The sequence below is a fragment of the Marinifilum caeruleilacunae genome, assembly GCF_013141825.1.
Classification (GTDB): domain Bacteria; phylum Bacteroidota; class Bacteroidia; order Bacteroidales; family Marinifilaceae; genus Marinifilum; species Marinifilum caeruleilacunae.
The window spans coordinates 57,672-102,388 of record NZ_RZNH01000016.1 but is presented as its reverse complement, the minus strand read 5'-3'; the positions used below and the strand labels follow the sequence as shown (position 1 = coordinate 102,388).

The following is a 44,717-nucleotide window of genomic DNA, read 5'->3' as shown; positions in this document are numbered from 1 at the left end:
AATTCTCGTGCAACAGATAGGCAAGATCTTCCTTCGTTCTGTATTTTTAGAACTGCTTGTTCTCTATCCTCAATACTAAATTTGTTTCTCTTTTTTTTAGTCATAAAAACACCCCAAATGTTGTGTCCAACTTTTGGGGTGCAGTTCAGATTTCTAAGGCTTTTTTTGCTTATCTATTATTAAAATTTTTCATCGTATTTGGTCCAAAGTCCATCGCCAATTTCCCAGGCTTTATCTACAACTTCATTCCCTAGTTTTATACTTCTTTTGGTAAGAAATTCCTTGCGTTTTTTCTTACTCATTTTGCTCACTTTTTCGTCGATTAATAATTGTTCTTCGAAATATTGCTTTTGCAGTGGTACAAATACTTCGTCAACATCGTGTCGCATATCGCCCCAGCGCTGAGCCGTTAATGTTCCCAGGCGATTGAATGCCCACCAGGCCGAAGTACGAGTGTAGCCAGTTCTACGTGCTTTTACTTTATACGAATCAGCCAGGTCGGTTGTACCTGCATATACCGGAATATAAATAGATGTAGCTACATTATCCTGAGCTAACCAAACAATGCCTCCCACTTCATCAGGCAGCCAATCGCGACACTGAATAATGGTTGCATACATGGTATACCAACGGGCAATGGTTCTTTCTCCCAATTCGCCCCAACCACCGTTTACACGGAACAAGCGGTTCATATCATATGGCATAAACGGATTTGCAAAAGGGGACAATACTTCTTTTCCGTCCTTATCTGCTTGTTTGATATTTTTCACAAAGTTGTAAGGAGTTCCTTCGTAGTAATCCTTAAAGATTTCTACCAGTTTGTCCATGGTGATTTTTTCATCCGGTTCAACCGAAAAAGGATAATCTTTATCGTTCGCATCCAATTCTAATGAAGGAGCTGCCATTGAAAGAACTCTCCACTCTCTTCTTCTCGAAGCTAATGATAATCGACTTTTAGGTGCATAAGCATAATTCCATTTGAAAACTTCGCCTTCTGTCCACCAGCCATTTTCTTTTGCTACCGAATAAATGTTTTCCGAAGCCATAAAATGATCAGTATCTTCAAGATTGATTTCTTTAATGGTACTGGCGTTGGCATTAACCGAAATGTGATTGTCTGGAACACGCTGTGCCACCCAAACTGCACCTACTTTACCTTCACCCGGACCAACAACCTCAAAATGCCATACTTCCTTTTTATCAGCAATGGTAAGGCATTCTCCGTAATCTCTCCAACCGTATTTCATTAACAATTCATCGGCTAACTGAATGGCTTCCCTTGCAGTGGTGCATCTTTCAAGCATTAGCTGTTGCAAGCGCTGGCAGTCAATCAAACACTCTTTTGAGTACAATTCTTCACGACCACCAAAAGTCGATTCACCAATTGCCAATTGCTTTTCGTTGATACATGGGTATGCAGTATTTAAAAACTGGTAGGTCTCTTCAACCTGATCAATTTCACCAATTTTTTTATGCTGGTAAGTTGGCATAGCAAGGCTATCGTATGCCGACCTTTCGTATAATGCAAACTTGCTTCCCTTTTTGTATTTCTTGGCTGGAGTAACATCCATCCATGCTCGCGTTCTGTGACTATCATCGGTGTGCGATGTAATTACCGATCCATCGATAGTTGCTTTTTTACCTACTGTAATTGTGGTACAACCTTCTGGCACACCATTTTGCCAATCAGACTTGTCCTGGGCGTAAGTGCTGCCTATCATAAGGACAAATAGTCCTGACAATAGGCAATTCAATAATTTGTTCATGTTTTGGTATTGTGTTGATTAGTGATTCGCATTGATTACTGAACAAGGAAGATTCCCGTATCCTCGATGGTAATTAATTTTTGTTTGTACAGAAGTCCAATTGCTTTTTTGAAGTTCTTTTTACTCATTTTAAGGGTGTAGTAAATGTCCTCTGGCGTACTTTTATCATTTAAAGGCAGAAAGCCTTCCTCTTCTTTAAGCAGATCAAGAATTTGTTGTCCCGATTTTGGTACTTCCTTGGCATAACCCTGTTGTTGCAGGCTAACGTCAATTTTGCCATCGCGACGAACCTTTTTAATGTATGCCTTTCTTTTGTCTCCAATTTTTAGGTGGCCGAAAATTTCGTTTTTATACACCATACCCAATGCATCATCATGAATCAACACCTGGAAACCCAATTCACTTCTTTTACCAACTAAAATTTCAACTTCATCTCCTTCCTGGTAAGACACTTCATTCTCACGAAGTATTCTTTCAATTTTAGCAGTGGCTACAATTCTACCAGTTGCATTATCGAGGTATATATATACCAGGTAGGACAGATCCACCTGCATTTTATCTCTTTGCTCGCTAAATGGTACCAATAGGTCTTTGGCAAGTCCCCAATCTAAAAATGCACCAACATTGGTTACTGATTTTACCTTTAAAACGGCAAATTCTCCAACAGTTGCTTTGGGTTTAAGCGTTGTAGCAATAATTCTATCTTCCGAATCGCGGTAGATAAATACTTTAATGGTATCATCAATTTGAGTTTTCGGAGGAACATATTGATTCGGCAACAAGATTAAAGCTTCATCTTCACCTTCTAAAAACACTCCAAAGTCTACTATTTTAGCAACTTTTAATTCTGCATATTGTCCTATAATACTCACAAGCTATCTTTTAATCAGTTTTCATTTAAAACGAATCTGATGGTTTTTTCAATTTATGGCGTAAAAGTACGCAACTTTTTACGATTTCACTTCCAGATATTGGAAAAGGAAACTTTCTGTTCGATTGTGAGTGCAATCCTTTGCTTTCAATTGGCAGCCAAAACGAATATCAATGTAAATTGAATAAAGTGCATGTTGTAGAGCATGTTTTCTGTTCTGAATAAAAACAGGATGGGTGTTTTCTGCATGCTTATACTGTACAGTAAATAAAAATGGTTAAATAGAATGCTAATGTTCCATAACATGCCGAGCAGTGCAATTTTAAAGGGCTTTTCGAAAAGTGCAATGTCGAGATTGCAAATTTCGTTATCGATTGCGAAATCCAGATGATATTATTAAAGAAATAAATCAGCAATCAACATGAGTAAAAATACCCATAAAAACGGGTATTATACAACATGCTGCGGTTAATAGCGAAAAATTTCCTTATTAGATATTTGTTTTTATTTTTGATGCAAAGATCAACAAATCTTGGGTTTGTAGATCGAAAAAAAGGGACACTCTCTAGTAAATTGGATAGTAGGATTTAAAAAGTCAGGGTATGAAGAAAAGGAAATTATTAGTTAGAGATCTAACGTTAAGAGATGGCCAGCAATCTCTTTTTGCGACCAGAATGCCACAGGCAGAAATAGAAAAAGTTCTGCACTTGTATAAAAAGGCAAACTTTTATGCGATGGAAGTATGGGGTGGTGCTGTTCCTGATTCTGTAATGCGTTATTTAAACGAGGATCCATGGTACCGATTGGAGTCCATTAAAAAGGAGATTGGCAATGTTTCCAAACTTACGGCCTTATCTCGCGGACGAAATCTTTTCGGTTACAGTCCTTATCCCGAATCAGTAATCGAGAAATTTAATACACAAGCGGTAAAATCGGGCTTGGGCATTATGCGTATTTTCGATTGTTTGAATGATATAGAGAACATGAAGTCGACCATTAAGTATGTGAAAGCAGCTGGTGGTATGGCCGATTGCGCTGTTTGTTATACCGTAGATTCGAAATTTCCTGAAAAAGAAGAAGATCGTGAGCGACTAACGATTAAAAACCTTCCCGATCAGATTTTTGATGTGGATTACTTTGTAAATCTAGCCAAAAAATTAGAAACGCTTGGCGCTGATATGATTTCCCTAAAGGATATGGCAGGATTGGCTTCTCCTTCACGTGCTGGTTTGATCATCCGCCGTTTTAAAGAAGAGTTAAGTATTCCTGTTGATTTTCATTCGCATTCCACGCCAGGTTATGGTTTGGCATCGGCGCTCAGCGCCATTGTAAATGGGGTTGATATTATTGATACCAATATCATGAACTTCGCAGGTGGCTCTGCAGCTCCGGCTTACGAATTGATTTACCTGTTCTGCCAGAAAATGGGCATTGAACTGGATGGTGATGCGAAAACAGTAGTTGAAATTAATAAAATACTGAAAGAGATTCGTGCCAATGCTTTGGCTGAAGTAGACAGCTATAAGCAATTCCCAATTGAATTTGACATTACAAAAGACAAGCTACCAGCCAATATCGATAAACTGTTTGATGATGCAATTGAATATGCTAAGGCTGATCAGGAAGCAGAGCTTTTAAATGCTTGTCATGCAATTGAAAAATATTTTAATTTCCCGGCTCCTAACGAAATGGTTAAGAAGGCGGAAATTCCTGGTGGCATGTACACAAACATGCTAAACCAGTTGAAAGCTTTAGGTTTGGAAACCCTGCTTGAGAGAGTGTTAGAAGTGGTGCCAGTGGTTCGATTGGACGCTGGTTGTCCGCCATTGGTTACCCCTTCTTCACAAATTGTAGGTGTACAGGCCGTAAACTGTGTGATCGACGAGAACTCAGGTCGCCCGTTCTATACCAATGTATCCAACCAGTTTTTTAGCCTGGTAAAAGGAGAGTATGGAACAACTCCTATCGAAATTGCTCCCGAATTTCGTGAGAAAATAACGGGCAATGCAGAAAGACAAGATTATGATGTAAGCAATTATCAGGCACCAGAAAATCCGCAATTGCCTCAGTACGGCAATGTAAAATTGGCTGTCGACGATAAGGAGTACATGCTACTGGAGCTATTCCCGTTGGTGGCAAAAGGATATCTTGAAGGAAAGCGAAAAGCTGAATTCGAATCCAAAAGAGAAGAGAATCGTGGAAAAATTGCTGCCGAGAGAGCTGCAATTAAAAGAACAGGCAAACTAAAAATTCGTGACCTTACATTGCGCGATGGTCAGCAATCACTCTTTGCAACCCGTGTACCTCAGCACGAAATCGAAAAGGTTCTGCCTTTGTATAAAGATGCAAACTTTTATGCATTAGAAGTTTGGGGGGGTGCAATTCCCGATTCGGTAATGCGTTACTTGAACGAAGATCCATGGCATCGCTTAGAGTCCATTAAAGAGGTAATTGGCGATGTTTCACACCTAACCGCATTATCGCGAGGTAGAAACCTGTTTGGTTACTCTCCATATCCTGAATCGGTAATCGAAGGTTTCAATAAGAATGCTGTGAAATCGGGACTGGGAATCATGCGTATTTTCGATTGTTTGAACGATGTGAAGAACATGGAAACCACCATAAAGTATATGAAAGAAGCAGGAGGCATTGCCGACTGTGCAGTTTGTTATACGGTAGATCCAAAATTCACCAAAAAACAAAGATGGAAAGCACTTTTATCGGGTAAAAAATTGCCGAAGAAAATATTCGATGTAGATTATTTCGTAAATAAAGCAAAGCAAATGGAAGCGCTTGGCGCTGATATGATTACCGTGAAAGATATGGCTGGTTTAATTCCACCATCATTATCAGGTAAGATTGTAAAGCGTTTGAAGAAAGAAACCAATCTGCCAATCGATTTTCATACTCATTGTACGCCAGGTTATGGTTTGGGAGCTGTATTAATGGCGATCGTAAATGGTGTTGATGTGGTAGATACCTGTATGTTGAATTTTGCAGGTGGTCCGGCTGCACCTTCATTCGAATTGATACAGATTTTTGCAGATAAGTTAGGTTTAGATACCGGTGTGAATTTAGAATCGGTTGTTGCCATTAACAAAGAGCTGAAGGGAATTCGTGAGAGAATTGCTGAGTTCGATTCTTACAAAATGTTCCCACTTGAGTTTGATATTACTGCTGATTATCTTCCAAAAGAGATTGATGCCCTGTTCGATAAAGCCATTGAACTGGCAAAGGCCGATAAAGAAGAAGAGCTCCTGGCTACTTGCCATGCCATCGAGAAATTCTTCAACTTCCCGGCTGCAAACGAAGAGGTGAAGGCTGCCGAAATACCAGGTGGAATGTATACCAACATGTTGGCACAGCTAAAAGCTTTGGGACTAGAAGATCTTCTTCCAACAGTTTTGGAAAAAGTGCCTGAAGTACGAGTTGCTGCCGGTTGTCCTCCTTTGGTAACGCCATCATCACAAATTGTAGGTGTGCAGGCTGTAAACTACGTTTTAGATGTAAACAGCGGTAAGGCGCCATACACAAATGTGAACAACCAATTCTTTAATCTTGTGAAAGGAGAATATGGCGAAACTCCAATTGATATTGACCCAGATTTCCGTCATAAGATTTGTGGACAAAGTGAAGCCAGCGATTTTGATGTGAACAAATATCAATCGCCAGAAAATCCTGTTTTGCATGAGTTTGGAGGCATGAAACTAGCCGAGAACGAAAAAGAAATGCTTCTGCTTGAATTGTTTCCAAGCGTAGCAGGTCCTTTCCTTCGCAATAGAAAAGCTGATGCCTACTATGCTAAAGTAAATGCCGAAGAGACAGAAAAACAACGTATCATCGAAGAGAAAAAAGCTGCTTTTGCTGCCATTTCGGCCGAAGAAAAATATGAGATGCTTCTTCGCGGATTGTATAGCCTGGCTGGCGATTCTAAACAAGCTGCCGATGAAATTACGCAGCCAGAGGAGAAAGAATCAAAACTTGATATCAAAACCAAAGAAATGCTTACGGCACAAAAGCCTAAAAGCAGATTAGTAAGTTAAAGACTTCTCTATTATATTTTTAACACGCAAAACAAACGTGCTATTCCTGGTGGAGTAGCACGTTTTTTTTATTGTTCTGGAATACTTCATCGAACTGGATTTATTATTGTAGATTGATTAGAGAAAGGCCAAAAAGAATGTCACATATCTCATTTTTAAATTCGCTAGATGAGGAAATTAATACTCCTTAAGATTTTTTAAGTTTTTTTTAGGTCATTTCATCAAAGTATTGGTCTGAGGGTAAAACATATATGCTATTTAAACCGTATTTAAATAGACAGCAACTCTTATTTATTCAGCTTTAAACCAAATACCATGATATACAAAAAGATGAAATGTATTATTGGTAGGTGTTATTTGATACTTGCCATACTGGTTGGCACAACTTTAATTGTAAGTGCTCAGGATCAATTTATTCAAGATTCTCTCCCAAAAGATGAATTAAGTTCTGCCGATAAAGTAGAGCCGCAAGAACAGGATAAAACGTACCAAAATGGAATCCCCATTGGGCTGTTTGCCTACAATAAATGGGTAGATTTAAACGAAAATGAAATTGTAGAACGAAACGAGTTTTTTGGCCTTGGAAAAAGCTCCTACTCAAAAGGAGAATCCATAAGCGCCTCACTTAACGACCCTGCCATTAAAGAGGGAACAAATCTTAAACTTAGAATTTGGGATACCAGCGGGAATTTGATTCGAACCGTACGAAAAAATTATACCTCGAAACCGTTGTTTACCTACTCCAATTTCGATGCTTTTCTGCCAGTAGGAGAGTACATTATGACCGTTAATCCTGCCGAATCTGGGAAAACCTATCAAATCAGTTTCCTGATAAAGGAGCCCAACGGAAATGCTTTTGCTAAAATTAGAAAGAAACTCCTGCCCGAAAGTTTTCATCTTTTTAAAGAGTGGATTGATGAAGATGGAGACATGAGATTGGATAGTGCCGAAGTAATTGGACTCGATGAAAGGCAATTTGAACTTGGCAAGGTAGATTTTGAAGTAGGTTTAAATCTTCCGATGAACGATAATATGGTGGTATACCAGGTTTGGAATTCGACCTATGATATGATTGCCATGAACATTTCAAAAATGGACAGTTTGCAACACTATACCATGAAGGAAGATACTGTGAATGTAGGAAACCAGTTTTTGCGAGTATTGAAAAAAGTACCCGAAGGAGAATATATGATTACTGCCTCGATGGGCGTGAAAAATCCGATACAATACCGACTGCTGGTACAAATTGGAGATTCCATTGCCAATATCGTGAAAACAGATGATGTTGTTGCAGCAGAAACGACAGAAGAGAGTCCTGAACTGGAAGAAGTAACAGAGGAGATTCCTGAAGCTCCACAAATGGCAATGAATGTAAAAGAGAATGTAGAAAATCTGGCTCCTGAATTTTCTAAAGGACAGGAAGGCTTCTTTTTCTTCACTGGCTTTATCGATTTAAATGAAAACAATAAGCAGGAGCGGGAAGAGTTTATGGGAGCCGATCAGGAATACTACTACTCAGAATCGGAGAATGTTTTTGTGCAATTTCATTTAAAGCAGTTTATGAATAGCGAATTAAATCTGAAAATATTCGATAGCAAGGAACAATTGGTAAGAGAGCAGATGGGATATTACGGAGAATCACCATTTGTGTTTAAAGTATCGATGCCCGACGAACCACTGGTTCCCGGCGATTATAAACTAATTATGCAGCCAGGTGATTCTGAAATAAAATACCGGTTGGAACTTACAGTGAAATAATAAGCTGAGTTCGATTAAAACTATCCATCACAGAAAGCCAGATTTATTCGGGATTTACTTCGAAAATCTGAGAATATTTCTACGCAAAACCAGTTCAAACTGTGCTGATATTTTTAATCGAACTCAGGTTAATAAAAAACTCCCGTTTACATCGAAATGTTTACGGGAGTTTTACTGATCTATAAACTATAAAGAAAACTTATTTTACTGCTTTATGATTTTTCTGGTCAATTTCGAACGATCTTCCATTTCAAAAACCATTAAATAGGTACCGCTTGCTAAATTGCCTAGATTGATTTCTTCCGACGAATTAGGTGCAGCAATACTTCTTACAAGCATTCCGTTAGCTGTGTAAATATGAACATTGCTTACCTGGTTCATATTCGCAAGGTGAAGAATATCTTTCACCGGATTAGGATAAAGTTTTAGCTCTTTTGCCAATACATCATCAATTCCAGTTGAGTATGCAATTTCATCGGTATATGCACTATAAACCGTATTACCAGTTAATAATTCGCCAGTTTGTGCCACCGGAGTCACCGAAAAGCGTACAAAGTTTGCCCTGTCGGCTCTTGCAAGTGTGTAAGTTAAATCTGTAGCACCGCTAATGGCCACTTCATTGGTTCCATTTGCATCTTCGGCTCTGTACCACTGGTAGGTCGATGTGCCTTCCAAATCGTTATTTACATCAGAATAAGTATAGCTTGCCGTTAACACTTCATCTTCTCTGAATGTTCCGCTAATGCTTACATTAGATGCCAATGGAGCAGAAGCAACATCAGGAGTTGTTAATTGCTTTGTAGTGTAAATATGATATTCTCCAGGAGCCAATGTAATTTTTGCATTTACATCGCTTACGCTGATTTCCTGACCACTAAAATAATCGTACCAACTTCCTGTCTGACTGAAGTTTGGATCGATTTCCCCTTCTTCAACATCGAAGTTTCCAATTACGCGAACATCCATATCGCTATGGTTAATTTCGATGCGTTTTAGGAAGCTACCCGTATTCAAAACAAAATCATTCGATTCAAATGCAACTTCGTTTATCTTGATATCGATAAGAGAAGAAAACACATCATATAATCTTTTTCTGTTGGTGTTGTCGTAGTAATCCCAACGAATTGGTTTTCTACCTACACGACCATTTTCATCAATAGAGAAATCGTAACCCAGTTCTCCAAACTGCCAAATCATTTTCGGACCAGGAATGGTGAAAAAGAAAGCTGCGGCAGCTTCTACTCTTGCCAATGCGGTATTCAGTTCAGTTACATTGTAATCGCCTGCAGAGTTACCAAAATTCAGGTTGCGGTACATCATTCTCTCTTCGTCATGACTTTCCATATAACTTACCAACTTGGGGCCATCCCATGTTCTGTTTTTCCACGATACGCTATTTAAGCTCGACGAGTAACCCATAGATGCTTCGCTGTAATCGTGGTTGGCATTGCCCCATAACATGATTCCGTGAGCAGCCAGTTCTTTTTCTTCCGAATTCTCTGATAAGTGCTCAAATATCACCACTGCATCCGATTTAACGGCCCAAATTTCATCAGCCATTCTCTTCAATAATCTAATTCTATCGGCATCGTAATCGCTTCCCCATACGTCCGATCCACTATTTGGATGTGATTTGTTCGAGAAACCTTTGGTAAAATCAAAACGGAAACCATCAATGTGGTATTCGTTCATCCAGTATGCATTGATACGATCTACCAACTTTTGCGTTGCAGCACTTTCGTGATTAATGTCGTATCCCCAGTGAGCATCAGTGTTTTGGAAGTTATGCTCCTGGTTGTACCATGGATTATCAGCAGTAGGACGCGAGCCATCGAAATACATTCTTAAAAATGGCGATTGTCCGTAGGTATGGTTCAATACCATATCCATGAAAACTGCAATTCCACGATTATGACACTCGTTAATAAAGTTTTTATAGTCGTTTTTTGTTCCGTAAGCCTTATCAGGAGCAAAGTAGAAAGATGGGTTATATCCCCATGAATCGTTGCCCTCAAACTCGTTAAATGGCATTAGTTCAATTACATTTACACCTAAAGATTGTAGGTAATCCAATGTATCGGTAACGGTTTTAATGTCGCCAGATGCCACAAAATCTCTCACATGAAGTTCGTAAATCACAAGATCTTCTTCGGCTGGCATGCTAAATTGTGAGTCGGTCCAGTTAAAGGCAGTTTGTCCGGTCTGAAGAACACTTGCAATTTCACTTGTTTTATCCGAAGGATAAGGAATTAAGTTCGGGTAGGTAGTATCTGAAATATACTGATCGTTCCAAGGATCCAATAATTTGTCGGCATATGGATCAGCAATTTTCACATTACCGTCGATAAGATACTGGAAAACATACTCTTGTCCTGCAGTAAGGTTGTCGATGGTAATCCAAAAATAATCTTCATCTTTTTTCAGCTGATAGTTATTGTTGATTTCCCAATTTGTAAAATCACCAATCACGAATGCAAAGTCCTTATTAGGTGCATACATTGCCAAAGTTACAGTATTGTCATCGATATAGTTGATCCCTTCGATAATGCCTGCTGGCATATCTTCAATTACCACATCTTCACGTACGTAAAAATTGATGGTTTTTCGTACTTCCTCTGAACCCGAAACAGCTACAGCTTCTAACTTGTGAGTTCCCGCAACATTGCTTTGTACGGTGGTATTAATTTCTTGTTCGGTAGTGGTTGTTTCAACCAGTACATCATCAAGGTAAAGGCTTAAGCTTTCGCTGATATTTGACTTAATTTCAACCTGTAGTACTTCATTTTTGGCGATCATTTCATTATCCGAAGGAGCATCGAATGTTACCACCAAGCCTTCATCGTAAACATCAACAAGAATGTCATCGGTTTGCTGGCTTCCGTCTGCCGAGCGAAATACAAAGGCCATTTGTCTAACAACCTCATTGCCTGGAACGGAATAAAAATCAGTAATATTAGGAGTAATAACCAAAGTGTAGGTACCATCGTTGTTGTTGGTTAACTGAGGTTGTGCCGTGTTATCTCCCCACGAGCCAATAACATGTTGCCATTCTGTATTCCCTTCAATCAGTACACCTGTATGAGCGTAAAGATCTCCCGAGAATGTTCCTAACCTGGATTCCTGTGATGAATCAAATGTAATTGTGATTTCAGAATTAACATTTGGGAATTCAGGATTGGTTGTAATTTGAGCTTGTACTATTGTTGGCAGCAATAGCAAAACAAAAAGGATATATGTGTAAATTTTCTTCATAGTAAATGCGATCTAATCCTTTGTAATTTGATGTTATTAGGTAAAAAAAGAGCATGCCGAAGCATGCTCTTTTATTTGTAAGCTATTTTAGTTCTTTGTAAGCGTGTATCTGTATACAGGACCATTAAGATCTAAAGTAATGGTGTAGTTACCATCCGATGGAACATCGATGTTTTCTCCACCTGCTACAAGCGTACCGTTTCTGTCGGTATCACCGTAGTTAATTGCCCAATCGTCGTTCGCACGGAACTTAATCTGACGGTTACCTTCACCATCAGCAGCAATGTCTAATGTTACTGTTAGAACCTGATTTGCTGGATCCCAGGTCATATCGGTATCAGAATCCCAACCTGTAGGAGTTCCACTACCAATTACACCGAAATTCGCTGCAGTTACTGTGTATGTTAAATTAGGAACATCTACATCAAGTTTGTACATACCTGGATCAGCAACAACAATATTCGCTGCATTGTCTGATTCCAAAGTACCATCAGCACCATCATCACCATAAGCGAAATCCCAGTTTGGTTCAGTTGTAAACTTAAACTCAGAGTTTGCGTTGGTTAGATAAATGAAACCTTCGTAAACATCATTACTCTTAATTGAGTGAATCTCAGGAGCAGTGTCTGGAGACCAGTCGCCAGCACTGTATCCACTAGCTGCCTGGTAATTTCCAGGAACGTATAAGCTTGGATAAACAATTACAACCTCGTAAGGCGTTACTGTGAAAGCAATTGTTTCTGATACAACCTGATCAACCAAATCAGAAATGCTAGCAACAACTCTCATTTCCATGCTGGCAGGAGCACCGTAAGGAACACCAAAGGCCAACAATTTTTGGTTCATATCACCATTTGTAAGGCTAAATGTTAATTCATTAGTAGATCCAATAGTTAATGCATCAGCAAAACCGTTACCAGCATTATCAATTTGAACCGCGTAAGAGGTTGCTGCCTGGAAACCAAAATCGGCAGCACTCCATGTGAATGTTTCAAAAACCTCAGCGGCATTCGCTTCAGTAAGAACATATGATGCACCGGATGCAGGAGCTGAAATCGTAGGAGTGCTAGTTACCTCCACAACCGGATCAAAATCTTCATCGCTACAAGAGTTCAGGATAAACATCCCGAAAACTGCAATTAATAGAAAACTTATTTTTTTCATTTTAGATTGATTTAAAGTTAATGACTAGTAACCCTGATTTTGTTGAAGGTTTGGATTCGCTGCCAAATCATCAGCTGGAATTGGGAATAGGTTGAACTTGCTGTCAACAGCAATACCTTCCGCAACGCCACCTTTCCAAGGCCATACGTATGTTCCATCACTAAACTGTCCGAATCTTACAAGGTCGGTTCTTCTTGAACACTCCCAGTAGAATTCTCTTGCTCTTTCGTCAAGAATGAAATCTAAAGTAAGTTCTCCTTGAGAAATGTGACCTGCAGGATCCTGGTAAGCTCTTTCTCTAACGTTATTTACGTATTCAAGCGCTTTTGTACTTGTACCGTTTCCACCACGTAATACAGCTTCAGCATACATTAGGTATGAATCTGCCAAACGGAACATTGGGAAATCAGTATCAGGATAGTCAAGACTTTGTCCTGGGTTACCATTCTGATCGATATTCTTGAATTTAGTGATTGCATAACCTTCGGTAAATTCACCTACGTTAGCAATTTCAAGAGTCTGACCATCGGTATAGAACATGCTTCTTCTGTCATATGGTTGTCTTTCTGCAGAGAAAGTATAGTCACCAGCACCTAATTTCATGGTAATTAAGTAAGCACCACCAACAGTAATTGCGATGTTGTCACCACCTTCTTCAAGAATGCCGTCGCCATTGCTATCACCGTAGTTAAGAGCCCAATCGTCGTTCGCACGGAATTTGATTTCACCAGGAACAAGGTCAACAACCAATGTCCAGCTTTCAGTAGCAGGGTCAAATGTCATATCAGTGTCATTATCCCATGCACCAGGAGTTGCACTACCAATTAGTCCCCAATCGGTTCTTTGGATTGTGTATGTTAGGTCATTTAAATTTGCATTGATTTTGTAATAACCTGCTGTTCCAGCAACGATATTAGAACCACCTGCATCTAAAGTACCATCAGCACCATCATCACCATAGTTCACATCCCAGCTTGGAGTTTCGTTAATTTTAAACTCATTGTTGTCGTCAGCAAACCAAAGGTAACCTTCGTAGTTTCCATCGTCGTTAACCGATGCAAGAACTGTAGTGTCGATAGATGGATCCCATCCCTGGTGTGCTCCAGGAACATAAACAACAGGATACGAACCATTCACAGCTGCTTTAGTACCTAATGTAGTCGACTTTAAAGTTTCGATATCGATAAATTTGTCAACCAAAGCACTTGTGGTTCTTAAACCAGCCCAACCACCAGAAATACCGTAGTCGGTTGGAGTCATGCTACCACCAGTTGCAGCGTGAATAATAAATGAAGTACCACCGTATGTTAATGTGTTAATTCCGTCGTAAGTAATTGGGAAGATAACACCATCAGCAGTATGGTTATCAGCTAAGAAAAGGTGATCGTAATCAGCATCCAAAGCATAACCAGAAGTGTTGATTTTTTCAGTGTAAGTAATTACATCGTTGTATCTAGGAGTACCGGTGTAAACTTCTGCATTTAGGTACAATTTAGACAATAACATCCAGGCAGCAGCCTGATCAACACGACCATAAACATTTGCCAAAGGAGCCATTAACTTGTCTTCGATATCTAACAATTCACTTTCGATGTAAGTGAAAAGGTCTGCTCTTGAAATTTGCTCTGGTGAGAATGAACCTACAGCATCTTCTTCAGTAACGAAAGGTACATTTCCAAACATATCAATTGCGTGGAAATAACTTAAAGCTCTAAGGAATCTTGCTTCAGCTCTGTAGTACTCAACATCAGTTCTTAGTGCACCACTTACACCTCTACCATCCAATTTCGCATCAGTAGTTTCTCTGATGAACTCATTACAAAGTGATACCTGATAGAATACTCTGTAATAGAAAGCAGTCATGAATACATCAGTAGATGTCCAATCTTGCTCGTGGAAGTCATAAATGGTTTGGTCATTCCAACCAATAATTGCTTCATCAGTAGTTAATTCCTGAAGGTAGAAGTAACCTCTTAGGTACTGTCCGAAACCTTCATCAATACCACTAATATCTGAGTTTCCAGCTGGTCCTTCCTGTCCTGAAACAGCTAAACCTGCATAACATTTTGCTAATACTTGTTCGTATGATGCCGGATCTTCATAAACACTTGCAGAAGATTGTACATCATCATCAATTGGTAACGTATCCAGATCGTCGGTACAAGACGTAAAAGCCAAAAGAACGGCTAATACGGAAAACGATAGGAGTTTAATATATCTTATTTTCATGATTTCTTCTTTGAATTATTAATTAAAAATCAATGTTTACACCTAACAAGAATGTTCTTGGACGTGGATAGATGTTGTTATCGATACCACTGCTTACTTCAGGATCTAGCCCTTCGTAATCTGTAATTGTGAATACATTCTGTACAGTTGTGTAAAGTCTGATGTTTCCTTTGCCATTAAATACTTCATTAAAGTTGTAACCTAATGTAATATTGTCAAGCTTTAAGAAGGAACCGTCTTGAACATAGTAATCTGAAAGATACTGAGCTCTGTTAAAACCGGTATTTAAAGCATCTTCAGTAACGTTAGTCAGGTAACCTGCAGAATAATACATTTGTCCAGGAACACCTGCGTTAGAGTCTACGTTATTGTATACGTAGTTGTTGAAGTTTGCTCTACCAGCAAAACTGAAATCCCAATTCTTATAAGATAACTTAGAAGAGAATCCTAAATAAACTGAAGGAGCTGCTTTTTTGTAATGGTATTTGTCATCTTCAGTAATTTCACCATCGCCATTACGGTCTACATAAAGTCCTTCAATTGGTTTTCCATTTGCATCATATACCTGCTCCCATACGAAGAATGAGTTAGAAGCATGTCCTACACTATGGATTTGTGCATTGTTACCTACACCACCAGAAATACCACCAGTAGCAACACCTAAATAGTTAGGATCATCAACAGCAGTTAATTTGGTAATTTTGTTTTTGTTGTAAGTTACATTGAATCCAACTTCCCAGAATAAATCAGGAGTAGAGATTGGACGAGTATTGATTTCGAATTCGATACCTTTGTTTTCCAAATCACCAACGTTGGTAAGAATTTGGTTGGTAAGGTTCGTACCTGCTGCCACAGGAATTGTATTCAATAGGTCTTCGGTTTTTCTGTAGTATACATCAACAGCACCAGTAATTCTGTTGTTGAATAAACCAAAATCTAAACCGGCATTATAAGTTGTAGTTTCCTCCCACTTGATGTTTACATCGTATCCAGATGGACGAAGTGTTGTTACAAATTTGTCACCAAACTGGTATTGTGCATTCGCTTCACTATAAGTGTAGCTGTTCAAGTATGGATAATCGTTTGAAGTAATATTTTGCTGACCAGTTACACCGTAACCTAATCTTAATTTAAGGTCAGAAACAACATCAACATTTTTAAGGAATGCTTCTTCGTTCACTTTCCATGCGAAAGCTGCTGAAGGGAAAGTACCCCATTTGTTACCATCAGCGAAACGAGATGAACCATCACGTCTAACTGTTAAAGTTAATAGGTAACGATCTTTGAAAGAGTAGTTCAAACGACCAAAGAAAGAAACCAAATAGTTTTCTGTTCTGTTATCAGTATCGTTGTCTACAATTGTACCTGCAACGTTAGTCTGGTAAGTTTGTTCACTTCTCCAGAAATGCTGCCATGAGTAACCAACCATTGCATCAACTCTACTGTCGATCTGATCTAGATCTTTTACGTAGTTAAAATAGAAATCAAGTAGTTTGTTACGTTTCGACTGAGAATATTCTCTGTCTACACCACCACCGTTTTGAGCGTCGTACTCCCAAGAAGCATTCTCAGGAACAAAGATTGTTCCATCACTCTTTGAGTAATCGTAACCAACATTTAAGTTTGCTTTCAATTCAGGTAGGAAATGCATTTTGTAATCAAACTGTGCATTACCAATGCTTCTTTTTACAGTTGACTCATCCTTACGCATCTGTAAAAGAGCAAGTGGGTTGGTAGTTGCGATATCTACAGGATCGCCAGTACTACCTACTGTCCAGGTGTGGTATCCACCGTATGGACTTGTTTCATCAAATACTGGCTGAGTTGGATCGTAAGCAATTGCAGAACCAATCGCACCTGTATCTGCGAATCTGTTATCAATGTACATCCCTTTCAGGTTCACATTAATTTTTAAGTGATCATCAAATAAACTTGGGCTAAATCCAACAGAAGCAGTGTTACGTTGTAATTCAGAAGTTTTTAAAATACCTTCCTGATCAGTGTAACCAATAGAAGCTCTGAAAGGAACACCTTTAATACCACCCGTTAAGCTTACATTGTGGTCATGGCTAATAGCAGTCTGGAAAATTTCATCTTGCCAGTCAGTATCAGCATTTCCAAGTAAGGCTGTAGCATTTGGGTTATCACCAAATTGTTGAGTGAACAACTCTCTGTATGCAGTAGCATCCAATACATCAATTTCGTCTGATCTGGTGCTTACCGAGAAATAACCATTGTAACCTACTTTAAGATCACCACCTTTTTTACCTTTTTTAGTGGTAATAATGATTACACCGTTCGAAGCACGAGAACCGTAAATTGCAGTTGCTGATGCATCTTTTAATACAGTGAATGTTTCAATATCAGATGGGTGAATTGTATTTAAAGGGTTTCTCATACCGTTAATACCTTCAGTATCTACAGGTACACCATCGATAACGAATAAAGGATCGTTACTAGCAGATAATGAAGAACCACCACGGATACGAATTGTAGAACCAGCACCAGGAGCACCACCACCAGATGTAATTTGAACACCAGCAGTTTTACCAGAAAGTAATTCCTGTGGAGATGTAATTGCTCCTTTGTTAAAGTCGTCTGAAGAAATAGCAGTTACAGATCCTGTTGCATCATCTTTTTTCACTTGACCGTAACCAATCACAACCACTTCGGAAAGGTTTTCGGTTTCAACACTTAAAACAACATTAATTTGAGTTTGTTCCCCAACTAATATTTCTTGTGTCTTATATCCCACAAATGAATATACAAGTGTAGAATTCGCATCGACATTAAGCATATAATTTCCGTCAATGTCTGTAGTTGTACCAACAGTGGTACCTTTAACTACAACGGAAACACCAGGTATACCCATGCCATCGTTTGCATCGGTAACAGTACCACTAACTGCCTTTTCCTGTGCTTGCAAAACGGTAAAAGAAAAAACCGTAACAAGCATGAGAAGCAGTTTTCTTAGCATACTAATGTTAAGTTCCATAAATAGAAATTTAAGATAAATTAGAAATTAGTTATAGGTAAGATAAATTTTAAACAGGTAGAAATATGAACTCAAGTTTCCGACTCTTTAGCTTCCACTACCACACTCAAATATTACCTTATCCTTAAGTTAGCCTTAATTTTTTCTATTACCAAAGATATGGAATGCCAAAATCAAGTATTAAATGATTGATAATTAAGTGCAAATAAATCATCGCAATCGTTACCGCAAACGTTTGATATCTAGGTATGTCAATATGTGTATTTGGGGCTAAAATAAAAACAATTAAACCTACAAATTTGTTTAATTTTTCCTATATTTACGGATGTTACAGCAATTTTTGATGTTGTTTGCCCAGGTATTTGTTAATGCTTTGATAACATTGAAGTTGTATTTGTCTCTTTGATTTACAAACTCACTAAAATATCTATGAGAAGCGGCCAGGTTACAATTAAAGATATCGCAAAAGAATTAGGCATTTCTGCCTCTACGGTGTCCAGAGCTTTAAAAGATCATCCGGATATCAGTTCTAAAACTAAAGAAGCTGTAAATGAATTGGCAAAGAAGTGGCACTACAAACCCAATGCCGTAGCTCTTAGCTTAAGACATAGCAAATCAAATGTTATTGGGGTAATTATTCCTGAAATTGTTCATCATTTCTTCTCATCTGTTATTAGTGGGATCGAAAAGATTGCACACGAGGCAGGTTACAATGTAATGATGTTCCAGTCTAACGAATCCTATGAAAGAGAGATGGCCAATGTTCAAGCCCTATTGTCGAGTAGGGTGGATGGCGTGTTGGTTTCCATGTCGAAAGAAACCAATGATTTTAGCCACTTTAAGGAGTTAAGGGACAATGGAATTCCAATTGTGTTTTTCGATAGGGTGTGTAACGAACTCTCTTCCGACAATGTAATTGTGGATGATTTCGCAGGTGCTTTTTCAGCAGTAGAACATTTGATTAATACTGGCTGCAAAAGAATTGCTCATTTGTCGGCTCCCCAACACATGCTTTTAGGGCAAAATCGTCAGAAAGGATACAGACAGGCACTTTTGAAGCATAAGCTATCGGTTGATGAAGATCTGATCATTAAATGCGATAGTTTTGAAGAAGCCATTGAAAAGACTCCCGACTTATTAAGGTTACCAAATCCACCAGATGCAATATTTGCGGTGAACGAACTTACTGCTGCTGGCGCATTGTCGGTTGTTAAGAAAGCAGGTTTCAAAGTTCCAGAGGATATATCGATTATTGGTTTTACCGATGGTGTGGTTTCCAGAACATCCGACCCGGCCCTAACAACATTGGAACAACATGGATACGAAGTTGGATTAAGAGCCAGTGAATTACTGGTGGGGCGAATTACCGAAGGGGATATGGATTACGAACCAGTAACCAAAGTGGTTAAAACCAATTTAATTGTTAGAGGATCTACCAAAAATTAATTTAAAGAGTATAATATTATATAGGGAGCTGATTTGTGATCAGCTCCTTTTTTGTTTTCTTGATCTAAACTCACCCTTTCAAATGAAAAAATAATTTTTTTTAGACAATTGTTGCAATCGTTTGAAATAGGTTATGTAGCCTGTTTTTACTGGCTTTTAGGGAGTGATGCTTTCATTTCTTTTTGACATATTCATTCATTTTCCGTACTTTTGATCCCGGAGGGAAACCTCTGTTCCGACTTATATAATATACTTCCAAGTAATATGATCTCATTTCCGGGTAATTGAAGGAAATGAATATGGTCTAATTCCATTTTTCGATTTTTGAACGTTAAAAGTTAGTTGGTCTTAATCGTGTTGTGTATGCAATACTGTGGATCATGATTATTACCTTTTGTTTCTTTTATCCAGCTTAGTGTAATAAACTGTGTTTGTAAGCATGGTTTACAATTGAAATCAAACTTCTAAAAAAGTAAGAAGAAATAATAACGATCAGATGAAGAAACAACCTCGTTTAAGCTTTTGGCAAATCTGGAACCTGAGCTTCGGATTTTTAGGTGTTCAGTTTGGTTTTGCATTACAAAATGCAAATGCCAGTAGAATATTAACAAGTTTAGGGGCAGATCCACACGAACTGTCATTTTTTTGGTTGGTAGCACCAATTATGGGATTGGTAGTTCAGCCAGTGGTAGGTGCCGCTAGTGATAAAACCTGGAATCGATTTGGACGTCGATCTCCATACATTTTGTTTGGAGCAATTGTTTCCATGTTGGCTATGTTCTTGATGCCTAATGCGCCAATGTTTGTAAAAGCAGGTAGTGCATTGGTATTTGGTGTAGTAATGCTTGCTTTAATGGATGGTTCATTTAATGTAACCTTTCAACCATTTAGAGCATTGGTTGCTGATATGACACCTGAAGAGCAAAGAAATGTGGGCTATTCGGTTCAGAGTTTCTTAATAAACGTAGGTGCCGTTATTGGTTCGGCATTGCCATTTATCATGACTGCAGCTGGTATTTCCAACGAGTCATCAGCAGGTAATGTAGCACCTTCGGTAATCTGGTCATTTTATATTGGTGGTTCACTATTGCTGATTAGTGTATTGGTAACAGTGCTAAAAACCAAAGAATATCCACCAGAAGAATTTGAAGCCTATAATAATATTACCGAAGAAGATAAGGAGCAAAAAGAAAGCTTCTGGAACTTATTGAAAAACATGCCGGCGACAATGAAACAATTGTCGATTGTTCAGCTTTTCTCATGGTTTCCGCTATTCTTGCTTTGGGTATATTCAACTACTGCAATTTCTCAGCATTATTTTGGTGTACCTATCGATTTTAATGCAGAAACAGAAACCAACAAACAAGTTTTGGATGCTTTTAACGAAGCCGGTAACTGGGTAGGAATCTGTTTTGCTGTTTACAGTTTGGTAGCTGCATTGTTTTCTGTGATAATGCCTAAGCTTATCAGCTTAACCAGTAGAAAAACAGTATATGCCGGTGCTTTGGTAATGGGTGGATTAGGTTTCATTTCTACCATGATGTTTAACGACCAATACATGTTATTAATTTCCATGATTGGTGTAGGGATTGCATGGGCAGGTATTTTGGCTATGCCATATACAATTCTTTCGGGAGCATTGCCTGCAAAACGCATGGGTATTTACATGGGATTATTCAACCTTACCGTGGTTGTACCTCAAATTTTAAGTGGTGTATTTGGTGGACCAATACTTCGAACTTTTTTCAACGGCGATGGAATTTACATTCTTGTTCTGGCCGGTGTTATCATGATTTTAGGAGCAATATCTGTGTTCTTCGTGAAAGAATCAGATAAATAATAAAAACAATTTATAAAAACTGATGGGAAAGATTAGTGCATGCATCTTCGATTTAGATGGTGTGGTTGTTGATACGGCAAAGTATCATTACATCGCATGGAAGAGTTTAGCAAATGAATTGGGATTCGACTTTACCGAAGAGGATAATGAAAGGTTAAAAGGCGTTAGCCGAATGACCTCATTGGATATCCTTTTGGAAATTGGTGGAGTTGAATTGGATGAAAAAACAAAACTAGAACTGGCAGATAAGAAAAATAAAAACTATGTGGAGTTCATTCTTAAAATGACTCCTGATGAGATTCTTCCAGGGGTAAAAGATTTCTTTAATGAACTTAAGGACCAGGGGATAAAAATTGCCTTAGGTTCGGCCAGTAAAAACGCTATGACCATTTTAAATCAGTTGGAACTGACTGATTATTTTGATGCAGTGGTTGATGGCACTCACGTTAGCAATGCAAAACCAGATCCTGAAGTATTCCTGAAAGGAGCTGAATTGCTAGGTGTTTCTCCATCGGAATGTGTTGTTTTTGAAGACGCCGAAGCTGGTGTCGAAGCTGCCATAAATGGTAATATGAAATGTGTCGGAATCGGATCACCTGATGTTTTGGGAAAAGCGAATATCGTTGTTCCTGGATTCGTGGGTTTTTCTATGACTCAATTAAACTTTTAACGGTAACAATTAACAGTTAGCAGTAATTGGTTAAAAGTTATCTGCTAAAAGCTAATTAAAAGAAAATCAAACATGAATGAGTATTTAAAGCATGATGAGTGGTGTATCATTGAGGAAGGCTTTAATCCTGAAAACCACCGCGCATCAGAAAGTATATTTAGCCTTGGTAACGGAAACATGGGACAAAGAGCCATGTTCGAAGAGCATTACTCTGGCGAAACCCTACAGGGAACTTATGTAGCTGGTGTTTATTATCCAGATAAAACCAGAGTAGGTTGGTGGAAAAATGGATACCCTGAATATTTTGCGAAGGTTTTAAATGCGCCAAATTGGATCGGAATCGATGTGAAAATTAATGGTGAAATGCTTGACCTTGCCAAATGTGAAGTGAGCGATTTTGTTCGCACCCTGAACATGAAGGAAGGTGTTTTGGAGCGTAGCTTTGTAGCTACACTTTCGAATGGAAATAAGGTAAAAGTTGAAGCCAAAAGATTTTTAAGCATTGTTACTTCGGAAGTTGGAGCGATTCGTTACTCAGTTACACCATTGAATTTTGATGGAAAAATTGCTTTCACTCCATATGTTGATGCAGATGTTTCCAACGAAGATTCGAACTACGATGAGCAGTTCTGGAATGTGCTACAGGCAAAATCGATGAAAGGTGAAGCCTACATTACCGCTGCAACCAAAAAGCTTGATTTTCATGTTAGCATGAGCATGAAATATGATGTTTATAAAGATGGTCAGAAGCTTGAATTGAGCCCGGTAATTACCGAGAATGCCAAATATGTTGCCAATACTGTTGAGTTCGAAGCAGAACAGGATGTTGAATACTCGATTTACAAGTATGCTGCTGTATTAAGTTCTTTGAACCACAGCAAAACTGATATCTCTTCGGATGCTGTATCGGTAGTGGAAGCAGCGCAAGCTAAAGGTTATGGTGCTTTATTGGAAGAGCATGTAACAGCATGGGCCGACAAGTGGGATCATAGCGATATCATGATTGAAGGAGATGTTGCAGCGCAGCAAGCAATTCGATTCAACATTTTCCAGATGAATCAGACTTACACAGGTGAAGATGAAAGACTAAATATTGGTCCTAAAGGTTTCACTGGTGAAAAGTACGGAGGATCAACTTATTGGGATACTGAAGCTTATTGTGTACCATTCTACTTGAGTACTTCAAAGCCTGAGGTTACTCGTAACTTGTTGATTTATCGTCATAAACAATTACAAAAAGCCATCGAAAATGCAGCGAAACTTGGTTTTACCAATGGAGCTGCCTTGTATCCAATGGTTACAATGAATGGTGAAGAGTGTCACAACGAATGGGAAATTACCTTCGAAGAAATTCACCGTAATGGAGCAATTGCTTTTGCGATTTACAACTATATCCGCCACACAGGCGATAAAAAATATTTAGAAGAATATGGACTAGATGTGTTAATCGGAATTTCAAGATTCTGGAGCCAGCGCGTATCCTATTCTCAGGCAAAAAAGAAATACGTAATGTTAGGCGTAACTGGTCCTAACGAATACGAAAATAATATCAACAACAACTGGTACACAAATACCATTGCAACATGGTGTATGAAATATGCACAAGAGGCAATGGCTCATGTGAAAGAAACCAATCCTGCTCGTTTCGACGAAATTATGAAGAACCTAAACTTCGATTTCGATGCTGAAACCGCAAAATGGACCGATATTATTGAAAATATGTACTATCCGGTTGATGAGGAAACAGGAGTTTACATGCAGCAAGATGGTTTCATGGACAAGGAGCAAATCCTGGCTTCGGAACTAGACCCTGCAATTCGTCCGATCAACCAGCACTGGTCATGGGATAGAATCCTACGTTCTTGTTTTATCAAACAAGCCGATGTTCTTCAGGGAATCTACTTGTTCGAAGATCAGTACGATTTGGAAACCATTCGCAAGAACTACGATTTCTACGAGCCAAGAACAGTACATGAATCATCATTATCGCCATGTATCCACTCTATTTTGGCAGCAACAATTGGCGATGAAGAGAGAGCTTACAACCTGTACCTAAGAACTTCGCGTTTGGATTTGGATGATTACAACAAAGAAGTTCACGAAGGTCTGCACATTACAAGTATGGCCGGAACCTGGATGTCTATCGTTGAAGGTTTTGGTGGTATGAGAGTTGTAGACGGAAAATTGGTTTTCAAACCAATGCTTCCAAAAGAATGGAAATCATACTCGTTTAAAGTTCGCTTTAGAGGCAACTTGTTAAATGTAAGGGTTTCTGAAGATGGAGTAGGCGTGATCAATGAAGAAGGTGAAACCATTAACATCTTCATTAAGGATGATGAATACAAAGTTGAAAAAGAAAGCAGTCTAGTGGTAGAACACGCTTAATTAATAGTTATGACAATTCAGGATGGCAGTTTTTGCTGTCCTGAATTTTAATAAACGAACTCATGGTTATGAGCACTGTGAACAAATCAATTATTCCAATTTTGTTTTTCTCTTTTTTAAGTCTGACCTCATTTGCAGCAAAGAGTAAAATTGAGAAACTTGAACCTGGATTTTGGTGGGTTGGAATGGAAAATCCAAACCTGCAATTACTAATTTATGGTGAGGGAATAGGAAGCTATCAACCTACACTTCATTATCCTGGTGTGAGTTTGAAAGCAGTGCACAATGTTGAGAACAATAACTATTTGTTTATTGATTTATGGATTGACAAATCTGCGAAAGCAGGACAATTTGAGATTACATTTACCAAGCCAAATGGCAAGGAAATTGTATATCAGTACGAGTTGAAAGAAAGAAGAGAGAACTCGGCCAAACGACAAGGCTTTGATTCTTCGGATGTAATGTACTTGCTAATGCCAGATCGATTTGCCAATGGCAATTCCGAAAACGATTCAGTTGAAGGAATGGCGGAAAAGCTAAATCGCGATCATTACGATGGACGCCATGGTGGCGACATAGCAGGAATCATTAATCAGCTTGACTATTTAGAGGATTTAGGAATTACGGCATTGTGGAGTACTCCTTTGCTGGAAGATAATGAGGAAAGAGGCTCATACCACACTTACGCAATTTCTGATTACTACAATATTGATGCAAGATATGGTGGCAACGAAGCCTACCTAAAACTGTCGGAAGAGTGCAAAAAAAGAGAAATTAAACTCATTAAAGACATGGTTTTTAACCATTGTGCAAGCGCACATTGGTGGATGAAAGACCTTCCGCAAAAGGATTGGGTGCACCAACACGATGAGTACACCAACTCCAATCACCGCAAATCTACGCTGCTAGATCCACACGCCGCACAAGTAGATAAAACCCAATTTACCGATGGATGGTTTGATATCAGCATGCCAGATCTGAATCAGCAAAATGAATTGCTGATGACCTATTTAATACAGAACAGTATTTGGTGGGTAGAGTATGCCAATTTAGATGGAATTAGAATGGATACGCATCCGTACAACGATGCGCAGGGAATGTCCAAATGGGGAGAAGCTCTTCTTACAGAGTATCCGCATTTGAATATTGTCGGCGAAACCTGGTACAAAAATGCGGCAGACATCGCTTATTGGCAAAAAGATGCCTTAAATGCCGATGGATACAATTCCAACTTGCCATGTGTAATGGATTTTCAATTGTTCTTTGCAATGGAAAAAGCATTTCTGGAAGCCCAGGAGTGGGAAAATGGTGTAGTGCGTTTGTATAAAAGCCTTTCGGCAGATTATTTATACAAAGATTTGAACAACATCCTGATTTTTTCGGAGAATCATGATACCCAAAGAATCATGTCTACCCTGAAAGGAGATTTGGAAAAATTCAAACTGATGAACACTTTTCTGATGACCACCAGGGGAATACCCCAGATTTATGCCGGGATTGAAATTCTTATGGAAGGGAAGAAAAGTGATGGTGATGGTAAAATGAGAATTGATTTTCCAGGAGGCTGGGAAGGAGATGAAAGAAATGCTTTCAGCGCCGAAGGTAGAAACGATAAAGAAAATGAAGCTTTTAATTTCTTGCGAAAATTGCTACAGTGGCGAAAGATCAACCCCGTTATTCATAACGGTAAACTCACACATTACATACCAGAAAATGATGTGTATGTCTACTTTAGATCGAATAAGGAAAAGACGGTAATGGTTGTGCTTAATAATGGTGAAGCAAAGCAGGAGTTGAGTTTAGGTCGCTTTTCGGAAAAAATAAAAGATTTTACTAAAGGATATGATATTTTGAGTGAACAGAGCATTTCTTTTTCAACTGGGAAATTGGAAGTGAAAGGGAACACATCAATGATATTGGAATTAAAGAAATAGATAAAAAGCCTGTGGGCATTTTGAGTTAGAGTATGAGATTATTACAAGGATTAAGATTGAGATTATTCGTATGTGTTGTATTGCTTGCAGCAGCGACAAGTGTTTTTGCGCAAAATAGTACAAGAGAGTTTCGTTCATCTCAATTAAAGGGAAAGGTTTTAGAAGTTGAAACCAACGATGGTACTTATGAAATTCAGTTTTATAATGAACACATTGTAGAGACAGCATTTATACCCAATGGAGAAGAAAAAGGGATTTCGCATGCCGTGGTGATGAATCCGGAAGTGGAAGGTCTTAGCCTGATTGAAAAAAATGGAACTTTAGCTTACATGTCGAAAGGACTTGTTGTAGAAATATCAAAGTCGCCATTTTCGATTCAGTATTTGTATAAAGGAAAGAACCTGATATCCGAAAAGGAAGGATATACCAAAACTGACAGTACAGAAAATATCGATTTTACAATTGATAAAGACGAAGTATTATTTGGTGGTGGAGCACGTGTATTGGGGATGAACCGCCGGGGAAATCGTCTTCAGTTGTACAATCGCGCTCATTATGGCTATGGAACACATTCTGAATTGATGAATTATACCATGCCGCTTGCCATATCGTCGAAGAAATATGCGGTTCATTTCGATAATGCACCCATTGGATTTTTAGATTTGGATAGTCAAAAAAACAATACACTTCGTTACGAAACCATAAGTGGCAGAAAAGTATACCAGGTGATTGCAGCCGATACATGGGAAGATTTTACATTCGAGTTTACCGAGCTTACAGGCCGTCAGCCAATGTTACCACGTTGGGCATTTGGAAATTTCTCGAGCCGATTTGGATATCACTCGCAAAGAGAAACTGTTGAAACCATCGATCATTTTCTGAAAGATTCAATTCCGGTTGATGCCATTATTCTGGATTTGTACTGGTTTGGAAAAACAGTGAAGGATGAAATGGGGAATCTTGCCTTTGACAGAGATTCATTCCCAAATCCTGAAAAGATGATCTCCGATTTGAATGACAGGGGAGTGAAAACAATTCTGATTACTGAACCATTTATTTTAACGACTTCGGATCGTTGGGATGAAGCAGTTGAAGAAGGAGTTTTGGGCCTTGATTCATTGGGAAATCCATACACATATGATTTCTTTTTTGGAAATACCGGATTGGTTGATGTATTTAAGCCAAAAGCGATTGATTGGTTTTGGAATATTTACAAAGGCTTGGCCGATAAAGGTGTAGCCGGTTGGTGGGGCGACCTTGGAGAACCTGAAGTACATCCGGCGGAATTGCTACATGTAAATGGTACTGCCGATGAGGTTCACAATATCTATGGTCATTACTGGGCCAAATTGGTTTACGATGGATATCAGAAAGATTTTCCAACGCAACGCCCGTTTATTCTGATGCGTGCAGGAGCAGTTGGTTCTCAACGATATGGTATGATACCCTGGACTGGAGATGTGAGCAGAAGCTGGGATGGTTTAAAACCACAAACAGAAATTTCTTTGCAGATGGGATTACAAGGCATCTCTTACATGCATTCCGATTTGGGTGGATTTGCAGGCGCTAATTTAGACGATGAATTGTATACCCGTTGGTTACAATATGGTGTTTTCCAACCAATATTCCGTCCGCACGCACAAGAAGATGTAGCTTCGGAACCAGTTTTTAGAGAGCCTAAAACAAAGGCCTTGGCGAAAAAAGCGATTGAGTTGCGTTACCGCCTGATGCCATATATTTATAACATGGCATTTGATAACAACCAGACTGGTTTGCCACTAATGCGACCACTTTTCTTCGAAGAAGAAGACAACAAAGACCTATTGCACATTTCTGATACCTATTTGTGGGGCGATGCATTTTTGGTATCGACAGTAACAGATGCAGGCCTGAAGAGCAAAGAGGTTTATATGCCTAAAAATTCTGTTTGGTTCGATTTTGTTAGCGAGAAAAAATACCAGGGAGGTAAATCTTATACCATTCAGACAAGAGAAGAAAATATTCCAGTATTTGTAAGAGGTGGGTCGTTTATTCCGATGGTGAATGGCATGAAAAATACCATTGGCTACTCGCTTAAAAATATGGATTTGCATTACTATCACGATGCATCGGTAAAAGAAAGTAAGGGAAAAGTATACAACGATAATGGTGAAACTCCTGAAGCATACGAAAAAGGTGAATATGAACTGTTACAATTCAGTTCAACTTTTGAGGCAGGAAAATTATCTATTGATATTGTGAGTGACCTGGGAAATAATTATCAGGCCACTGATAAAAACATTTCATTCAGTATTCACAATATTGAAAAAGCACCAAAGAAAGTAAGCAGCCATGGTAAAAAACTAGACTATAGCTGGGATGAAAACTCACATACTCTTCGATTTAGTGGAGAGCTTAAGGCAGGAAAAAATCAATCAATTACAATAAAACTAGCGAAATAATGAAGGTGAAAGTATTCAGCATTTTTGCATCGGTATTAATTTTATTATCGGCTTGTGCTAAAGTTGATAAAAAAGTAGAGCAGCAAGAAACTCCTTTTGTTTGGGAAGGGGCCAACCTATATTTCATGTTAACCGACCGTTTCAATAATGGAACTGCGGATAATGATGTGAATTTTGAAAGAAATTTACCAACCGGAAAGCTACGTGGCTTCGAAGGTGGCGATATCAGGGGAATTATTCAGAAAATTAATGATGGTTATTTTACCGACCTGGGAATTAATGCCATTTGGTTTACTCCTGTAACAGAGCAAATTCATGGTGCAGTTGACGAAGGCACAGGAAACACTTATGGTTTCCACGGATATTGGGCAAAAGACTGGACAGCTTTGGATCCAAACTTTGGAAGTATGGAAGATCTGAAAGAGCTTGTTGAAACCGCTCATGCCAATGGAATTCGTGTGGTAATGGATGCTGTTATCAATCACACTGGTCCGGTAACCGGGAAAGATCCGGTTTGGGAAAACGATTGGGTGAGAACAGAGCCACAATGTACTTACGATAGCTACAAAAATACCATTGAATGTACTTTGGTTAAGAACCTTCCGGATATAAAAACTGAAAGCACGAAAGAAGTGGAGCTTCCTGAGAGCCTGGTTCAAAAATGGAAAGCAGAAGGAAGATATGATCAGGAGGTGAAGGAATTGGACGAGTTTTTTGCTCGTACAGGATATCCTCGAACTCCTAAAAATTATATCATCAAATGGTTGTGCGATTATATTGTAGAATTTGGGATTGATGGCTATCGTGTTGATACGGTAAAGCATACCGAGGAATCGGTTTGGGGCGATTTTCGTAAGGAATGTGAATATGCCTTTGCACAATGGAAGAAAAACAATCCTGACAAGGTGTTGGATGATAATGATTTCTACACTGTGGGAGAGGTTTACAATTACAATATCAGCCATAAATTTGCTTTTGATTTTGGAGATAAAAAAGTGAACTATTATGCCAATGGATTTACCGATCTGATCAATTTTGAGTTTAAGTACAATGCGCAATCGTCATACGAAGAATTATTCTCTATGTATTCTGATATCCTGAATGGTGACCTAAAAGGATATGGTGTATTGAACTACCTGACATCTCATGATGACGGTTCTCCATTTGACCAGAAAAGAGAGAGAACATTCGAATCTGCTACCAAACTATTGTTATCGCCTGGAACTTCACAAGTATATTATGGCGATGAATCGGCCAGAACATTATTGGTTGAAGGGACAGAAGGCGATGCTACCCTTCGTTCGTTTATGAACTGGGAGGATATTGAAAATGATGCCCAAACGCAAGCGGTATTAAGTCACTGGCAAAAATTGGGGCAATTCCGTGCAAATCACCCAGCTGTGGGGGCAGGTGTGCACAAAATGATTTCTGAAAGCCCTTATGTTTTCCGCAGATCGTTTAGCAAGGGAGCATACCAGGATCAGGTTTTTGTGGCTTTGGATTTGGACAAAGGAGCGAAAGAAATTTCGCTTGCTGAATTGGAAAATGGAACCAAGCTAAGAGATGCATATTCTGGTAAAGAAACAGAAGTGAAAAACGGAAAAGTAAGCATTGATACTGAATTCGACATTTTACTATTGGAAATTATAAAATAGAATGAAATGTGTGCTAAGTGGAGACTGAATGATATTAGAATTTTAAATCACTCATTCACTCATTCACTCATTCACGAAATAATAAAAACATCATAATAACTAATCAAATTATTGAAATGAGAAGAGTATTTCAAACTGTAATGAGCCTATTGTTGGTTGCTGGAATTTTGGCATCATGCCAGAACAAGCCGGCTTCAACTAATGTAGCTGAGGAAAAGAAGGCTGAAAAGCCTGTAGAGTGGAGCCGAGATGCGAATATTTATGAGGTAAACATTCGCCAGTATACTCCAGAAGGAACCATTAATGCTTTTGTAGAGCACATGCCTCGTTTAAAGGAAATGGGTGTTGATATTTTATGGTTGATGCCAATTTACCCGATCTCTGAAAAGAACAGAAAAGGGAGCATGGGAAGCTACTACGCGGTGAAGGATTACCAGGCAGTAAATCCTGAATTTGGAACTATGGATGACCTTAAAAACCTGGTAAACAAAGCTCACGAAATGGGTATGTATGTTATTCTTGACTGGGTGGCAAACCACACAGGTTGGGATAATATAATTATGGAAGAGCACAAAGACTGGTACACTCAGAATGAGAAAGGCGAAATCGTAATTCCTGAAGGAACCGATTGGACCGATACTGCTGATTTAAACTACGAGAACGAGGAAATGCGTAAGTACATGACCGAGTCTTTAAAATTCTGGATCAAAGAAGCAAATATTGACGGATACCGTTGCGATGTTGCGGGAATGGTTCCAACCGAATTCTGGGAGAAAGCAAGAATTGAGTTGGATGCAATTAAGCCTGTGTTCATGTTGGCTGAAGATGGTGGTCATGAACTATTGGAAAATGCCTTTGATATGGGATATGGTTGGGATTTCCACCATATTATGAATAAAGTCGCTAAAGGGGAGCAAACAGCCAACGACATCGAAGCATTCTTCCATAAAGTTGATACAGTTTTTCCAGCGGATTCTTATCTAATGAACTTTACAACCAACCATGACGAAAACTCGTGGAATGGTACTACTGAAGAGAGAATGGGTGAAGGTGCAAAAACTTTTGCTGTATTGACTTTCACTATGCCAGGTATGCCATTAATTTATAGTGGACAAGAAGCTGGTTTAAACAAGCGTTTGAAGTTCTTCGAGAAGGATGAGATCGATTGGTCGAATCTTGAAATGGCTGAATTCTACAAGGAATTAATTGCTTTGAAAAAGAACAACAAAGCACTTTGGAATGGTGTTAAAGGAGGAAAATTGGTTCGCATTCCATCTGATCAGAACGAGAAGGTATTTGCTTTCTCTCGTGAAGCAGAAGGAAACAAAGTTGTTGTAATTTTGAACCTGAGCAAAGAAGCTACTAAAGCAACTCTTGAAATGGGTGCAAATGCAGGAAACTATGCTTGTTACAAAGATGCGAACAAACACGATTTAGCGGAAAAGCTTGAGGTGGAATTAAAGCCTTGGGAATACAGAGTATATGTTAAATAAGAAAAGATAGTAAAACCGATTTCCGATTTTTTCGGAATCCGATATCCCAATGATGGCCGCTCTTATGGAGCGGCTTTCTTTTTTTTAAAGTCTAAAAGTCTAAAAGTCTAAAAGTCGAAAAGTCTAAAAGTCGGAGGGAGCTTGTTGGATTTTGCGAAGACGAATGCTTTTACTGTTCACGGTTTACAGGATTGATTTTTTCTCCAGAATACTCACCACCATACTTTTGTAATTGCGCCCAATCGGTATCAGTTTACCTGCAATTTCGATATTGCTGGAAGTATAACTTTGTATTTTGTTGATGGATGCAATAAACGAACGGTGGATTCTTAAAAAGGACGATTCCGGCAGTTTCTCTTCAATATTGCTGATGGTATTCAGCGTAATAATTTCCTGTCCGTTTTCCATGTAAATGGAAACGTAGTTTCGCAAACTTTCAATGTATTGGATTTCGTGTAGAAAAACCTTCACCATTCGTTTCTCCGATTTTACAAAAATAAAAGGTTGTTCTGAGGTAATCTCTTCTTTCATTTCGGGAATCTGGAACTGGGGCTGATTCATCTTAAAATATCGGTTGATAGCCTTAATAAACCTTCCAAAAGGAATTGGTTTGATGAGATAATCCAAAGCTTCCAACTCATAACTCTCCAGGGCAAATTCTGAATAGGCCGTAGTAAATATTACACTTGGAGGATTGGATAGGTTTTTGAGCAACTGAATGCCTGTTAATCCTGGCATTTGGATGTCCAAAAACAGCAAGTCGACCTGTTTCGAGTTTAATACCGATAAAGCTTCTACGGCACTTTTGCACTTGCCTTCCAATTGTAAATAGTCAATTCTATTGATATATTCTTCGATCACATCAATAGCCAAATCTTCATCATCAACAATTAAACACTTTATCTTCATTGCAATTGTAAGTTTAAATTAATCGAATACGAATCTTCATTATCAGTAATTTTTAACTCGTATTTGTCGGCGTATAATAAAGATAACCTCCTTTTTACATTCTGCAAACCTATTCCTCCAATAATAGATTCTTGATCCGAGCTCGACTGAGGAACACTATTTTCGATTTTCAATTTAAGTTCATTATTTGTAATTCCGAGATCAATGGTAATCCATGCATTGCCATCAAAACCTTTGGTGCTGTGTTTAAAGCTGTTTTCTATGAAAGGAAGAATCAGCATGGGAGCAATTTGGTTGGAACCCAAATCTCCCCAAAGGTTAAAACTTAAATCAATACGATCGCCATATCGGATTTTTTCAAGCTCCAAATAACTTTTAATACTGTCAATTTCTTTGGTAAGATCAACACTTTTTGAGTTGGTTTCATATAACATGTATCGCAGTAATTCGGATAGTTTTAGAATGACATCCAGTGATTGATCCGATTTCTTAAGAATTAAAGAATACAAGCTGTTTAAAGTATTGAACAGAAAATGTGGTTGAACCTGATTTTTGAGAAATACCAGCTCAGCTTCAAGCTTTTCCCTTACAAGAAGTTGTTCGTTTTGCTGAACTCTGTTTACATGATCGACCAGTTTTAGGATAAATGGAATGGCGATTACAGTTCCTAAATTAATTGAACTGCGTATAATTTGTACATAGCTGAAGAGAGGTTGTGTTTCGAATTCTTTCAGGTAGTATTTCAGAATAATATAATTGTCGGTAAAACGAGTTGTGAACGCCACAACAATAAGGGAAATTCCAAAGAGTAAAATGAATTTTCCAATTTGTCTTTTGTAAAGGAATTTTGGAAACAGGTAATAAATTACCCAATACACCAAAGCAATTTTCGCTGGTAGGTTTACAAGTTCAACCATCATGGTTTTCTCGAAATTCATATCGTAGCTTCCCCAGGTAACGGCAAAGAAAAGCAGGTAGAATATCCAGTAACTAATGTGCTGAACCCATCTGTTATTTAAGATATTAGCAAATCTCGATTTGTCGGCTGCTATTATTATCATTTCTGTTGTACTTGTTAGTGAAGATCAATTCCTTGCTATTTTACCTCATTTTTACGTACAAAACAAGTTTGACACAAGTCGAGTGGCTTTTGCAGGACGAAATACATGATTTACATCCCCAGTTGTTCGCATTAAAGGACGAATGCCATCGTAAAACCAGGCTTGCAATACATACTTCTCTATAGGTATTCTGTTAAAATAATTTGCTAACTTATAGAGACTTCCATTACTTGGGATAAGAATTCGCAACAATACCGATAATGAACAAGTCCAAAATAGATTTCATGAAGTATAACAAAACCATTCTTTGCATTTTAATTGCATTATTTGCCATTGGGTGCAAGCAAAAATCAACAAGTAAAATTGAACATGAACGTCCGAATATTATATTTATTATGAGCGATGATCATGCATATCAGGCTATTGGAGCCTATGGATCTGTTTTAAACAAAACTCCCAATATCGATAGATTAGCCAATGAGGGAGCACTTTTCAATAATGCCTTTGTAACCAATTCGATTTGTTCGCCTAGCAGGGCTGTTGTACTTACCGGAAAGCACAGTCATTTGAATGGAGTTAGAGACAATATTAATGTGTTTGACAGTACCCAGCAAACGTACCCAAAACTATTGCAAAAAGCAGGTTACCAAACAGCCGTACTGGGAAAATGGCATTTAAAATCGCAACCAACAGGTTTTGATTATTGGAAAGTACTGCCAGACCAGGGACATTATTACAATCCCGATTTCAGAACACCGGAGGGGATTGTTCAGGAAGATGGCTATGTTACCGATATTATTACCGATATGGCTTTGGAGTGGTTGGATAGTAAGCGAGACAAATCGAAACCATTTATGATGATGTACCACCACAAGGCACCGCATCGCGAATGGTTGCCGGCTATGGAACACCTGACTGATTTTAAAGCTGATTTGATTACCGAACCAGAATCATTGTTCGATGATTACAAAGGCAGAGGACGTGCAGCCAAAGAAGCAGAGATGCGAATTTCTGACCACATGGGATTGAGCAATGACAATAAAATAGACCCTGAAATTGTAAAGAGCCTGGGTTTTGAGCAATTTATGGGATGGTACGAAGGTGCTTACAAAAATAACCTGGCTCGAATGACTGAAAAGGAAAAGGCTGCCTGGGATAAAGTTTATGGTCCGATTAATCGTGATTTCGAGAAAAACACACCAAAAGGAAAAGAATTAATTCGCTGGAAATATCAGCGATACATGCAAGATTATTTGGCTTGTATCGAATCGGTAGACAAAAACATTGGTAGAGTATTGGATTATCTTGATGAGACCGGATTGGCAGAAAATACCATTGTAGTGTATACATCCGACCAGGGATTCTATCTTGGAGAACATGGTTGGTTCGATAAAAGGTTCATGTATGAAGAGTCGTTCAGAACACCACTTTTAATTCGCTGGCCAAACAAAGTAAAATCGGGAACGGTAAATACCGATTTGGTTCAGAATCTCGATTTTGCAGAAACTTTTCTTGATGCTGCAGGAGTAGAAATTCCGAGCGATATGCAAGGGAAAAGCATGCTACCATTATTCGATGGAGACAATCAGGATTGGCGCGATGCGGTTTATTACCATTACTGGGAATACCCAGGAATTCATGCTGTTAAACGTCATTACGGGGTGCGTACCAAAACGCATAAACTCATCCATTTCTATTACGATATCGATGAATGGGAGCTTTACGATCTCGAGAAAGATCCGAAAGAAATGATGAATCTGATCAATGATCCTGCCTATGAATTGGTGAAGAAGGATTTAATGGAAAAATTAAATAAGCTGAGGAAGCAATATCATGATACTGACTCATTGAATCAGGCCATTTTAAAATCAGATTTAAGTAGATAGATAAATGAACAAAATGCTAAAATACATGGTTTGTGCATTGATTTTGATTCACTCAAATTTATTTGCACAAGAAAACACTTTCGAAAACCCAATCCTTAGTGGTGGATTTCCTGATCCTTCTATTTGCAGGGTGGGTGATGATTATTACATGGTGAATTCTACTTTCGAGTATTTTCCGGGCTTGCCAATACATCACAGCAAAGATCTGGTAAATTGGGAGCTTATTGGTTATGGTTTGCATCGCGAAAATCAATGCAATGGTGCGGTTAATTTGGTAGATGTAAATTCAAACGGAGGAATACATGCACCTACCATCCGTTACCACGAAGGAACATTCTACATTATTACAACCAATGTGTACTACGATCCAGATAAAAAAGAGAATCCTACTGATTTTGTGAACTTTATCATTACTGCAAAATCACCTGATGGTCCTTGGTCGAAGCCACATGTTTTAGAAGGTGCTCCTGGCATCGATCCGGATATCTTTTTCGATGATGATGGCAAAGTTTGGTATGTAGGAACTCATTCGCCTGAAAATCCAAATTTCGATGGAGAGGGAGAGATCTGGCTACAGGAAATCGATATGGAAAACTGGAAATTGACAGGTGAAAGAAATTATTTGTGGAGAGGAGCCTGCGGTGGTGTTTGGGTGGAAGGACCGCACATGTATAAACGCGATGGAAGGTATTACCTGATGGTTGCTGAAGGTGGAACAAGTTTCAATCATGCAGTAATGATTGCGGTAAGTGATGATATTAAAGGTCCTTATCTTTCAAACCCTAGAAACCCTATTCTTTCAAGCAGGCACTTGACTTATGATTTTTGGGTAAATAGTACCGGGCATGCCGATTTAATTGAGTTGGCCGATGGCCGATGGTATATGGTAGCCCTGGGAATTCGTGGCGATATTGACCGTCGATCGAACATGGGAAGAGAATCGCATTTGATTCCTGTACAATGGGAAAGAGAACCTTTCGAGTGGCAGGAAATAAAATACGAATGGCCAGTATGCGCACCGCAAACCGGAAGAGTGGAACGAATCAACACAGTGCCATTCGAGAATACAAAACAGAAGATTAAAACACAATTTAATGATGATTTCCAATCAGAATCCTTAAAGCTGGAATGGAATTTTAGAAGAGTACCATTGGAAAATACCTATTCGCTTACTGAACGTGAGGATCATCTTCGATTGTTTGCGCATCCTAATGTGATAAAAGAACGTGGAAGAGCCAGTTTAATGGGATTTCGCCAAAAGCAAAGCTTGTTCAATTACCAGGCAAAAATGAGCTTCAAAACCAGAGAGAAGGGTGTAGAAGCTGGATTGAGCCTCTTTCAAAAGGATGATAATCATATCAACTTTACCGTGGAGAGAAGAAATAAATCCTATTTTCTAAAACTGACATTGAAGGCGCACGATACGGCTACTAAAGTGCTTGAGGAAAAAGAACTTGAAGGATACAAAGGTGATATCCTGCTGAAAGTCTCAGGAACAAAAGATAGCTATACATTTGAATATACTTTGGGAGTTGAAGATGAGTTTAAATCTTTAGCTGCACTGGAAAACAATCATCTGATTAGCAGGGGATATACGGGCGCTTACCTGGGTCTCTATGCAACTTCGAATGGAAATAAAACCAAAGCTTTCGCCGATTTCGATTGGGTGAAATGTAATTACGAAACTTTAAAATAAAACACAATATGAAACGATTATTATTGGCATTTATGGCTGTGTTGTTTTTAGGAAACATCACTGCCTTGGCAAAGGATCAAATTGATCATCTGGAGCCTGCATTTTGGTGGGTTGGAATGAAGAATCCAAAATTACAATTGATGGTTCATGGCGAGAATATCTCAAACCTGAAACCAGAATTGAATTATGATGGCGTTAGCATCGAAAAGGTAAGTCGCGTAGCAAATCCAAACTATTTGTTTGTTGATTTATTGATCGATGAGCGTGCAAAAGCCGGTGAATTCGATATCATTTTTAAGAAGGGGAAGAAAACGGCAGTGAGCTACAAATACCAACTATTGCAGAGAGAAGAAGGTTCGGCGGAACGAATTGGTTTTACCCCAAAAGATGTAATGTACCTGATTACACCAGATCGATTTGCCAATGGAAACCCGGACAACGATAATGTGGATGGGATGCCTGAACAGGCTGACAGAAATGATAAATCGGGTCGTCATGGAGGTGATATTGAAGGAATTATCAACCATCTGGATTACATCTCGGACATGGGTTTTACCTCAATTTGGGTGAATCCTGTTTTGGAAAACAACCAGGAGAATTTTTCATATCATGGATACTCAACTACCGATTATTACAAGGTTGATGAACGATTTGGAAGCAATGAAGAATATCGCAATTTGGCGAAAGAGGCCAAAAAATTAGGCATTGGCCTGATTATGGACATGATTGTGAACCATTGTGGTTCGGAGCATTGGTGGATGAAGGATTTACCATCGAAAGACTGGATTAACTTTGGTGGGGAATTTGTGCGTACCTCTCATAAACGTACTACTGTACAGGATAAATATGCATCGAAAGAAGATCTGAAACAGTTCGCCGATGGTTGGTTTGTGAAAACTATGCCCGACCTAAATCAGCGCAATGAATTTATGGCTACCTACCTGATTCAAAATACCATTTGGTGGGTAGAATATGCCGACTTACAAGGAATTCGAATGGATACTTATCCATATCCTGATGCTGATTTTATGACTGAATGGACCAGGAGAGTAATGGAAGAATATCCAAACTTTAACATTGTAGGTGAAGAGTGGAGTACCAATCCTGCCATTGTTTCTTATTGGCAAAAAGGGAAAGTAAACCACGATGGATACGTTTCTTACCTGCCAAGCTTAATGGATTTTCCATTGCAATATGCCATGGTACAAGCTTTAACCAAAGAAGAAACCTGGGGAACCGGTTGGATTAAGTTGTATGAAGGTTTGGCCAACGATTTCTTGTATGCCGATCCTGGCAACCTGGTGATTTTCCCGGATAATCATGATATGGAGCGAATTTTCGACCAATTGGGAAGAGATTATGAATTGTTTAAACTGGCAATGGCTTACACTTTAACCATGCGTGGAATTCCTCAAATTTACTATGGTACCGAAATTCTTGTGAAAAGCGATTTTGGCGGCGACCATGGAATGTTGCGCAGCGATTTTCCAGGCGGTTGGGAAGGCGACCAAATTAATGCCTTTACAGGAGAAGGATTAAGCGATCAGGAAAAGGATGCACAAGCCTACATGAAAAAAATATTGAACTGGAGAAAAGACAATGAAATTATTCATGAAGGGAAATTGATGCATTATGCACCGGATTTTGGAATTTACTCCTATTTCAGATTTACTGATTCAGGAAAAGTAATGGTGATTCTGAACAAGAACAAAGAAGCTGTACAGATGGAAACAGGTAGATACCACGAAATGCTAAATGGCGAAACAAGTGGTAAGGATGTTTTATCTGGAAAAACATATGAGTTGAATGGAAGCATCGAGGTTCCGGCACAAACGGCCTTGATTTTAGAGATAAATTAGAAATAGAGTTAGAATGAAGAATCCCCTGGCAGTTTTTATTGTTGGGGGATTTTTTATTTCGTGCAGATAATATTTTTTAATTTTGCCTGTTAATTACAGCATACCTATAAAATCTGCCTTTATGCACGATCCACTCCAACTGGGACTCGACCTTTTTTCTTTAACTGATATTCTATCAGCATCAATGGCTTTTATGTTGGGAGTATTGTTTTTACTCTCGAAATCGGAGAATAAAAAAGCAAATGTATACCTGGGATTAATGCTTTGCTGTCTCTGCGGCGAGGTGCTGGATGTGTTGAGTCAGGCAATCATCAATCAAAATATTGTTCTGCTGCAAACCTCATTATTCACCATCCCCTTTTTGTTGTTGTACATTCATCAAAGTATGAACAGCAGCATTAAAATTTGGTATGTATTATTATTTGCTGCAGGCATTATTCAAAATTTAATTTTTTATTTGGGAATAGATTTTCATGAACTGATTTTCTTTGAATACCTATTCAATATCAGCATCCTGGTGCTGATATTGCTTGTAATTCGAAAACATCGTGAAATGGTGAACAACTACTATTCAGATTTGGAGCATAAATCTTTACACTGGATCAAGGCTATTGTTTATGTTTTTTTCGCCTTTCATGTTTTATGGATTGTGGAAGATATCATTGCATTCCAAAATGATCTTATCATTGATTACTTTGCCGCTTTTTCGAACATTTTAACCTTTTTCATGATTTTTTGGATAGGGCACAATGGCTTTTCTCAATCAGAAACTTTTACAAAGAAGTTATTTATTCGAGAAGAAAATGATAGCGATCAAGAGGAGGTAAGGGAGCACTCCGAAAAGTTACAACTTGCCATTTCTGATTACGAAAATTTGTGCCATCAAATCCAGGAACAAAAACTGTATACCAATCCCAAATTGAACCTTAGACTTCTTTCCGAATCGGTAAATCTGAACGAAAAAGAGATTTCCCGCTTGATCAACCAGCATTCCAAACAGAACTTTTATCAATTTATTAATCGATTCAGGGTGGAAGAGTTCAAAAGATTGCTCCAAACCCCAAAATCATCTCAATTGTCTTTGTTAGGACTCGCCGAAGAAGCCGGATTCAATTCAAAATCTACCTTTTACACAACCTTTAAAGCTCAGGAAGGAATTACTCCGAAACAGTACGAATTGATGCTAAAAAAGTCCGAATAGAAGCAGTTGGACTACTTTGGTTTCATAAATTTTAAAATTGAACGTTCATTTGTTGACCGATGTCGAGCATTGGTGCAATGTTTAATTTAAAAAAGAATTTATGAAGCAAAAATTGTCAAGTCTAACAATGGTAATCATTTTTATGAGTGCTGTATTAGGATCTTGCACATCTTGCAGTAAGGAAGATGATCCAACACCAGAAGTGGAGGCATGCGACTTTAGCACTTTAACCATTAGTAAAACGGAAACCTATGGTTTCGACAGCAATTTTTCTGAACATTTTACCCAAAGTTTACGATGGGAATCGGAGAATGCAGATATTAAATTGGTTAATGAAAAAGGACAATTAAGGGCAGACTCCAATAACACATCACAAGCTTTGGAAGCCTGGAAATTGTACAAAGTACAAATGCCATATAACAAATCATGGGAAATTTCTGTTGATGTTCACATTCCTCTTTATTGGAATTCAAACGGTGGGAAAGACGCTCAAGTAGGTGCTGGAATATTTGTTGGTAAACCCGTTAGCTCAGGGCAATCATCAAAAGTATACGAATGCAATATGGCAGCAATTAATGGAGGTGAAAGATTTGTACAGGCGCAATTAATAGCTAACAGATTGGGAGAAGATCCCATAAATGTACAATACACTGCTTTGAAGCAATCCAAAGAATTGGCTAGCCTTAAAATTAGGTTTTGTAGTAGTCATAAAAAACTTAGTTTATTTATCGATAACACCATTGTAGGAGAAGGAAAACAAATTGATGCGAAGGGTTTAGACAACTGGAAATTGTCCGATTCCGATCGTATGGATGTTGGTATTATGGGCTTTGCGGAAAACACTGTAATTACATCAAATCAACCGGTATTAGATAATTTTTCATATACAATTTATTAAAAGATAAAGCATGGATATAACGATTTTAAAAAGTGGAGTGTTAAGTCTATTATTATTTGGAGCAGTTGCAACAACTGTTTTAACATCTTGTGATAAAGATGATGATAAGGATAATGAAGTGAGTAAAATAGAGGCTGGAAACGACCCAAATTTTAAGATAGTGGCAAACACCGATAGCAGATTTACAGGAGTAAACAGGAAAGTAGAGGTGTTTGGAATTTCGATTTACGCAGTAAAAGAAGTAGAGGACAAGAAATTATTGCATGCTGCAAATGTTATGGCTCAATACCTCGATAACGATGAAGATGGAAAAGTAGACAACCAGGATGTGCTGGATAAAATGAAGGAAAACAATGCCTTTCTTTTTATGTGGGCATCGGAATCGGATATGGAAAAAATAAACATACCCGATGATGCAGCAGGACAAGATCTGGGCAATGAAGAGACCAATCCTGAATTTGTGAAAAATGGCAAAAAGGGAGAATTTGATGCTTCGATTGAAGAGGTTTGGCACCTGATTAATTTTGCAGGCCACTGCCAGGTATATCCAGAAGTTTTTGGTTTGGAAGAAGGAACAGTTTTGGCCAATGCCATGGATGTTGCCCGAGGAGGAAAATTTTTGGAAATACCAAAAGTGTACCCTGAAAATGCCTGGTATACATACGATGATACAACTTGCGGATATGCCGATTGCCAAACCGTTGAATACTTTTATTGGGCAATGAGTTCAATTCTGGGCGCACAGGAAAACAGGTCAAATGAAATTGGCCATGAATGGAGATTACATACCAAAGAGTTGGTGCAGCAGAAAGATCCTGAAATTTACGCTTTGCTAACCGATCCGAAATACAAATTTCCAACAGTACTGCCTGATGGAACATATATGCACTAGTGCAATAGAGTCTTTTCATTTTCCCCTGGTACACAGCCAGGGGATTTTTTTATAAGGTTTTAAAATGGATGTGCTTTTGTCGATATAGTCTTATCTTACAGTAGTAAATGTGAAATGGCGGGTAAATGGCGGGTGAATTTCAATCAGAAATTTTGGACAGTTTCCTGCTTCACCCTAACATTGCAATAGGACCAAAAAATGATTCACATGAAACAACCGGAACTAGGCCAAAAAATAGTTGAACTTCGTTTGGCAAAAGGACTTACACAGGAAGAACTTGTCGACAAGTGTAACATCAGCGTACGCACCATTCAGAGAATAGAATCGGGCGATGTAGAGCCCAGAAGCTATACCGTAAAAGCCATATTAGATGCGCTCGATTACGATCTGGAAATGATTCAGGGAGTGAAGAATGAAAATTCAGCAGATTCGATTACCAATTGGTTTCGAAATCTCATGCTTATCGATATCGACACCAGTAAACCTAGCAATTTCCTGATTAAACAGTTGTATGTTGCCTGTATTTTTGGGATTTGCTATTTCATTTTGGGATTTTTGGAAGTTGCCGCCGAATACTACAGGTATCGCGAATCAGAAATGATTTTCAGCAATTATGGATATATCATTTTAAAAGTTACGGTTTTAATATCGGTACTCTTTTTTCTGAGAGGTTTTATCCTGATTGGAGGAATCTTTAAAAATTACCTGCTGAAAATTGTTACCGGAATTATGATAGGTTTTAACATTTTGTTGATTGCCTATGATATTGCCTCGGTTTTTTATGTTGCGCTCGAAAGGGAGTTTATTTTATTTGCTGCCTCAGTTTCTTTCGGAATTATAGGAATTATTTATGGAGTTTCACTACATAGGCTGAAAGATTCCTTGGGTAATATTGCCACTTTTGCCGGGGTTTTACAAATTATTGCTGCCTGCTTTTTTCTTACCATCATCCTCTCATTTATTGGGATGATTATCATTATTCCTGTAGAATTATTAGAAATTATACTGATATTTAAGGCAATAGAAATCATTAAATCAAAAGAGAAAAGTTTAAATGCCGAATAAAATTGTAAGCTCCCTTTTACAAGTGTAAAGGGAGCTTAATTTGTTTACTTTTTATCTTTCTTGCCTTTTACTTTTTCAGGTTTTACTTCCACCTCCAACTCTTTTGTATTTCGAGGCAATACTTCTTCCGGGAACGGGAATAATATGGTTGAATTCTTTTCAGAAGCAATATTTGCCAGTGTTTGATACAATCTTAGCTTAATGGCTGAAGGTGATTTATCGATAAGTTTTCCGGCCGATAACAGATTTTCTGCAGCCTCCTCTTCGGCAAGGGCCAAGATTACACGAGCTCTGCGCGAACGCTCGGCCTCGGCCTGATTGGCCATCATTCTGCGCATGTTTTCAGGCAGTTGAATATCTTTAATCTTGACATCGATAATAATTATTCCCCACTCCTGGGTTTCTTTCTCAACTATGGTTTTGATGTTTTTACCCATCTCTTCGCGTTTCGAAAGAATGGTGTCCAATTCAACTTTACCACAAACATCGCGCAAAGCAGCCTGTGCCAATTGCATAATGGCAAATTTATATTCCTCCACTTCCAAAACTGCCTTTTCAGGATCATCAATTTTGAAAAACACCACACCATCTATGCTACATGGAACATTATCCTCGGTCATTACTTCCTGTGAATCGATATTGATTGTTATGACGCGGATATCAACAATATTTACCGTTTCAACGATTGGAATGATCCAACGGAAACCAGGATTCAAAATTTTAATGTACTTGCCAAATCGGAATTTTAAGGCTCGTTTGTACTCGAAAATAATGCGTACTCCTGCAAAAAAGAAGATTACGACTGCCGAAAATAAAATAAGAAGAATATCCATGAGAATTGATTTTTTAGGTTGAACAGGGAGAGAAGGTGTAAGGTTCAGAAGTACTCAAAAGAACCAAAGGTTCAATGATTGTCGCTCTTTTATTAAATTTACGAAAATCAGTAAGTTAAGGCAAAAAGAAAGCTGAATTTAAATATCAAAATTGTTCATTTATGAATTAGGGACATTTGTCTTTCCATGATTCTTTATAAGTTGCCTTATCAATATCAATGGAAAAAATAAGAAATCTGTCAGAGCATCAAAACTCTGACAGACTTTACAGCCAAAAAACAAGTTCTGCACTAAAGTAAGCGGAAAAGCTTGATATCTATTTTTTAGGGTATTATCTTACAGAATAATTCAACAGAAATAAGATTATGCCTTTATTTAAATCATCATTGGAAAAAAGATTATGGGGATATGTTCTCCTGGTGTGGTTGGCCATTTTAACCAGCCTTATTTTTGGATACCCTGTACTGCAAAAACT

At 38.4% G+C, this 44,717-nt stretch carries 27 protein-coding genes (1 of these 27 only partly in view); 18 read left to right on the top strand and 9 right to left on the bottom strand.

Features of this window, described 5'->3' with window-relative positions:
* Positions 1-179 precede the first annotated feature (179 nt).
* Together ELS83_RS11150 and ELS83_RS22565 are read right to left on the bottom strand one after the other, a co-directional pair.
* Positions 180-1,766, bottom strand: a complete 1,587-nt coding sequence (locus ELS83_RS11150) for a dipeptidase (protein WP_171595648.1) — start codon at positions 1,764-1,766, stop codon at positions 180-182.
* A gap of 35 nt (positions 1,767-1,801) precedes the next feature.
* Positions 1,802-2,638 carry a S1-like domain-containing RNA-binding protein gene (locus tag ELS83_RS22565; RefSeq protein ID WP_171595647.1) on the bottom strand — a complete coding sequence of 279 codons (837 nt, stop codon included), beginning with the start codon at positions 2,636-2,638 and terminating at the stop codon, positions 1,802-1,804.
* 601 nt (positions 2,639-3,239) lie between these two features.
* On the opposite strand from ELS83_RS22565, the gene ELS83_RS22090 reads away from it, so the two are divergent.
* Entirely contained in the window at positions 3,240-6,680 is a 3,441-nt protein-coding gene (locus ELS83_RS22090; RefSeq protein ID WP_216616513.1) for a hypothetical protein, read from the top strand.
* A gap of 315 nt (positions 6,681-6,995) precedes the next feature.
* Complete coding sequence (locus ELS83_RS11135) at positions 6,996-8,438, top strand: hypothetical protein (protein ID WP_171595646.1); 1,443 nt, start codon at positions 6,996-6,998, stop codon at positions 8,436-8,438.
* A 204-nt stretch (positions 8,439-8,642) separates the two neighbouring features.
* On the opposite strand, the gene ELS83_RS11130 is transcribed toward ELS83_RS11135, so the two are convergent.
* The 4 genes from ELS83_RS11130 to ELS83_RS11115 all read right to left on the bottom strand — a co-directional run bounded on the left by ELS83_RS11130 (position 8,643) and on the right by ELS83_RS11115 (position 18,078).
* Positions 8,643-11,690 carry an alpha-amylase family glycosyl hydrolase gene (locus ELS83_RS11130; RefSeq protein WP_171595645.1) on the bottom strand — a complete coding sequence of 1,016 codons (3,048 nt, stop codon included), beginning with the start codon at positions 11,688-11,690 and terminating at the stop codon, positions 8,643-8,645.
* An 87-nt stretch (positions 11,691-11,777) separates the two neighbouring features.
* Positions 11,778-12,854 carry a SusE domain-containing protein gene (locus ELS83_RS11125; protein WP_171595644.1) on the bottom strand — a complete coding sequence of 359 codons (1,077 nt, stop codon included), beginning with the start codon at positions 12,852-12,854 and terminating at the stop codon, positions 11,778-11,780.
* A 24-nt stretch (positions 12,855-12,878) separates the two neighbouring features.
* On the bottom strand, positions 12,879-15,083 hold the full coding sequence (locus ELS83_RS11120) for a RagB/SusD family nutrient uptake outer membrane protein (protein ID WP_171595643.1): 2,205 nt from the start codon (positions 15,081-15,083) through the stop codon (positions 12,879-12,881).
* Between the two features lie 22 nt (positions 15,084-15,105).
* On the bottom strand, positions 15,106-18,078 hold the full coding sequence (locus ELS83_RS11115; RefSeq protein WP_171595642.1) for a SusC/RagA family TonB-linked outer membrane protein: 2,973 nt from the start codon (positions 18,076-18,078) through the stop codon (positions 15,106-15,108).
* A 429-nt stretch (positions 18,079-18,507) separates the two neighbouring features.
* On the opposite strand from ELS83_RS11115, the gene ELS83_RS11110 reads away from it, so the two are divergent.
* The 8 genes from ELS83_RS11110 (at position 18,508) to ELS83_RS11075 (ending at position 31,942) form a co-directional block, all read left to right on the top strand.
* Positions 18,508-19,524, top strand: a complete 1,017-nt coding sequence (locus tag ELS83_RS11110) for a LacI family DNA-binding transcriptional regulator (protein ID WP_171595641.1) — start codon at positions 18,508-18,510, stop codon at positions 19,522-19,524.
* 496 nt (positions 19,525-20,020) lie between these two features.
* The gene (locus ELS83_RS11105; protein ID WP_171595640.1) at positions 20,021-21,364 is read left to right on the top strand and encodes an MFS transporter; all 1,344 of its coding nucleotides are present in this window, start codon (positions 20,021-20,023) and stop codon (positions 21,362-21,364) included.
* Between the two features lie 22 nt (positions 21,365-21,386).
* A complete protein-coding gene (pgmB, locus tag ELS83_RS11100) occupies positions 21,387-22,034 on the top strand; it encodes a beta-phosphoglucomutase (protein WP_171595639.1) in 648 nt (215 codons plus the stop codon).
* A 72-nt stretch (positions 22,035-22,106) separates the two neighbouring features.
* Complete coding sequence (locus tag ELS83_RS11095; RefSeq protein ID WP_171595638.1) at positions 22,107-24,419, top strand: glycoside hydrolase family 65 protein; 2,313 nt, start codon at positions 22,107-22,109, stop codon at positions 24,417-24,419.
* Between the two features lie 68 nt (positions 24,420-24,487).
* Positions 24,488-26,353, top strand: a complete 1,866-nt coding sequence (locus ELS83_RS11090) for a glycoside hydrolase family 13 protein (protein ID WP_171595637.1) — start codon at positions 24,488-24,490, stop codon at positions 26,351-26,353.
* Between the two features lie 32 nt (positions 26,354-26,385).
* Entirely contained in the window at positions 26,386-28,794 is a 2,409-nt protein-coding gene (locus ELS83_RS11085) for a glycoside hydrolase family 31 protein (RefSeq protein WP_171595636.1), read from the top strand.
* On the top strand, positions 28,794-30,449 hold the full coding sequence (locus tag ELS83_RS11080; RefSeq protein ID WP_171595635.1) for an alpha-amylase family glycosyl hydrolase: 1,656 nt from the start codon (positions 28,794-28,796) through the stop codon (positions 30,447-30,449). The genes ELS83_RS11085 and ELS83_RS11080 overlap by 1 nt, the downstream gene beginning before the upstream one ends.
* Before the next feature lie 116 nt (positions 30,450-30,565).
* Positions 30,566-31,942 (top strand): alpha-amylase family glycosyl hydrolase, encoded by a 1,377-nt coding sequence (locus ELS83_RS11075; RefSeq protein ID WP_171595634.1) that lies wholly within the window; start codon positions 30,566-30,568, stop codon positions 31,940-31,942.
* Positions 31,943-32,125: 183 nt separating this feature from the next.
* Here ELS83_RS11075 and ELS83_RS11070 read toward each other — a convergent pair whose 3' ends face one another.
* Both ELS83_RS11070 and ELS83_RS11065 read right to left on the bottom strand, forming a co-directional pair.
* A complete protein-coding gene (locus ELS83_RS11070; protein WP_171595633.1) occupies positions 32,126-32,851 on the bottom strand; it encodes a LytR/AlgR family response regulator transcription factor in 726 nt (241 codons plus the stop codon).
* On the bottom strand, positions 32,848-33,912 hold the full coding sequence (locus ELS83_RS11065) for a sensor histidine kinase (protein ID WP_171595632.1): 1,065 nt from the start codon (positions 33,910-33,912) through the stop codon (positions 32,848-32,850). Before ELS83_RS11065 ends, ELS83_RS11070 begins: the two co-directional genes overlap by 4 nt.
* 284 nt (positions 33,913-34,196) lie before the next feature.
* Between ELS83_RS11065 and ELS83_RS11060 the strand changes: the two genes are divergently transcribed.
* From ELS83_RS11060 to ELS83_RS11030, 7 genes are all read left to right on the top strand, one after another.
* Complete coding sequence (locus tag ELS83_RS11060) at positions 34,197-35,798, top strand: sulfatase family protein (RefSeq protein WP_171595631.1); 1,602 nt, start codon at positions 34,197-34,199, stop codon at positions 35,796-35,798.
* A gap of 4 nt (positions 35,799-35,802) precedes the next feature.
* Positions 35,803-37,494: a glycoside hydrolase family 43 protein gene (locus tag ELS83_RS11055; RefSeq protein ID WP_171595630.1), complete on the top strand. Its 1,692-nt coding sequence runs from the start codon at positions 35,803-35,805 to the stop codon at positions 37,492-37,494.
* A gap of 8 nt (positions 37,495-37,502) precedes the next feature.
* Positions 37,503-39,353 carry a glycoside hydrolase family 13 protein gene (locus tag ELS83_RS11050; RefSeq protein ID WP_171595629.1) on the top strand — a complete coding sequence of 617 codons (1,851 nt, stop codon included), beginning with the start codon at positions 37,503-37,505 and terminating at the stop codon, positions 39,351-39,353.
* 121 nt (positions 39,354-39,474) lie between these two features.
* Entirely contained in the window at positions 39,475-40,554 is a 1,080-nt protein-coding gene (locus tag ELS83_RS11045) for a helix-turn-helix domain-containing protein (RefSeq protein WP_171595628.1), read from the top strand.
* 100 nt (positions 40,555-40,654) lie between these two features.
* Complete coding sequence (locus ELS83_RS11040; RefSeq protein WP_171595627.1) at positions 40,655-41,452, top strand: hypothetical protein; 798 nt, start codon at positions 40,655-40,657, stop codon at positions 41,450-41,452.
* 10 nt (positions 41,453-41,462) lie between these two features.
* Positions 41,463-42,344, top strand: a complete 882-nt coding sequence (locus tag ELS83_RS11035; protein WP_171595577.1) for a hypothetical protein — start codon at positions 41,463-41,465, stop codon at positions 42,342-42,344.
* 207 nt (positions 42,345-42,551) lie between these two features.
* Positions 42,552-43,409 carry a helix-turn-helix domain-containing protein gene (locus tag ELS83_RS11030; protein WP_216616511.1) on the top strand — a complete coding sequence of 286 codons (858 nt, stop codon included), beginning with the start codon at positions 42,552-42,554 and terminating at the stop codon, positions 43,407-43,409.
* Positions 43,410-43,453: 44 nt separating this feature from the next.
* Here the strand turns inward: ELS83_RS11030 and ELS83_RS11025 are convergent, their stop codons facing one another.
* On the bottom strand, positions 43,454-44,242 hold the full coding sequence (locus ELS83_RS11025; protein ID WP_171595625.1) for an SPFH domain-containing protein: 789 nt from the start codon (positions 44,240-44,242) through the stop codon (positions 43,454-43,456).
* Between the two features lie 365 nt (positions 44,243-44,607).
* On the opposite strand from ELS83_RS11025, the gene ELS83_RS11020 reads away from it, so the two are divergent.
* Positions 44,608-44,717, top strand: the 5' portion of a protein-coding gene (locus tag ELS83_RS11020) for a VanZ family protein (protein WP_171595624.1). It continues 436 nt past the right edge of the window; the window shows 110 of its 546 coding nt (coding positions 1-110); the start codon lies at positions 44,608-44,610; the stop codon falls past the right edge of the window.

What these genes read in the sequence shown, in the direction of transcription:
- ELS83_RS11110 (WP_171595641.1), top strand. Translation starts at nt 18,508, where the DNA reads ATGAGAAGCGGCCAGGTTACAATTAAAGATATCGCAAAAGAATTAGGC.
- ELS83_RS11045 (WP_171595628.1), top strand. Translation starts at nt 39,475, where the DNA reads ATGCACGATCCACTCCAACTGGGACTCGACCTTTTTTCTTTAACTGAT.
- ELS83_RS11150 (WP_171595648.1), bottom strand. Translation starts at nt 1,766, where the DNA reads ATGAACAAATTATTGAATTGCCTATTGTCAGGACTATTTGTCCTTATG.
- ELS83_RS11035 (WP_171595577.1), top strand. Translation starts at nt 41,463, where the DNA reads ATGGATATAACGATTTTAAAAAGTGGAGTGTTAAGTCTATTATTATTT.
- ELS83_RS11095 (WP_171595638.1), top strand. Translation starts at nt 22,107, where the DNA reads ATGAATGAGTATTTAAAGCATGATGAGTGGTGTATCATTGAGGAAGGC.
- ELS83_RS11090 (WP_171595637.1), top strand. Translation starts at nt 24,488, where the DNA reads ATGAGCACTGTGAACAAATCAATTATTCCAATTTTGTTTTTCTCTTTT.
- ELS83_RS11130 (WP_171595645.1), bottom strand. Translation starts at nt 11,690, where the DNA reads ATGAAGAAAATTTACACATATATCCTTTTTGTTTTGCTATTGCTGCCA.
- ELS83_RS11115 (WP_171595642.1), bottom strand. Translation starts at nt 18,078, where the DNA reads ATGGAACTTAACATTAGTATGCTAAGAAAACTGCTTCTCATGCTTGTT.
- ELS83_RS11055 (WP_171595630.1), top strand. Translation starts at nt 35,803, where the DNA reads ATGAACAAAATGCTAAAATACATGGTTTGTGCATTGATTTTGATTCAC.
- ELS83_RS11050 (WP_171595629.1), top strand. Translation starts at nt 37,503, where the DNA reads ATGAAACGATTATTATTGGCATTTATGGCTGTGTTGTTTTTAGGAAAC.
- pgmB (WP_171595639.1), top strand. Translation starts at nt 21,387, where the DNA reads ATGGGAAAGATTAGTGCATGCATCTTCGATTTAGATGGTGTGGTTGTT.
- ELS83_RS11135 (WP_171595646.1), top strand. Translation starts at nt 6,996, where the DNA reads ATGATATACAAAAAGATGAAATGTATTATTGGTAGGTGTTATTTGATA.
- ELS83_RS11065 (WP_171595632.1), bottom strand. Translation starts at nt 33,912, where the DNA reads ATGATAATAATAGCAGCCGACAAATCGAGATTTGCTAATATCTTAAAT.
- ELS83_RS11080 (WP_171595635.1), top strand. Translation starts at nt 28,794, where the DNA reads ATGAAGGTGAAAGTATTCAGCATTTTTGCATCGGTATTAATTTTATTA.
- ELS83_RS11125 (WP_171595644.1), bottom strand. Translation starts at nt 12,854, where the DNA reads ATGAAAAAAATAAGTTTTCTATTAATTGCAGTTTTCGGGATGTTTATC.
- ELS83_RS11120 (WP_171595643.1), bottom strand. Translation starts at nt 15,083, where the DNA reads ATGAAAATAAGATATATTAAACTCCTATCGTTTTCCGTATTAGCCGTT.
- ELS83_RS11070 (WP_171595633.1), bottom strand. Translation starts at nt 32,851, where the DNA reads ATGAAGATAAAGTGTTTAATTGTTGATGATGAAGATTTGGCTATTGAT.
- ELS83_RS11040 (WP_171595627.1), top strand. Translation starts at nt 40,655, where the DNA reads ATGAAGCAAAAATTGTCAAGTCTAACAATGGTAATCATTTTTATGAGT.
- ELS83_RS11085 (WP_171595636.1), top strand. Translation starts at nt 26,386, where the DNA reads ATGAGATTATTACAAGGATTAAGATTGAGATTATTCGTATGTGTTGTA.
- ELS83_RS11105 (WP_171595640.1), top strand. Translation starts at nt 20,021, where the DNA reads ATGAAGAAACAACCTCGTTTAAGCTTTTGGCAAATCTGGAACCTGAGC.
- ELS83_RS11060 (WP_171595631.1), top strand. Translation starts at nt 34,197, where the DNA reads ATGAAGTATAACAAAACCATTCTTTGCATTTTAATTGCATTATTTGCC.
- ELS83_RS22090 (WP_216616513.1), top strand. Translation starts at nt 3,240, where the DNA reads ATGAAGAAAAGGAAATTATTAGTTAGAGATCTAACGTTAAGAGATGGC.
- ELS83_RS11025 (WP_171595625.1), bottom strand. Translation starts at nt 44,242, where the DNA reads ATGGATATTCTTCTTATTTTATTTTCGGCAGTCGTAATCTTCTTTTTT.
- ELS83_RS11075 (WP_171595634.1), top strand. Translation starts at nt 30,566, where the DNA reads ATGAGAAGAGTATTTCAAACTGTAATGAGCCTATTGTTGGTTGCTGGA.
- ELS83_RS11030 (WP_216616511.1), top strand. Translation starts at nt 42,552, where the DNA reads ATGAAACAACCGGAACTAGGCCAAAAAATAGTTGAACTTCGTTTGGCA.